This window comes from Woronichinia naegeliana WA131, from assembly GCA_025370055.1.
Lineage (GTDB): Bacteria > Cyanobacteriota > Cyanobacteriia > Cyanobacteriales > Microcystaceae > Woronichinia > Woronichinia naegeliana.
In genome coordinates, this window is record CP073041.1 from 7610067 (window position 1) to 7667737 (window position 57671).

The window sequence follows — 57671 nt, forward strand, 5'->3', positions numbered from 1 at the left end:
AACGCAATCCGATCGCCCCTCGAATTGCCCACTATGGTCGGGTTGAATAAGGGTCAAAATTTAGCCCAATAATTGCTCTAAATCCTGTTTTTCTAGAGATAGAATCGAGTAGCTGCCAAAAATCTTTAAAACCTCTGTATAGCGAGATAATTCTGCCAAGGCCTCCTGAAGGGATGACTGAGACTGACTGGCTTCCAAATCCATAAAAAAGAGATATTCCCCTAAAGAACGTTTGGTAGGACGGGATTCGATGCGACTGAGATTAATATTGCGTTCGGCCAAGACTTTGAGGGGATTGACCAAGGCTCCTGGTACATTGGCTGGCACACTAAAAGCCAAAGCGGTATGACTACCGGTGGTTTGAGGTTTGATGCCGACCACCCAAAAACGGGTGCAATTGTCGGGATAATCATTGATTCCGGCTGCTAAGACGGGTACTTGGTATAGATTGGCTGCACGGGGAGACGCGATCGCCGCTAAATGGGGGGAATGTTCCAGTAATTGAATAGCTTCGGTAGTGGAGTTGGCCGGTACTAAACGACAGTGGGGTAGGGTTTTGGCTAACCATTTTTGGCACTGTCCTAGGGCCTGGGGATGGGAATAAATGGTCGTCAGGGATTCGAGGGAGGTTCCCCAGGACAGCAAGACATGAATGATCGGTAAAACCAATTCCTGTTGAATCTGGAGATTGCCCCGTTCCCAAAGCGTATCAAGGGTGACGACAATACTGCCCTCGGTGGAATTTTCCACAGGAATAATGGCCAAATCGACCTCTTGATCGGCTGCGGCCTGAAGACTTTGACCGATGGTAGGATAGGGAATGAGATGGGTTGATTGACCTTGATGGTGGTTTAACCAATGGGCATAGGCTAGGGCTGCCGTTTCAGCATTAGTTCCCTGGGGGCCAAGATGGGCAACAGAAAGTGACATAAACCATCAACTCCATAAATTCCTATTTTCCCATTAAACCAAAAGGGCTACTCTGGAGGGTTATCACTTTCTAGGGTAGCGTTCATGGTTTCTATTTCCCGTTCTCCAGAACTTTCAGGGGTTTGCACAGGGGCGGTTTCTGTCGTTGTCGGCGTATTTTCTGGCGCGGCTACTGGTTCTTCGGGGGTGGGAATGGGTTCATAGGGATTCCAAATATTACCTTTTTCTGAGTGCAGAAATTCAGGATAGGCAGATTGTCCATGTTCACTCATATCTAAACCATTGATTTCTCCTTCTAAATCCACCCGTAAGCCATTGCTAACTTTAAGCAGTAACCACACTAAACCACTAAAGATGATGATAAAAACCCCGATCGCCGCTATACCGATCAATTGATTGAGTAACAGCCCTGACTGACCTCGAATTAAGCCGCCTTTGAGGTCAAAAATCCCCACAGCAATGGTTCCCCATAAACCACCGACTAAATGGATGGATAACATTCCGACGGGATCATCTAAATGAACTCGATCAAACCAGCCCAGAAAACTAACGGTTAAAAGTCCGGCGATCGCGCCAATAATAATCGCTGAACTAAAAGAAATTTGATTACAACTGCCAGAAATGGCCACTAATCCGGCCAAAATTCCCCGAATAGTTAAGGCTAAATCTGGTTTACCCGATCGCCACCAACCGATGAACAGGGCCACTAATCCAGAGGCGATCGCGGCCAAATTGGCGGTAAGTAGTAGTACCGGAACCGTTGGCGTTAGGGTTAATCCTTTTCCCCCGATCAGGCCGAACCAACCGAGCCAAAGCAGCAAACAACCTAGAAACGCCAGGCTTAGATTATGGCCAGCCAGTCGATTAATGCGTCTAGTTTCATATTTCCCCATCCTTGGCCCTAGAATAGCCAGTCCTGAAAAGGCCGCCCAACCACCCACGCAATGAATTACGGTTGATCCGGCAAAGTCCTGAAAGCCCATCTTGGCTAACCAACCCCCGCCCCAAACCCAATGGCCAACGATCGCATAGCCTAACCCAACTAAGGCAATGGTAAAGATTAAAAAGTCACCAAATTTGACCCGTTCTGCCACGGCTCCAGCCACAATCATGGCGGTTAAACCGGCTAAGGCACTTTGAAAGAGGAAAAACAGGGTTAGGGGTAAACCCTGGGGATAGGGTTTGAGTCCATAGAGTAGAACGTTATCACTGCCTAAAAACCAAGGGGCGTTTCCTAACCAGCCATTGCCCTGACTGCCAAACATGAAGGCAAAACCAAATCCCCAAAAAACGAGGAGGGTCAGCATCCAAATCGTCAGGTGAGTCAGCAAAATATTGACGACGTTTTTGGAGCGACATAATCCGGCGGTTAAAAAGGCAAAGCCGCCATACATTGCCATTACCAGTAAAAAGGCTAATAGTATCCAAAGGTTGTTGATCAGAGCGGTTAAGGATAAGATGCCGGTGTTGCTGGTTAGTGGGGAATTTGTCGGCTGGGTTTGGGATAAGACCGAGGCATGACTAAAGACCACCAGTAGGGTTGTCAGGGGTAAACCAAGCCAAGGCCAAGATCGAGAATTGACAAGGTTAAGGGGATGACTTTTGCAGGGGTCTTTGGGGTCGGACATATCGCTAAAACGGCAAGGTGGCGGACAAGATTGCCTAGACAGTGCAGGGCGTGGCTGCAATGATCAACTGTCAAAAAGCTGCAATCTAGCTTAACATCAAGTCGTTAACTCTAGGATTTTGGTATTATTGGCACATAAGGATTTGAGCCGACGGGCTGTTTAAGGATTGTGAGGACAGTAAACGATGAGACCGAATGAAGTGCGCCGCAGAATTCAAGAGTGCAAGAAACAACGCCTCACGAAATTAGATTTGGGTAATGATTGGAATACGCCTGATGAGGAGAAATTAACCGCTATTCCCGCCGAAATTTTTGATTTCGTTTGGCTAGAGAAACTTAATTTAAGGTATAACCAACTGAGTGAGCTACCCGATTCTATTAACCGTCTCCAAAATTTATCAGAACTTGATTTAAGTGATAACTCTCTGAGTGAGCTACCCGATTCTATTACCCGTCTCCAAAATTTATCTACACTTGATTTACGTAATAACCAACTGAGTGAGCTACCTGATTCTATTACCCATTTCCAAAATTTATCTTATCTTGATTTAAGTTGTAACCAATTGAGTGAGTTGCCCGATTTTATTACCCATCTCCAAAATTTATTAATACTTTATTTAAGTTCTAACCAACTGACTGAGATACCCTATTTTATGGGTAATCTCCAAAAGTTGTTAGAACTTGATTTAAGAAATAATCAACTGAGTAAGCTACCCGATATTTCCCATCTCCAAAATTTATCAGGACTTGATTTAAGTTATAACCAACTGAGAGAACTACCCGATATTTCCCATCTCCAAAATTTATCAAGACTTGATTTAAGTTATAACCAACTGAGTAAGCTACCCGATTCTATTTCCCTTCTCAAAAATTTATCAGGAATTGGTTTAAGAAATAACCAACTGAGTAAGCTACCCGATTCTATTTCCCTTCTCAAAAATTTATCAAGACTTGATTTGGCTAATAACAAACTGAGTGAGCTACCGGACTCTATTGGTAATCTTCAAAATTTATTAAGACTTGATTTAAGTTCTAACCAGCTAAGAGAGCTACCTGATTCTATTGGTAATCTTCAAAATTTATTAATGGTTCATTCAACAAATAACCAACTGAGAAAGCTGCCCAATTCTATTGGTAATCTCCAAAATTTATTAAGACTTGATTTAAGTTCTAACCAACTGAGTAAGCTACCCGATTCTTTTTCCCGTCTCCAAAATTTATCTGAACTTGATTTAAGTGATAATCCCCTGGTTAATCCTCCCATTGAAATTGCTTACCGAGGCATTGAGGCGATTCGTCAATATTTCCGCGATAAAGCAGAAGAAGGTGAAGATCGGCTTTATGAGGCTAAATTAATCATTATTGGTGAAGGAGGAGCGGGTAAAACGACCCTGGCGCGTAAAATTCTTGATGCCAATTCGTCCATGCCTAAAGCAGAAGAAACCACCAAAGGTATTGACGTTTTAGAGTGGCATTTTTCAATGGAGAATGACCAGGATTTTCGTGTAAATATTTGGGATTTTGGTGGTCAAGCAATTTATCACGCAACGCACCAATTTTTCCTGACCAAACGGTCTCTTTATCTATTAGTTGTGGATAGCCGAAAAGAACATCCCCATCTCGATTATTGGCTCAATATTGTTGAACTTTTTAGTGAAAATAGTCCTTTATTAATAGTAAAAAATGAACTTGGCGACAGACCCGTTAAAATAGACGAAGCCCAACTAAAGGGACGCTTTGAAAATCTAAAAGAGAGCTTACCGACTAATTTAGGTAATCCCCAGGGCGGATCGGGTTTAGAACTAATCAAAAAAGCGATTATTTATCATATTTCTCAACTTTCTCACATTGGTAATTCTCTTCCCAAGACTTGGATTAAAGTGCGAGAAAAATTAGAAGAGGATGAACGCAATTATATTTCTCTAGATCAATACTTGCAAATCTGTGATCAAAATGGCTTCAAATTCAAACAGGAAAGTGTTACCGATGGTCGCTTAGTTCTCAGTCAATATTTCCATGATTTAGGCAGTATTCTCCACTTCCAAGAAGACCAAACTTCTCCTCTTTATAAAACCGTTATTCTCAAACCTAAATGGGGAACGGATGCCGCTTATAAGGTATTAGATAATAATCAAGTTAAACAAAATTTAGGCAAATTTACAACAATTGAACTTAAGCAAATTTGGCAGGATGCAGAATACAAAGATATGCAGTCTGAACTGCTAGAATTGATGCTAAAATTCAAACTCTGTTATCCTTTACCCAACGCAAAAAATACCTACATTGCTCCCCAACTTCTCGATGCGAATCAACCTGAATATTCCTGGAATGATAGCGATAATTTACTGTTAAACTATGAATATAATTTTATGCCGAGGGGAATTTTAACTCGCTTTATTGTAGAAATGCACAAATATATTGACGAACCAAATGTTTGGTTAACAGGTGTTTTGTTAAAACGTGACGATACCTGGGCAGAGGTAACTGAAACTTATGATCGTCGTGAAATTAAAATTCGCCTTTCGGGAAAGAATAAACGGGACTTTTTAGCAGTCATAACCCATCAACTAGATGAAATTCATGATAGCTTTAAACAACTCAAAGTTAAAAAACTCATTCCCTGTAATTGTGATGTTTGTAAAGATAGCCAAAACCCCCATTTTTATAAATTTGACCAACTACGGAAATTTGTGAATAATAATATTCCTGATACTCGCTGTGATGAATCTTTATTAATCGTTAATGTACTTAGTCTAATTGATGATGTTTTTGGCCGCGACAACTTTTTCAGGCAAGAACAGAACAGGGAAAATCCTGGTATTATTGTCTATGGAGATGTTCACGGAGATATTAAAATGCAAAATCCCCAACAAGGTGACATTCACGAAGAAATTCAAGTTGTTAATCATCAACCAATTATTGTAAATCCTCCTGAAAATCCTAAGCCGCTAAAAGTTAAAAGTGCCTGGGCAAATGGTTCTTTTTATCTCTTTGTTTTTGTCGTTGTCGTTGCAGGCATTGGCTTTTTAGGCAAACAATTAGATTTTATCGTTCTCTGTGTTGTCATTATTGCAGGAGTTTTATTTGTTCCCCTGATCGGTGCATTGCAACTTAAACAAGACGATCGCCTAAAGGATGAAAGTTTTTTAGCCTTAATGAAAATGGTCATTGGCAGTTTACCGCTTATTGGTAATCCCCTGCGAGGAATTTTAAATCCCCAAAAAGAGGACAAAAATTAATATTGATAGAGGGTTCAAGCCTTGAACCCCTACCGACCAATTGCCATTTTAGGGGTGTAAGGTTTACGCCCAAAGGTAGCAAATTTAACTCAACTCTTGCCTTTATAATTGCATGAGATTACCTAATGTCAAATCCGCTTTTATTAATCTTAATAAACTACGAAACTATAGCCTCAACCCAGAACGCGATCGCGGCAAATATTACATCTTTGACAAATATTATAATTGTTTGTCGGAGCAACTATTTTAGAGTCCTATTCTCAGAGAATTATCGAGCAATTAATAATTTTATCAATCAAAATTATGCTGATGAAACAGAGTAAGATTCATCAAATTTTCTTGTCTGGCAAAATTTTCAAACCTTAGATAAATTAAGAAAGAAATTAGATACAAAGTTGTATTCTTTTTCTCAAGACGAATTAGGGTATTTAACGGGATGGTCTTGGATTTTGACTGCTTTATGTCTGTCAGGTATTTAGAAATTTGGTACAAGGGTGCCATGTCTAAGGACTTTGGTAATTTGGTGATTATGAAGACTGCGGGTTATGCTTGCAAGAAATTTTACTGGGTATTGCATGAGATCAGGGATAGACTGGTATAAAAAACGTACCAAAGGGGGTTTTAATAATCCCCTTTTTAATATGTGACTCTCTATTATGTATTAAAGGTTATCGTCAAGGTTAGTTTATTGCTGGGCCAAAAATTGGTTTTGGAGCAAATTTTTTAGGCATTCAGCAAGAGCGTAACCCAAAAATTAATGCTGTTAACTGCCTAACCTAATTTTACAAATGTTCGGATTTATTAATTTACATAAACCCCAGGGCTGGACATCCCACGATTGCGTGGCCAAGGTACGACGCTTATTGAATACCCGCAAAGTGGGTCATGGCGGAACTCTCGATCCTTTAGCGACAGGAGTATTACCGATCGCCGTCGGCAAAGCCACCCGTTTACTGTCCTATTTACCCAGTCGTAAAATCTATCGGGCTAAAGTTCGTTTTGGGATGCAAACCAGTACTGACGACCTTGAAGGGGAGGTATTACAAACCCGATCGGCGGATCATTTAACCCTGAGCGATATTGAACCCTATTTTGCTCAATTTCTCGGTCAAGTTACCCAGATCCCGCCCCAATATAGTGCTATACAAAAGGATGGCAAGCGGCTTTACGAATTAGCCCGTCAAGGAAAAGTGGTGGAGGTTCCCAGTCGTCAAGTGGAAATTTTTAGCCTGGCGGTTTTGAATTGGTTGCCAGGGGAGTTTCCAGCGTTAGATCTGGTCATTACCTGTGGGGAAGGAACCTATATTCGGGCAATCGCCAGGGATTTAGGCCATTTACTAGGAGTGGGGGGAACCCTCGCGGCCCTAGAGCGGCAGGAAAGTGGCGGTATGAATCTTGAACAAAGTGTCACCCTAGAACAATTAGCGGCTCATCCTACCGATTTAATCCCGCCAGAAAAAGCATTAGGATATCTTCCCCAAATTAGCCTCGATTCCCTCACGGCTCAACGCTGGTGTCAAGGGCAGAAAATATTACTTCCCCCCTCAGCAGCACAGGAATTAGCGATCGCCTCTACCCTAGTCCCCCTAATAGCCAATCTTCACGAGGAAAACGATCATTATTTAGGAATTACAGAAATCGTGCGATTGGAGACACTTTTTTATCTGAGTCCTAAAGTAGTATTAATTTAAGTAAATATAATACTTTTGCTGCTTGTTTGAATTCTAGGGATTGTTCCTGTGTTTTTAGTTCCCCTTGCCAACCCCGCGACGACAACGACCTTGACAGGCCTCTCTGCCAAGAAGCGACTGACCTTAGTGACAAAAGATTCTGGTTTGGTTAGTCAGCTCCAATCCCTGATTCAGGAGATTCCCGATAGTCCTTATCATCTGGAATCCTGTCTGCCAGAAAATTCTCCTCTCCTGAGATTTCCTTGCTTAGAGATGCAAGATCTCTATCTCCTAGACGCGGAATGCTTATTTGCATCTCCCATTGCTACCCACTGGCAAAATTCTTTAACCACCTTTGGGAAAAGGGTGGCTCCTATTCCCGTGATTTTAGTGACAACCACGGCAGCCTTCGGTTTACAAGCTCTCAATTTAGGTATTACCGATTTCTGGGCCAAAGATGAACTCAGTCTCTCCCTAATTCGGCGATCGCTAAGACTGATTTTCCGTCCCCTGACCTCTGCCCCCCTGCCTCCTTTAATTAGCCCAACCGTCGCCTTTTATCAATCCTTAATGGATGGCATTCCCCATAGCCTCTTTTGTAAGGATTTACGGGGAAGATTTATCTACGCCAATCCAGCCTTTCTCAATACTTTGGGGCTTTCTTTAGCCGAATGTCTGGGTAAAACGGTCTATGATTTATATCCAGCCGATCTCGCGGCCAAATATGATAGTGATGATCAATGGTTGCTACGTACTGACCGAAAAATCAACCAAGTTCAATCCTATTTTGTTTCGGCTTGCCAAGAAATGATTCAAGTTCATGTGATTAAACAACCCCTTAAAAACCCTGAAGGAAAACTGATCGGCACCCAGGGAATGTTTTGGAACATTACGAACTCTCAACAAACCCAAGACCATCTTCAACTGCTGCAAAATCTAATTAGTACTATCATCACTGCGCCGACGTTTGAATCTGCCCTCGAATTAACCCTTCACCAGGTCTGTGAAATGACAGGTTGGCATTATGGAGAAGCCTGGCTGCCTCATTCATCCCATCAACACCTGCAACTCAGTCAGTCCAAATTTTTTAGTCATAGTGATCTGCTTCGCTTTTACCATGCGAGTGAAAGCATTACCTTTGAACTCAATCAGGGTTTACCAGGGCGGGTTTGGGCAAGTCAAAAGCCGGAATGGATGGGTGCGACCTTTAGTTGATGAAGGAAAAGAAAAGTGTTAACATGAGATGAAAAGTGACAAAGAGGAAACAATGATGACAGCAAAACTAATTAATGTAGAGGGTTCAAAGATAAAAATAGAACTAACATTAGAACTCAGTCGTTCAATGTTGGATACAGAAATAAATATTCAAAAAGGCTTAAACGAAGTAGGTTGCATCGCCAGCAAAGAAGCCTTGAAATATTTAGATACAGATGGTTCACCCTTAAAAATCGGTGAAGAAATCTGGAAGAGTAAGGGAGAGCAACCGAAAGAATATCAAACACCTTATGGTGAGGTTATAGTGAATCGTCATGTATATCAGCGTTCACCTTTGAGGAAAAACGTATTGCCCCTTAGAAAGAGAAGCAAGGATAATCATAACATCAACGCCATTATTGGCAAAACAGGTATCCTCAAAAATGTCAGGGATGGCAGGCAAAGAGGTGAAAAATGATTTATTAGAAAATCATGGTAGAAAAGTAGCGCTATCCTATATCCAAAGATTGAGTGAAGCAGTAGGAAGTGTGGTACAGGCAAAAGAAGAAGCGTGGAGTTATGCCCCGCCCAAGGAGGATAGCCAAATTGCAACAGTGGGAATAGGATTAGATGGAACCTGTATGCTGATGTGTGAGGATGGCTACCGTGAAGCAATGGTGGGAACCGTTTCCCTATACGATAGTGAAGGCGAACGTCAACCTACAATCTATCTAGGTGCGGCACCAGAGTATGGAAAAAAGAGTTTTCTAGAAAGATTAGAAAGAGAAATTGAGCGAGCGAAAAACCGTTATCCAGAGGCAACATTGGTCGGGATAGCAGACGGGGCAGAATCAAATTGGAAGTTTTTAGAAAAGCAAACGGAAGAACAGATATTAGATTTCTATCATGCCTCTGGTTACTTAGGTGCCTTGGCAGAAGCGTTGCATCCGAATACCGTGTCAAAACAAAAAGAATGGTTGACTGAAAATTGTCGAGAACTCAAGCATGAAAAAGGAAAAGCAGGAGAACTGCTAAATCTGATGAAAGAAGTCAAAGAAGAAAAAAGTCATTCTAAGAATCTTACCGAGAAACTACAAGCGGCGATTACTTATTACGAGAATCATCAGCATCAAATGGATTATGCTGAATACATAGAGAAAAAGTATCCGATTGGTTCAGGTGTTACGGAAGCAGCTTGTAAGACGTTGGTCAAACAACGATTATGTTGTTCAGGGATGCGATGGAAGGAAAAAGGAGCAGGAATTATTTTGAGCCTACGAGCTTTGGTATTGACCAAGGAACGATGGAGTCAATTTTGGGCAAAACTTGATCAATATGGGTTCCCTGTAGAACCCTGATTACAACAGCTTTTATCAACTAAAGGTCGCACCCGAATGGATTGGTGATGTTTCAGCCGAATCCACCTCTATTTTCCTGCGCCGTGACCTAGCCAAAAGTTTGAAGCTCAAGGGAGCCTTAGGGGTTCCTATTTTAGTTCAAGATCAGGTCATTGCCGTTTTAGTCTTTTTCACCACTCAGGTTAGAGAGACCGATCCTCATTTAGTTAAAGTTGTGTCTGCTGTCGCTCAACAATTAGGCTTGGTATTGGAGCGCAAACAAATTGAAGTTGCTTTACGCCAACAAAAGGAATTGTTAGAAAACTTGGTCGATCAGCGTTCAGGAAATTTGGGATCGATTCAAGCTCCGTAAGGGTAAGGGAGAAAAATTATTAGAACAGAAAATAGCGTTGGGTCATGGGTAAACTGGTGGCGGGTTCGCAGGTCAACAATTCACCATCCGCCCGCACTTCGTAGGTTTCAGGATCAACTTCAATAGAAGGTAAAGCATCATTTAATTGCAAACTGTGCTTTGTTAAGTTGCGCGTATTTTTAACGGCAACGGGTCGTTTTTGTAGGTTTAAGCGTTGGGGAATTTGAGCCTCTAAACTGGCTTGGGAAACAAAAATTAGGGATGTGGCGGCGATCGCCGATCCAAAACTGCCAAACATCGGACGACTGTGAACAGGTTGAGGAGTCGGAATACTGGCATTAGCATCCCCCATTTGCGCCCAGGCAATCATGCCACCTTTAAGAACTAATTCCGGTTTAACCCCAAAAAAAGCGGGATTCCATAGCACTAAATCTGCATATTTACCGACTTCAACGGAACCGACAATTTCTGAAATACCGTGCGTAATAGCTGGATTAATGGTGTATTTAGCCACATACCGCTTGGCCCGTAAATTGTCATTTTCTCCCGTTTCTGCCAATAATCGCCCTCGTTGTACCCGCATTTTATGGGCTGTTTGCCAGGTGCGAATAATCACTTCTCCGACTCGTCCCATTGCCTGGGAATCGGAGGAAATCATGCTAAAAGCTCCTAAATCATGCAAAATATCTTCGGCGGCGATCGTTTCTCGACGGATACGGGACTCGGCAAAGGCCACATCTTCGGGAATGTTGGGATCAAGATGATGACAAACCATCAACATATCCAGATGTTCTTCTAAAGTATTTAAGGTATAGGGACGAGTGGGATTAGTGGAAGACGGTAAAACATTTAATTCCCCACAAACCTTGATAATGTCAGGGGCATGACCGCCCCCAGCCCCTTCGGTGTGATAGGTATGAATAACGCGATTTTTAAAAGCATTAATAGTCGTTTCTACAAACCCTGCTTCGTTTAAAGTATCGGTGTGTATTGCAACCTGTACGTCAAACTGATCAGCTACGTTTAAACAGGTATCAATGGTGGCCGGAGTGGTTCCCCAATCCTCATGCAGTTTTAAGCCCATTGCTCCTGCTTTAACCTGTTCAATTAATCCCTCTGGTTTAGCACTATTGCCTTTTCCTAAAAAACCTAAATTAACGGGAAAAGCTTCAGAGGCCTGTAACATTCGCCAAATATTCCATTCTCCTGGGGTGCAAGTGGTGGCATTGGTTCCTGTGGCTGGCCCGGTTCCTCCGCCAATCATCGTCGTTACACCAGAGGCGATCGCTGTTTCAATCTGTTGAGGACAAATAAAGTGAATATGAGTATCAATTCCCCCCGCCGTCAGAATCATGCCTTCCCCAGCGATCACTTCCGTCCCTGGCCCAATAATAATATCGACCCGATCCTGAATATAGGGATTTCCAGCTTTTCCAATCTGAGCAATTAATCCATCTTTAATCCCTACATCAGCTTTAACAATGCCCCACCAGTCCAAAATCAAGGCATTGGTAATGACCAAATCCACTGCCCCCTCAGCACGAGAGAGAGGAGATTGACCCATGCCATCCCGAATCACCTTACCGCCGCCAAATTTGACCTCATCACCGTAGGTAGTAAAGTCCTGTTCTACTTCGATCAAAAGTTCTGTATCAGCTAAACGTACCTTATCCCCAAGGGTAGGGCCATAGGTGTCAGCATAGGCGCGGCGATCAAGACGGTAACTCATAGGGGTTCTCGCTGGGCAGGTTTTCCAAAATTATAGGGGCGATTTCGGCCAAGGCGATCGCCGCTCTTCTCGGTTTTTTACTGACACGCGATCGCTTTAAACCCAGATTCAATATAACTCAGACCAGAAAAACTAGACTTCAAACGGGTGTGACCTTTAGTTGATGAAGGAAAAGAAAAGTGTTAACATGGGATGAAAAGTGACAAAGAGGAAACAATGATGACAGCAAAACTAATTAATGTAGAGGGTTCAAAGATAAAAATAGAACTAACATTAGAACTCAGTCGTTCAATGTTGGATACAGAAATAAATATTCAAAAAGGCTTAAACGAAGTAGGTTGCATCGCCAGCAAAGAAGCCTTGAAATATTTAGATACAGATGGTTCACCCTTAAAAATCGGTGAAGAAATCTGGAAGAGTAAGGGAGAGCAACCGAAAGAATATCAAACACCTTATGGTGAGGTTATAGTGAATCGTCATGTATATCAGCGTTCACCTTTGAGGAAAAACGTATTGCCCCTTAGAAAGAGAAGCAAGGATAATCATAACATCAACGCCATTATTGGCAAAACAGGTATCCTCAAAAATGTCAGGGATGGCAGGCAAAGAGGTGAAAAATGATTTATTAGAAAATCATGGTAGAAAAGTAGCGCTATCCTATATCCAAAGATTGAGTGAAGCAGTAGGAAGTGTGGTACAGGCAAAAGAAGAAGCGTGGAGTTATGCCCCGCCCAAGGAGGATAGCCAAATTGCAACAGTGGGAATAGGATTAGATGGAACCTGTATGCTGATGTGTGAGGATGGCTACCGTGAAGCAATGGTGGGAACCGTTTCCCTATACGATAGTGAAGGCGAACGTCAACCTACAATCTATCTAGGTGCGGCACCAGAGTATGGAAAAAAGAGTTTTCTAGAAAGAGTAGAAAGAGAAATTGAGCGAGCGAAAAACCGTTATCCAGAGGCAACATTGGTCGGGATAGCAGACGGGGCAGAATCAAATTGGAAGTTTTTAGAAAAGCAAACGGAAGAACAGATATTAGATTTCTATCATGCCTCTGGTTACTTAGGTGCCTTGGCAGAAGCGTTGCATCCGAATACCGTGTCAAAACAAAAAGAATGGTTGACTGAAAATTGTCGAGAACTCAAGCATGAAAAAGGAAAAGCAGGAGAACTGCTAAATCTGATGAAAGAAGTCAAAGAAGAAAAAAGTCATTCTAAGAATCTTACCGAGAAACTACAAGCGGCGATTACTTATTACGAGAATCATCAGCATCAAATGGATTATGCTGAATACATAGAGAAAAAGTATCCGATTGGTTCAGGTGTTATGGAAGCAGCTTGTAAGACGTTGGTCAAACAACGATTATGTTGTTCAGGGATGCGATGGAAGGAAAAAGGAGCAGGAATTATTTTGAGCCTACGAGCTTTGGTATTGACCAAGGAACGATGGAGTCAATTTTGGGCAAAACTTGATCAATATGGGTTCCCTGTAGAACCCTGATTACAACAGCTTTTATCAACTAAAGGTCGCACCCCTTCAAACTCTCAAAATAGAGATAAAAGCCTCCTTCTCAGTAGCTAACTAGACATCTTTTGTTTAAAAACATTGTCCAACTCTTCCTTAGTCATCTCAGAAGGCGGTGGAAAAACCTTCGCATCAGGATGACGACGATGAACAAATAACTCTCGAATCGCCTCATCATCAGTGGGATGTTGACGAATATAAATTTTTAATTCCTGACGAGTTAACTGCGAAAAATTAGGTTTACTCATTTTCGTGAAACTCCCAATTGCCATTTTCAAAAATGCTGACTAACCTTTCTGTTTCTGGATAGACTGACCCAACTTTTCTTGAATTGCTTGCTCCATAATTGCCAAATTTTCTGGCGTATCAGGGCAAGGGTAAACTGTTGAAGAAACAGAACTTGCTTTTAAGCGATCTGCCAACACATAAAACGCCTCATCATCGTTACGATTGTCGAGAACATAGGCTCGTAATGAACGAATATCCATCTCTACAAAATTAAGACTCATGCTAAAAATCTCCATTTTCCATTAGGAGTAATTGTAACTTGTAACTCTTCACCCGCCAAAATAATGAGTTGGCGATCGCGCTCATCCAATCTGACGAGATAAATAGGAATATAGAAGCTTGTCAAATCCCGACAAACTTGAACACAACTTAAACATTGTTCGACTGTTGGAAAAATAAACCCCTCCTTCTCTAAAAGTACTATTGCCTTAGTCGAATGTATTTTATGGACAGATAAAGATGGTGAGCAAATCAATTTCCACCAACATTATAGCCGAATTAACTACCTCCAATTCGTGCGACATCACGAGCATTCTCCTCAAACGTTGCATTGAGTGGATTACTCGCTTCAATCAACTCACCTCCCAAATACTTGTGCATTACCTCCTGAACCACAGCAGAAACAGAAATTCCTAACTGATCCGCTAAATTATGAATTTTATTGGTATTTTGTAGGGATAAATTAACCTCAATTTTCTGTCTAGCAATTTGCTCTCTGGCCATTGCCTGTAAACGCTGAATCTCTTGTTCTACATTAGGAACACTAACCCACTCACCACTTTCAATACTTTCAATACTTTCGAGCAAAGCCCGTTCCTCCTCATCCAACTTGAGAGTCGCAACAAACTCTTCATCTGTCATACTGTCATAATCCACATTGGGCAACATAATTAATCTCCTAAATACCCCTTCTTCATTTTATAGAAGAGAAAAATTATCTTGAAAAAATGGCTATGTTTAAGGTAGAGGAATCCCTGCTGAACGAATTGCCAACTTAACGGCTCCTTTAACCACATCGGTAATTGTTGCATTGCCAACAGATTGACCCCAATTAACCAGTTTGTCCCTCATTTTTGGGCTGTTTTTGGCTTGATTTGCTATATCTTGGGCGACTTGCTCTTGAGCAACATCTACCGTTATACCTTGCTGCTGTAGTTTTTCTAATAAACTTTGGATTTGAGAAGCTGCTTGTGATAAATCTTGACTCATATTAATGTAGTCACCTTGAATATAATCACCACCACCCGTGCTGATATTTTCATAATAGTTAGTAGCATTGATAACACGGGAATCGCCAGTCATTTTTGATTGCTCTCCTATTTTTCCAAGGGCTTCCGCCGCTTTTTGACGGACATTTTTATTTGAGTCATTGAGCATAGCTTGAGTTAAGGCTGGAATTGCATATTCGCTTTGCAGTTTGCCCAAAGATTCAGCCGCTATTAACCGAGTGTCAGCATCAATGTCTTGAAGCAAAGCAGTGCAAAGCGAAGAAATTGCTAAGGCTTTATAATCGGGATTCTTGATGGACACAATCTTTAAAGCCCTGTTTTCTGGTTCATCTGAGTTCAGTATGCTAAGTTAATAATTTTCTTTTTATTAAATAAATATTAAATTAAGCCTCAGAGATGTAGAATTGCTGACCGATAGGTATTTCGAGGCTCTACAATAGTATAAAGTCCTGTGAATTTTGTGACAACTAGGTAGGAAACCATTATGCTCCCCCGTTATCAGCCTCAATCCCAACTAAAGATTTTTGAAGAAATTTTAGATTTAGAGAGTCATAAACCCGTTAATATCAGCATCATAGATGACCTCATTTTAGTGAAGCTAGAGGCAAAAGATAAATCAGCCACTTGTCCGAGATGCGGCTGCAAGAGTCATAAGCTGCATCAAAATCATGAGCATCTAGTTCAAGATCTGCCTTGGAATGAAAAAGCAGTTTATTTGCAGATGAATTCCCGTCAGTTTAAATGCGACAAATGTGGTAAGCCTTTCACAGAAACGTTGGAGATTAAACCTTTCAGGCGAGCTTATACCAAGAGATTTGCCTTAGATATAGTTGCTCGTGTGCTTGATAGTAATATTCTAGCCATTGCAGAGCAAAAGGGTGTAAGTGAGTATCAGATTCAGCATATTTTAAATGATGTCGGTAAGTTACTTAGAAATCAGAGCCCCAAAAACCTAGTTCGATTAGGAATAGATGAGATTTCTTTAAGAAAAGGTAGCGGTCGTTATTGTGCCGTATTAGTTGACCTTGACAGGCATGAAATCATTGGATTATTAAGGTCAAGGAAGCAAGATGAAATACGGGAAGTCCTTTTATCATGGGGAAGTGAGATCTTAAATTCAATTAAGTTAGTGAGCATGGATTTGTCCAAGCCTTATAAAAGCATAATTAATGAAGTGTTGCCAGATGTAGAAATTGTGGCGGATCGATTCCACGTCATGAAACAGATAAATGATGAGCTAGATAGCAAGAGAAAAGAAGAGAGAAGAAAAGCAACAGCAGAAGTTAAAAAAGCAAGAAGTAAAGCAAAGAAAAAAGAAAAAGAAGAGATTGAGAACGTGCTTAAAGGGAGTAAATATCCCCTCCTAAAAAATGAAATTGATTTGCTAAATGAGCAAAAAGAGAAACTAGAAAAAGTTAAAGAAGTGAGTCCAATATTAGAACAGATGCATAATCTAAAAGAGGAATTTAGGACTATTTTTGAGAAATCTCAGAACTGGGGGGAGGGAACGTTAGAATTAATGAATTGGATTAAAAAAGCATCGAATGTATATTCTAAGTCTTGTCAAACTTTGATTAATTGGTTTGGTGAAGTGACTGGATACTTTGAGCATCATATCAGCAATGGTTGTGTTGAGGGTCTCAACAACAAGCTCAAGGTAATCAAGCGATGTGGATATGGGTTTCGTAATTTTGAGAACTTTGAGATCCGTGTTCTTCTATCTTGCACTAAATCTATTGACCTAGCATACTAAACTCGGATGAACCTGTTTTCTCACTTCCGATCATTCCTAAAGATTTTGCGGCCATACGACGTACTTCAGGCATTTGATCAGTTAGTAATATATTACATAGTGCTGGTACTGCGTCTTCACAACCCATTTCACCAAGAATCAAAGCGGCTCCTAAACGGATTTGACTATTTGAATTGGACAGATCATCAATATATACATCATATATTGGTTTCTGACAATATTTTTGGGCTATTTCTTCAGTCTCTTCAATGGCAAGCGGAATATCCAGACTTTCTTCTTCAGTAGGAAGACCCTCGGCTTCTGCCAGCAGTTTTTGCTTCCATTTTTCCGCCATCTCTTCTGCCTTCTTATAGACTAGTTCGCGGTTTTTCAGCATAGCCCCTGCTTCGGCTTCTAGTTGCTTCGTCGAAAGGGAAATCCGACCCCGTTCTGCATCTAGATCAATGATCATGACCTTTAGTTCATCATTGACATTAAAGACACTGCTAGGAGTATCAATATGGTCGTGGGAAATTTCCGAAATGTGTAACAGACCGCTAACACCCCCAATATCAATTAAGGCCCCATAAGGCTTAATACCACGCACTGAGCCGATCACAACTTGACCCACCTCTAAAACATTCATCTTCCGTTCTACGAGGGCGCGACGATGGCTGAGAACAAGACGATTGCGTTCTTCATCAACTTCTAGGAATTTTAAAGGCAGATTTTTCCCCACTAAATCTTTTTTGGTTTCCCGCGCATTAATATGGGAACTAGGAATAAAACCCCGTAGCCCCTCGACACGAACTAACGCGCCACCTCGGCTGATCGCAAAAACATCAGAATAAACAGTGACATCTTCTGCCTGGAGTTGGCGAACCCTTTCCCAAGCCCGCATGCATTCGATGCGACGGATCGAGAGGGTTAATTGACCATCTTCATTTTCGTCGGTCAGAATGAAAAATTCACGGGTTTCGTTGGGCTGTAATACCTCATCGGGATCATCTACCCGATTAATAGACATTTCTTGAATGGGGATATAGGCGGCGGTTCTAGCACCAATATCAATTAATGCGCCCCTGGACTCCATGCTAAAGACGGTTCCTGCCACAATATCACCATGACTGAAGTGATAATCGTATTTGTCGAGAAGGGCTGCGAAGTGTTCGTTAGTGAAACCAATTTTTTGCAAATTTTTTTGTCTAGCTGAAGCCTGGTAGAAGCCCTCCCCACTATGAATAAAATTAGGATTCATGATAAAAAATCTCCGTGTAAACTTAAGCAAGAACTAGCTAGATTTAACAATTTCCCCTGCACCGACTCCAAAATCGAATGAATAATCTCTTGAGTTACACTCGAAAACTATTGGGGTGTTATCTTTTTCTGGATAGACTGACCCAACTTTTCTTGAATGGCTTGCTCCATAATTGCCAAATTTTCTGGCGTATCAGGGCAAGGGTAAACTGTTGAAGAAACAGAACTTGCTTTTAAGCGATCTGCCAACACATAAAACGCCTCATTATCATTACGATTATTGAGAACATAGGCTCGTAATGAACGAATATCCATCTCTGCAAAATCAGGATTCATTATAAAAATCTCCATTTTCCATTAGGAGTAATTGTAACTTGTAATTCTTCACCCGCCAAAATAATGAGTTGGCGATCACGCTCATCTAATCTGATGAGATAAATGGGAATATATAAGCTTGTCAAATCTCGACAAACTTGAACACAACTTAAACATTGTTCGACTGTTGGAAAAATAGACCCCTCCTTCTTTAAAAGTACGATTATCCTAATCGAAGATATTTTATGGACAGATAAAGATGGTGAGCAAATCAATGCCCACCAATATTATAGCTGAATTAACTACCTCCAATCCGTGCGACATCGCGGGCATTCTCCTCAAAGGCCGCATTTAGGGCATCATCACCACTTAAGCCCGCCTCTAACGCATTTTTAATGGCCTGAAGAACACGCTTATAATCCTTCGGCATCACTTTAACAAACTTAGGAATATTGACTTCCCAATTCGCTAAAACAGCCTGACCTTTTACGCTCTGGGTATAATTAACATGGTTCTGAATTAACTCGCGTAAATCGGCAATTTCTTCAGGGTCTTCGAGGGTTTCTAAACCGACCATTGACTGATTACAACGAGTGGCAAAATCCCCCGTTTCATCGAGGATATAGGCTACACCGCCACTCATCCCCGCCGCAAAGTTCCGACCTGTGGGGCCAAGCACGACCACCTTACCGCCTGTCATGTACTCGCAACCGTGATCGCCCACCGCTTCCACAACGGTATTGACCCCAGAGTTACGCACACAGAAGCGTTCGCCTGCCATACCAGCAATATAGACCTCGCCACTGGTTGCCCCGTAGAGAGCCACATTACCTGCGATGATGTTTTCCGCCGCTACAAAGGTTGAACCCTGGGGAGGATAGACGATTAATTTACCGCCGCTTAAACCTTTGCCCAGATAGTCGTTGGCATCCCCGTCTAATTCGAGGGTGACTCCTTTGGGTACAAAGGCTCCGAAACTTTGCCCCGCACTGCCCTGGAAGTGGAGATGAACGGTATCGTCGGGTAGCCCTTCCCAATGGCGTTTGGTGATTTCGTTGCCGAGGATGGTTCCCACTACACGGTTAATATTTTTGATCGGTAAAATCGCTTTGACCTTTTCCCCTTTTTCAATGGCAGACTGACACAAATCTAAAAGGGTCGTGATGTCTAAAGACTTCTCTAAACCGTGATCCTGAGCCATTTGGCAATAACGACCAACTTCGGGGCCAACTTCGGGCTGATAGAGGATCGCTGACAGATCAATACCTTTCGCTTTCCAATGTTCTACCGCTTTTTTCGGCTCTAACACATCGGTGCGACCGACCATCTCATCAACGGTACGGAAACCGAGTTGGGCCATAATTTCCCGCATTTCCTGGGCGATGAAGGTCATAAAGTGGACGGTATGGGCTGGATCGCCTGTGAATTTAGCCCGCAGTTCGGGGTTTTGGGTGGCAATGCCCACAGGACAGGTGTTTAGGTGACAAGCCCGCATCATAATACAACCCAGGGAAACGAGAGGCGCAGTAGAAAAACCAAATTCTTCGGCTCCTAGCAAGGCCCCGATCACCACATCCCGACCCGTTTTCATTTGTCCGTCGGTCTCGACCACAATCCGCGATCGCAGGTTATTGAGTACGAGCGTCTGATGGGTTTCAGCTAGTCCCAATTCCCAGGGCAGTCCCGCGTGTTTAATCGAAGTTTGGGGAGAAGCTCCCGTTCCGCCGTCATAGCCAGAGATTAAGACCACATCGGCATGGGCTTTGGCAACCCCAGTGGCGATCGTACCAACTCCGACTTCTGATACTAATTTGACATTAATACGCGCCGCACGATTGGCATTTTTGAGGTCGTGGATTAACTCGGCTAAGTCCTCGATCGAATAAATATCGTGGTGAGGAGGGGGCGAAATTAAACCGACACCAGGGGTCGAGTGACGCACTTTGGCAATCCAGGGATAGACCTTTTTACCTGGCAGTTGACCGCCTTCGCCAGGTTTCGCGCCTTGAGCCATTTTGATTTGGATTTCCTTGGCTTGGGATAAGTACAAACTCGTCACCCCAAAGCGTCCCGATGCCACCTGTTTGATCGCACTATTTTTGGAATCGCCCTGTTCATTCGTCCAGGTATAGCGATCGGGGTCTTCACCACCTTCTCCTGTATTGGATTTACCACCGATGCGATTCATGGCGATCGCCAGGGACTCATGGGCTTCTTTGGAAATAGAACCGTAACTCATCGCTCCCGTTTTAAAGCGTTTCATAATTGCTTCAATGGGTTCCACTTCTTCCAGGGGAATGGCTTCTCGTGATTTGAAGTCCAGCAGACCGCGCAGGGTAAAGAACTTTTGATTCTGCTCATTGACCAGACTGGCGTACTTTTTATACAGTTCATAGTCGCCTTCCCGAACGGCACGTTGCAAGGTGTGAATAGTTTCAGGATTAAATAGGTGTTCTTCCCCATCCTTGCGCCATTGGTACTCACCCCCCACATCAAGGGTGTGAATGTCGCCAGGACGCGGGGCAAAGGCGTGTTGATGCCGTAAAAGAGCTTCCTGAGTTAACACTTCTAAATCTGCACCTTCAATGCGAGAAGCTGTCCAGGTAAAATACTTTTTGATCACCGATTTATTGAGACCGATCGCCTCGAAAATTTGCGCTCCACGATAACTTTGAATGGTAGAAATACCAATCTTAGAAGCAACTTTAATCACCCCTTTTGTGGCCGCTTTAATGTAATTTTTGCAAGCAGTTTTATGGTCAACGCCAACTAACGTCCCATCGGCGATCATGCCCTCAAAGGTATCAAAGACCATATAGGGATTAATCGCACCGCAACCATAACCAATTAAGACCGCATGGTGATGGACTTCTCGTGGTTCTCCCGATTCCAAAATCAAACCGACACGGGTACGAGTGCCTTTGCGAATTAAATGGTGATGTAAACCTGAAACTGCCAATAAAGCGGGAATAGCTGCCTGTTCTGCACTAACTCCGCGATCGCTGAGAATAATTAAATTAATACCCTGCTCAATGGCTTGATCTGTTTGGGATGCGATCGTTTCTAAAGCCGCTTCTAACCCTTTAACGCCTAATTTAGGATCAAATAAAATCGGGATAGTTGTGGATTTAAAAGGATCCAATTCTCCCCCCTTTCCAAGGGGGGCTGGGGGGGATAACTCAGGTTTCAATCCCCCTAAATCCCCCTTTGTAAGGGGGACTTCCAGAGCCTTTAACTTAGCCAAATCCTCATTACTTAAAATCGGACTTTTCAACTCAATCAAACGACAACTTTCAGGCGTTGGTTGCAATAAATTTCCTTCCGAACCAATCGTCGTTTCAGGAGACGTAATAATTTCTTCCCGAATCGAATCAATCGGCGGATTAGTTACCTGAGCAAATAACTGTTGAAAATAGTTATAAAGCAACTTGGGCTTGTCAGATAGTACAGCCAAAGGAGTATCAGCCCCCATCGAACCGATCGCCTCTACCCCATCACGGGCCATAGGTGTCAAGAGAATGCGTAACTCCTCAAAGGTATAACCAAAGGCTTGTTGACGCTGGAGGAGAGGGAGAGAGGGGGAGACGGGGGGAAGGGGAGACCGGGAGACGGGGAGGTTTTCGAGGGAGATGAGGTTATCTTGGAGCCATTGGCTGTAGGGTTCGGCGGTGACAATTTGTTGTTTGATTTCTTCATCGGCAATGATGCGACCTTCCTTCATATCTACGAGGAACATCCGCCCAGGTTGTAGCCGCCCTTTTTCTAACACCCGCTCAGGTTCAATCGGCAACACGCCCGCTTCCGAAGCCATGATCACCAGGTCATCTTTGGTGACATAGTACCGTGAAGGCCGTAAACCATTGCGATCCAGTACAGCACCCATCATCGTGCCATCGGTAAAGGCGATCGAGGCGGGGCCATCCCAGGGTTCCATCAAACAGGAATGGTACTTATAAAAGGCTTTTTTCTCGACACTCATGGACTCGTGGGCTGTCCAGGGTTCGGGAATCATCATCATCACCGCATGGGGTAGGGAGCGACCTGATAAGTACAATAACTCCAGGGCATTATCAAAAATGGTGGAATCACTGCCTTCGACGTTGATCACGGGCTTGACCTTTTCCATGTCTGCACCAAACAAAGGCGATTCAAATAGGGATTGACGGGCCAACATCCAGTTAATATTGCCGCGCATGGTATTAATTTCGCCGTTGTGGGCAATGTAGCGGTAAGGGTGCGATCGCTCCCAACTGGGGAAGGTATTCGTACTAAAACGAGAATGCACTAATGCCAAAGCACTTTCCATATCGGCATCATGCAGTTCAGGGTAATAATCCCCCACCTGCACAGGCATCAACATCCCTTTATAAACCAACGTCCGCGCCGATAGACTGGAAATATACCAAAATGTATCAATTTTCGTCGTGCGAATCGCCGTATGCGTTAATTTGCGAATCACAAATAATTTGCGCTCAAAGTCCAAATCATCAGTTAACTCTGCACTACGAGCAATAAAGACCTGCTGCATAAAGGGTTCACTGGCCTTAGCCGTATCGCCCAAACTGCTGTTATCGGTGGGAATATCGCGCCATCCCAACACCGTCAGCCCTTCCGCGAGCGTAATCTGTTCAAAAATGCGACGACCTTCTTCCCGCGCACTGCGATCGGGTGAACTGTAGATATTGCCCACGCCATACTGACCAAAATCAGGCAAGGTAATATTTTCTGCACTGGCTACCTTTTGCAAAAACTTGTGGGGAACCTGCATCAAAATCCCCGCACCATCCCCCGTATTCGGCTCACAGCCACAGGCTCCGCGATGGTCAAGATTAAGCAAAATCGTCAACCCCTGCTCCACAATGCTATGGGATTGCTTACCTGTTTTATGGACAATAAAGCCGACACCACAGGCATCATGCTCAAATTGGGGGTCATAGAGTCCTTGTTGGCTGGGAGCTAGAATTTGAGGGCTGACGGTCTTATTCATAGTTTTTCAAAGGAAAAGGACGATTGTAGCTTTTATCCCCCTTTGCAAGAGGGACTTGTGCTTAGGGGTTTTGTAAGCGTTTGTGGGGTTGGGGTCAAAGATCGGTGTCGGCCTATCCCCCAGTCTTAGAATTGTAACGGTCAGCCCTCGGAAAAAGCACATTTCCTTAATGAAACTATGAAGTTTTCATCAAATTTGCGTTATCGGGATTCTAAACGGTAACAAATTAGACTAAACCCAATAACCCCACCGTAGGGGCGCATTGCGTGCCATTGGTGTCAACTTAAGCCAAAATGCCTACTCACAAAAGATTAGCCTAAAAGCAGGCGGAAGTAAGAGTAGGCTGAAAAAAAGGTTAGTATATAAAAAAGTGAGCAAAAAACAAATGGCAAGACAACATCCTCGGAGAAAAGGAAACCCAGACTTACGTCGTAAGACAAATCAGCCAGGGGTAGAAATCCCTGAAATAACAAAAGAGTTGTTTGAATTACTAGAACCCACAATGTTTACACCATTAAAATATTTACAGGGAACTCATGAGAAAATGATGAGAGATAGGGTATTAAATTTACCAGTAATGGTGGCATTAGTGTTAAGTATAGTGTATCGTCAAATAGCGGGTATAAGTGAAGCGGTAAGACTGTTAGAGGAAGAGGGATTGCTATGGGTAGCATCATTAAAAGTAAGCAAACAGGCAGTATCAAAAAGAATGATGAATGTGCCAGCCGAAATATTTGCAATATTACTAAAAGGAGTGTTAGAAAAAGCAGCCGAAAAAGGGAAGAAGCTCCAAGTAGGAGAAAAATGGGAAAAAATAAGAGAAAAGTTTAGTGCAGTGTGGATAGCAGATGGCTCAACGCTAGAGCAGATAAGGAAAAATATGAAAATAAGTAAAGAAGAAAAGAGTAAATTGGGGGGTAAAATAATGATGGTAGTGGAAGCCTTTACCCAAAGACCCGTTACTTTATGGTACACAGAAAATGATAAATCAAATGATAAAATATGGTGTGAAGAATTGGCAGCTAAATTACCAGAAAATGGTTTAATTCTCGTAGATATGGGATTTTTTAGCTTTGTGTGGTTTGATTTGTTAACAGAAGCTAAAAAGTTTTTTCTAACCAGATTTAGAGCGGGTACATCTTACAAAACCAAACAAGTATTGTCTCAAGGTAGTCATTACAGAGATGAGATTATCATTATGGGAAATTACCGTTCTAATCCTTGCAAGCATCCGGTGAGATTAGTCTCAGTATTATGGGGAACAATCTGGTATCAGTATTTAACAAATGTGTTGTCTCCCGAACAACTGTCCGCCGAAGAGGTCTGTGATTTATATCGAAGACGATGGACAATCGAAGAAGCCTTTTTATTAACGAAAAGACTTTTAGCTGGACAGTGGGAAGTTTATGGATGCCAGATAAGGTAATGACTATGCGACGAAAGTAAGCATATCAGGGCTTGGGGAAGAGGCAAGTTTAGCGGTAAGGAATTTAGGCAAAAGCAGACTGGGTGGACTTTGAGGAAAAATCATTTGGGCTTGATGTTGAAGGGCTAGTTGAGCAATCCGTTCACTAGGGTAGCCATGGGATGGTAATGTCCGAAACCATCGAGGAAAATTAGCCCAAATCCCCTGGGGTAACTCTAAGGCGAGAATTTGAAGTAGCCCTAAAGCAATGGCATTAAGGTTAACAAAACGCTCAAAGGCTTCTACCTTGTTTAAAATCTGAGTCTGAACAGCTTGTGGATAGTCACTGAGGATAAGATTGCTGGGCCAGGTAGGTAAAGTAGGAAGACTCTTAAGCCAAAAACGATAGGCAAAGCTGCCCAAAAGATGGACTAATTGACGAAAAGTGACTTCAATCTTAAATCGGAGACCGTAAGCGGCAATAATCTCAGGTCCAGTCAAACAGAGATCAGTAGAAAGCAGAATCAGTCGTCGTCCGTTAGGCAATTGGGTCAGAACAAACTTGACGAGCTGATGGGGACTATCCCAGTGGAACTCAAAGCACTGATAAGAAACCGTGACTTGTTGACCATAGAGCCAGACTTTAGCTGTCGGAAAGTCCGCCGCCAGAGCGAACAGCTTTTCTAGTTTTATCGAACTCCCCCAAATCCGTGGTCGTCCTCTCCCCGTCAGCGTCGGCACGGAACAAAAGGGGGCATAGGCGACGGTGGAGCAACGCACTCTTGTGATTAGATGCAAGGCGTTCTGGCGAAAACTTTTGAGCACTGGTTCGCAAGCAAAATAAGCATCCAAAATTACATAACTCCCTGCCTCTGCGTAAGTAACACAAAGGTCAGCCATTTTTGTCACCAGGCTCGTCTTCACCTTTTTTTTGCCTTTTCCCTCCCCCTTCTCGGTTGCTTTGGACTTGATGCCATCGTCTAGCCGCAACACTAAGGGCAAGGCAAAGCAGGCTTTCCCTACTCCCACCAAAATACTCAAGGCATTGAAGTAATGACCCCTTATCCACTCTGGCTTGGACACATCTTCCGATTCTTGGTGTAGTCGTTTTACACCTGGCATCTTGCGTCCTTCTTTCCCCACTTTGATGCCATCACCCACATACACCCGTTTCCCTTTAATTCTGTATAGACTTTCATGCTGACTTAGCCACTTTGACCATTGTAAAGTTAGTCCTTCGACCCTAAACGCCTTGGAATCAAACCAATGTAGAGCCTGATTGTAGTAGCTCTCTGTTCAGCCAATGGCATTGACATAGCTAGTTATTGCGCTGGGTTGGCTGTTGAGCACTACTCCCCAGACTAACAGGATAAACCATTGGAACGTTGCTTCTCGGCTAAAGGCTGGACGGAGATTATTGAGGATTTGCTCTAGTCGCTGACATAGTTGCATAATTGATAGATAGCACTGGCTATCGATTTTCTTATATCAGCCAGTTTCGGACATAACGGCACTCTTTTGTATCGGATGTCCGATTTTCTTTTCTCCACTTACACGCCTCGAGAACTTCCCACTGTCCAGACTTTTAGGACTAGCCTATTTATGGGTAGGTAATAAGAATGGTGTCCAAATCCAGATTATTTGCACTTTGATTTTCTATACGGTCTTAAATCAATTGGTAGGGGAAGTGGCGATTGCTCTAAATCAACCGAAAGAAAAAATCTCAGTAGAGATGGTGTTTCGGAGTCTATACTATGTAGCGAAGGCTATTGCTAGAGGAGAAAAGCCTGATACAGTAACCTATCTGGCTGAACGTGCTAAGTTATTTGGTTTGGTCAAAGCTGAGAGAAAGCGACATCGAGAAAAGGCCGCTCTCAATCAACAAATTTGGGAACCCATTCCTTTAAGTTGACACGGATGATTGCGTGCGCCCAATAAACTTTTAAATTCTATCAATACATTTTCTATAACTTTGTTCATTGCGATCGCCCAGATAATTTTTATTGTCCCATCAATTTATTTTCTATAATTTTTCCGTTGCGATAACCCAGATAATTTTTATTGTCTTACTAATTATTTATAATTTAGTTTTTAAAACGGCGATCGCCCAATAAACTTTTAAGTCCAACTGACCAATTCTTTGTAATTAATTCCTAAAATGCGTCATTGTCATGAAATTCGATCCAGAAAAATACCATCGTCAATCTATTCGCTTTAAAAATTATAATTATTCCCAACGAGGATATTATTTTTTTAACCATCTGTACCTATAAAAAGCAATGTTGGTTTGGGGAAATCAAAAGTGATCGGATGTACATTAATCAAATTGGAAAAATTGTTGCGAATGAATGGTTAAATATACCGAAAATTAGACCTAATTTTCAATTAGATTAATGGGTTATTATGCCCAATCATTTACACGGTATTGTAATTATTAATGAGCATATAAATCTTTTTAGCGATCGCAATATGTCCGAACAAAAAACATTTGGTGAGGGGAGCCGAGATGTTCTGGGCGCACGCAATCATTGGTGTCAACTTAAGCCAAAATGCCTACTCACAAAAGATTAGCCTAAAAGCAGGCGGAAGTAAGAGTAGGCTGAAAAAAAGGTTAGTATATAAAAAAGTGAGCAAAAAACAAATGGCAAGACAACATCCTCGGAGAAAAGGAAACCCAGACTTACGTCGTAAGACAAATCAGCCAGGGGTAGAAATCCCTGAAATAACAAAAGAGTTGTTTGAATTACTAGAACCCACAATGTTTACACCATTAAAATATTTACAGGGAACTCATGAGAAAATGATGAGAGATAGGGTGCTAAATTTACCAGTAATGGTGGCATTAGTGTTAAGTATAGTGTATCGTCAAATAGCGGGTATAAGTGAAGCGGTAAGACTGTTAGAGGAAGAGGGATTGCTATGGGTAGCATCATTAAAAGTAAGCAAACAGGCAGTATCAAAAAGAATGATGAATGTGCCAGCCGAAATATTTGCAATATTACTAAAAGGAGTGTTAGAAAAAGCAGCCGAAAAAGGGAAGAAGCTCCAAGTAGGAGAAAAATGGGAAAAAATAAGAGAAAAGTTTAGTGCAGTGTGGATAGCAGATGGCTCAACGCTAGAGCAGATAAGGAAAAATATGAAAATAAGTAAAGAAGAAAAGAGTAAATTGGGGGGTAAAATAATGATGGTAGTGGAAGCCTTTACCCAAAGACCCGTTACTTTATGGTACACAGAAAATGATAAATCAAATGATAAAATATGGTGTGAAGAATTGGCAGCTAAATTACCAGAAAATGGTTTAATTCTCGTAGATATGGGATTTTTTAGCTTTGTGTGGTTTGATTTGTTAACAGAAGCTAAAAAGTTTTTTCTAACCAGATTTAGAGCGGGTACATCTTACAAAACCAAACAAGTATTGTCTCAAGGTAGTCATTACAGAGATGAGATTATCATTATGGGAAATTACCGTTCTAATCCTTGCAAGCATCCGGTGAGATTAGTCTCAGTATTATGGGGAACAATCTGGTATCAGTATTTAACAAATGTGTTGTCTCCCGAACAACTGTCCGCCGAAGAGGTCTGTGATTTATATCGAAGACGATGGACAATCGAAGAAGCCTTTTTATTAACGAAAAGACTTTTAGGACTAGCCTATTTATGGGTAGGGAATAAGAATGGTGTCCAAATCCAGATTATTTGCACTTTGATTTTCTATACGGTCTTAAATCAATTGGTAGGGGAAGTGGCGATTGCTCTAAATCAACCGAAAGAAAAAATCTCAGTAGAGATGGTGTTTCGGAGTCTATACTATGTAGCGAAGGCTATTGCTAGAGGAGAAAAGCCTGATACAGTAACCTATCTGGCTGAACGTGCTAAGTTATTTGGTTTGGTCAAAGCTGAGAGAAAGCGACATCGAGAAAAGGCCGCTCTCAATCAACAAATTTGGGAACCCATTCCTTTAAGTTGACACGGATGGCACGCAATGCGCCCCTACGGCAGGAACCAAATTCTATTTCGTCATTTGTGGCGGGGTTTAAATCGGCTGTTACGAAACGGATTAATTTGTTACGGGACAATCGGGATATTCCCATTTGGCAACGCAATTATTACGAGTCAATTATTCGAGATGAACAATCATTGATAGCGATTCGGGAATATATTAGAAATAATCCTTGTCAGTGGCAAAAAGACCCTGATAATCCAGTAAATGATCAATCATGGAAAACACTAGATTTGGATTTGTATTTTTGAATTTGAAGGAGATCGCCATTTTATGAGAATAATAAAATTTGAAGGAGATCGCCATTTTATGAGAATAATAAGAGGCGGGCGCATTTTTGACATTATACACGCATTAAAAGTGACAACTACTGAAATAACAAAAAATACCACACCAGTCCAAAATATCCAAAAATCAATATTTGCTGTTAGTTGATAAGAACTTTCCTTGGCAATTATTTTTCCCAATCGAGATTCAATTTTTACCAATTGTGAAGAAGTATTCGTAGGTATTTTTGGACGAAGCCCAATGATAAACCAACTACAACCCAAACATAATAAAAGAGAAATACTTGCTATTGAAATACGCCAGCCTGGAATTTTGATTAATTCTTCATCTTCATCTTCATCTTTATAATTTTTGCTTTAGGCTCAACAAATCATAAAAATGTAAAGACAAATAAACCAATAAAATTGAAACGGCTGCAGGATAGATTAAAACTATCTCTGGTTTTGAAAAATTGAATTTTCCAACAGGGTTATTAAACTCCGTTGAACCGGAAAGCATTTTCGTTTCACCAACACTTGAACCATGAGCTTTGAGCCATTCTGCTTCCAATCGCTTAAGATCAAAGTTTCCGTTTAGTTCTTGATAATCAAGTTCTTGAGGATAAATACGAATTTCTATTTTCTGCCCATTGACTATCTTCGTGTCTTTTTGAATTTCAAATTTTAATGGTTTAGTCTCAAATTTTAATAATGGTTTAATACCACCATCTTTCCAAATAGAGGACAGATCCGAACTGCTCACCGTAAGGCTTTTACTCTGCTTATCTATGACAGGGGTTTGAAAAAGTGGTAATGGTATAAGCTCAAAGTCTTCTTCTTTTTCTTGAAAATTAGGCAATAGATGCTCGATAGGAATTTTTTCTTTTTGCCCATTGACTATCTTAATTTCTTTGTGTCCACTGATTATCTTAGTTTCTTTTTTAATTTCGACTCTCTTCGCCAATAAATTTCCTACATAAGTGGTGTAAGGCACAAAAATAGTCAAGAAAACCAGAGATGACAATATAGAAATGCTATTTAAGGATGTCAGGAAAGTGTTTCGGCACTCATTAAATCTTTCAAGTTTAGGATTAGGGTCAGACATTTTAGAGTTTTAAATAACTGTTACGGGACAAGTGGTGATCGCCGTTTTAAATTTAGCATGGAAAGGGCGATCACTGTTTTGAAGATGATGATAAGGGGCGATCGCGATTTTAAACGTGAGAATGAGAGGCGATCGCTGTTTAACTTGGATTTGAGAAGGGCGATCGCTGTTTTAGATGTGAGCATGAGAGGCGATCGCTGTTTTGAATGTGGGGATTGGAAAGGCGATCGCAGTTTTAAACGTGAGGATGAAAGGCGATCGCTGTTTGGAATTAGGATTAAAGGGGCGATCGCGTCAAAGCAAATATTATAATAGGAGTGACGACTTATTAATTTCTTTTTGTCAAACAAACCATGACTGACGACGAATTAAAACAACTCATTGCTTCCAACGCCAAGGCGATCGAGGCCCTAACTAATGCTTTAACTCAAGAGCGAGAAGAACGCCAGAAAAAGGAACTTGCCTGGGAAAAAGATAGAAAAGGTGTATATGAATTACTGGGACGAGTAGCTCGTGGCCAATCAGATTTTTATGCAACCCAGTCCGACTTTTATCATCGCTTTGACCAAATTGATGAACGTCAAGCCAAAATGACTGAGATTTTGAACCGTTATCTTCCTCCTGAATCCCTATCGTAAAATATAGTTAAAGGCGATCTCGGTTTTAAACTGGGATATGGAAAGGCGATCGCTGTTTTAAACTGCGTTAGAGAAGGGCGATCGCTGTTTTTAATATGAGGATGAGGTGCGATCGCTATTTAAAATTAGGATGAAGGGGCGATCGCTGTTTAAATTGGGATTGAGAAGGGCGATCGCTGTTTGTAATTGGGATAAAGAAAGGCGATCGCTGTTTTAAACTGCTTTAGAGAAGGGCGATCGCTGTTTTTAATGTGGGGATTGGAAAGGCGATCACTGTTTTGAATGGGAGACAAGGGGCGATCGCTGTTTTAAATGTGGTAATGAGAGGGCGATCGCGGTTGAAAATGTGGGAATGAAAGGCGATCACATTTTAGAATTAGGATTGTAGGGCGATCGCTGTTTCATGTCAGGTAAAACAGGTCTAAGGATGCTCTTAATGTCAGCCAGTACAAGACTCACCATTTAACGAAGCGGTTTTTGTAATTGTTGAGCTAATGGCTGAGTGAGATCAATCACTAGTCCCGATGCCAAGGTTGAAGCACGAGGATAAGTCATATCATTTTGAGAAAAATAGAGCCAACTGCTGTAGGTCGCTAAAAAGTCTAGATTATTAACAGAATTTGTTAACCAGAGTAGCGGGATTTTAGCGGGGATTTCGTGACATTGTGCTTCTCCTAATTGGATAGCGGCCAAGGTTTCTAGCACAGTGCGAGTTCCATGTTGTAAACCCGATCCCGCCGTCCACAATTTGACATTGAGTTGACAACGCGTTGCGTAAAAATAGAGAGATGCTGCGGCAATCACGGCCTGTTCAAAACTTTCGGTTTGCCAAGTGATGGCACTATCCACCGCAATCACAATATCCTGGCCGCCAGTAATAATTTCTAATTCTCTGACTTTAAAATCATCAAAACGGGCACTGGTTCGCCAATGAATTAAACGAGTTGAGTCACCATAGCGGTAGGGTCTTAAGGTTTTGGTGATCCCTTCCGTTGCTGCTTGGTAACGGCGATCGCTTTGCAGTTTAGGACTATCTTCCGAGCCGATCGCATCCACAATTGGGCATTGCATCAGGGGTAAAACCTGGGGATAGACAATGGCCTTAGCCGGTAAGGACTTGGTACGACGACACCAAAATAAACCCAGGGGTGTTCCCGTGCGCAACTGTAGAGCCTGCCAATGGTAAACCCCGCGTTGTTGGGCCTGTAAATAATAATGCCAATCGTGAGATCCCTGGGGCGGAATTAATTCGATCGCCGTTCCCTGGGGACGACCCAAATTCTCCGGTAAAACATCCCAAACTTGCAGTAGGGTTTTAGGAATCTTGGTCGGGTTTTTAATGCTAATTTCAATGGTCAAATCTTCCCCCGCACTCACCGGATGAAGGGGAAAACGTTCTAATTTTAACTGGCGCAGCGATCGCACCGGCATAATAGCCCCTATAGCTAATAGGGAAAAAATCATGCCACTGAGCACATAGAGCCAACCGGCCATCGTATTGGTTGCGGCTCCAAAAAAACAACAGGAGAGCGCGAACAGTAACCACCCGCTATAGGAAGGAGTAGCCCAACGGCTTTCTAGCCAATCCATCAAAGAAAACCGCGACTTCATGTGGTTCGTCCATTTTCCTTAAAATTAGGAAATCAGCCAAATCAGTCAAAATAAAACAGTGTCACGAGTTTACGTTGTTCTTCCGCTTCCTCGCAGGTTTGCATCAGGGTATGACTTTCATGAAAAGCAAAACAAATCAACTGTTGACAACGATTGATAATTTCTCGATTACAAATAGCACTGGCTTCCCCTAGGGAAAGATGATCGTTTTCGGGACTTTCGACCAGATGCACGACTTGGCTTAACTGCTCTTGGGATTCCCTGGGTTGACGGTCTAAACTCTGGGGTAAAATGACCGTGAGCAAATTCGGATCGGCCCGCATGGCCCCTTTAATGGCGGCGGCATTGGTTCCTGATGCTCCAGACGTAACCAAACGATTTCCAGCTAAAACGAGGGCATAACTCATCATTTCAATGATTTGTTGATGCGTGATCGGGACATGACGCGAACCTAATAAAGCAATACGCTTAGAACCAGTTTGCTGAATCGCAGCGAGTTCTTGCGCTAAGGTATCAAGGGTAGGAATATTAATGACTTGAGTCAAAGACTTCTCGACCGGCTGAATGACCGCTTGCTATTGTAGCAAACTGAGCCGGATTCAGCGATACTATCCCCTAAGTTTCTTCATCATTTTGCCGTCCATGCGTTTTTGGTTATCTCCCTCTGAGCTTTGGCAATGGTTTAGATCTCGGCATTTTGGGCGCAATTCCATTGACAGTCGTTACGCTCTGATGGAAGCCTGTATTATCGGGTTTTTCGCAGCCCTGGCAGCCTTAGTGATTAAAGAAGGTGTTAATTGGCTGGGAACTTGGCGATTGCAGTCGGCCCAACTTTACGGGGCTATGTGGGTTTTACCCCTGGCTGGTTTTAGTTTTTGTTGGTTGGCCGGTTGGCTCCTAGAACAATTTTCTCCTTCGGCGGCAGGGGGAGGGATTCCCCAGGTCAAGGCGGCTTTAGCCCGTTATCCGATTGAATTGTCCTGGCGAGTGGCGATTATTAAATTGCTCGGAACGGTTTTGATTTTGGGAGGGGGGATAACCCTAGGTCGTCGTGCGCCGACGGTTCATATTGGAGCTTCCCTGGCTGGCCAGTTGAGTCGTTGGTTGCCCACTTCCCCTGAACATCGTCGCCAAATGATTGCGGCTGGAGCCGCTGCCGGATTAGCTGCCGGATTTACCACACCGATCGCTGGGGTTTTATTCGTGGTGGAAGAGTTAATGCGAGATGTCTCTAGTTTGACTCTGGAAACGGCGATCGTTGCTTCCTTTGTTGGGGCGGTAACATCCCTCTTGTTGCAATCAGCTGATCTGAATTTTCCCCATAAATTAACGGAATCTGTCCTGATTCAATTTTCTGCCCCAGAAATTCCCTTTTACATCTTGTTGGGAGTGATCGCTGGCACCTTAGGAGCCTTCTTCAACCGAGGAATTTTAATCAGTCAGCAACTGCATCGCCGCATGAATCTACCTTTAGCCTGGCGATTGGGTCTAGTGGGCCTACTTTCTGGCTCAATCATTGCCCTGATGCCGCCTTTTTTTCGAGACAATGCAGGTTTAAGGGAATTTGTGATTACTGGGGAATTGAGTTGGGAAAGTATTGTCATGGCCTTAGTGGCCCACTTTTTCCTGACTATGATTGCCTATAGTGCGGACGCGCCTGGCGGTTTATTTGCACCAGCCCTTGTGATGGGAGCCGCCCTGGGCTATTTAGTGGGAGATGTGGGGGATTTGTGGATCAAAACCGGGACAGAGGCTACCTATGCTTTGGCGGGAATGGGGGCTTTTTTTACCAGTGTGGTTCGGGTTCCGGTCACTGCCATTGTTATTGTCTTTGAATTAACGGGGAATTTTAATATTGTGCTGCCCTTGATGGTGGCCTGTGCTGTGTCCTATATGGTGGCAGAAAGTATTTTTCCGCGATCGCTGTATGAACATTTATTAGAAGCGAAGGGCATTTTTTTAACGGAAGACAAACCCAGCCGAGATTTTATGGCCCAGATGACGGCCAGACAGGTGATGCAAAGTAATGTCGAGAGTATAGATGCCCATTTAACCCTAGAAAAGGTATTACCACTGATGTCCCGTTCCCATCATCGCGGTTTTCCGGTGGTGGAAGAGGGTCGTTTGGTGGGCGTTTTTACCCAAACCGATTTAGCAAATGCCCAAGTCCGTTCTCCCCAAACCCCTCTACGGGAGTTAATGACTCCTCGTCCGATTACAGTTTTACCAGATGCTCCCCTCAGCGATGTCTTGTACTTATTAAATCGTTATCAACTGTCCCGATTACCCGTCATTCAGGGGCAGAAATTGGTGGGCATCATCACCCGCACCGACATTATTCGTGAAGAAGTAAGCCAATTGGGAGGAGAACTCAGTCATAAATCTGTCCCTTCCTATAGTACCTATCAGACCCGTGGCCCGGCCTTGGGAGAAGGTCGTATTCTTCTTCCTTTACAGGATTCTAACAATGCCCTGGCTCTCTTTCAAATTGCGAAGGCGATCGCCCAAACCAACCAGGCTGAAATGGATTGTTTACAAGTTTTAAAAATTCCTAAATACCGTCAACCTTCTGAATTTAGTCTGCCGACCCAAGCCAATCGTAAGTTACTGCAACGGCTAGAAAGGTTAGGTCGTCATGATCATCTGCTGGTCAATACCCAAATTTTATTAGCTCATAATATCGCTGAGGCTATTCTTGATACTATCCGCGATCGCCAAATTAATTTGTTAGTCATGGGTTGGGATGAGCATGACCGGATTCCAGGATCAATTTTTGGACAAACTATTGACACTTTAATTGAAAAGGCTCCCTGTGATTTACTGTTAGTTAAGTTAGGCAAAAGGGCGATCGTCTATCCCCACGATTTGCAACAAGCAGCAACTTGGTTAATTCCCATGGCCGGTGGCCCCAATGTGCAACGAGCTTTGGATTATTTGCCTGGATTACTGTCTCTTTATCCTGATAAAACCTCACCCGAACTCATTCTTTCTAAGGTTTTTCTGCCCTCTGATTCCCAACCGGCTTACAGTACCCTTTATGAGGTTAGTCAGACTCTTCAGGAAAGGATCAGTCAGCCGATTACCTCCGTGCCTCTCTGTTCCCGTTCTGTCTCCGATGCTATTGTTAGTCTGGCAGAAATGCGGCGTTGCAGTGTAATTTTGTTGGGAGCCAGTCGAGAAGGTTTACTCAAAACAGTGTTACACGGTAATATTCCGGCTCTGATTGCGGATCAGGTGGATAGTACGGTATTGACGCTCCGTGCTGCTCTCACAGTTAATCAATTGGATATTACTGCTACTCATTATTCCGATGCTTTGTTTACCAATTTTAATCAGGTTGATGATTGATCTCCCTAAATTTCCCTTAAAAAGGGGAACTTGCTCTAAAATATCTCTAAAAAATTTAGTTTTTAAAATAGATGTAGTTTAGCCTATAGACTCAAATCCCTGTTGCTCTAGTTTAGCTTGGATAGAGAGTTGATGGGTGACTAATTGTTGCTGAAAAGCATCAGAATCTAAACCATTTTTCCACAAGATCAGAGCATCTTCGCCGGTCTCTTGGTAATAGCCTTTACGAGTTCCAGCTACTTTAAAGCCATATTTTTGATAAAGAGCGATCGCCACTTGATTGGAGGCTTTAACTTCTAGGGTGGCTCGTTCTAATTTTTGTTGAATGGCCTGCGCTAATAATTGTTGTAAACTAAAACTGCCTAGACCTTTACCTCGATAATCAGGATGCACCATTAATAAGGTAAGATGAGATTCTTCTAAGATCTGCCAAAAAGCACCTGCACCAATAATAATTTGCTGATCATTTTCTCTATTTTTCAGCATTAAGGTAAACAAATGACTATGGGAATGATCAAATTCCTGTTGATAGCCGCTTAACGTCCACATTCCCCCTAGACAACGGCGATCGAGTTCAACTAAGGCGGGAAGTTCTTCTAGGTCAGTTGGTTTAAAGATCAGTGATTTTTTAACCATATTTTGATTGGCACGGTATTGCATCATAGCTTTGTTTTAACCCATATTCCGTACTCCAAAATGATCAACGGCTTGATGTACGAAATTCTTGTAGATCGTTTTTGAGGAATTGGCTTCAAAGCATTGTTAGACGGCACTTACTTTGCGGATTTCTACACTGCCTCCCTCAAAGACTTGAACCATGAGTTGATAGTTTTCCATCAATGACATTCCAACTAGAGGTTCCGAATCAGCTTCATCGATTGGGATAGTTAAATAATCTCCATCCCAAATTACAACGGCTTCATAGACATTAAAAACACACTCGCTACCATCACCAAGAATAGCGCGTCCTCGCCTTTTCCATTTTAGATTTAGTTGTCCAATAAGGTCTGGCGGCAATGAAAGCCAACCGTTAAAACCCGTATCAATGATCGCATCTTGTCTGTAAATTTTTCCTTTAGAGTCACATATCGAAAGCGAGATAATCGCCTCAAAATCTGCATTAACGATTCCTGCGATCATACTACTCTCTTTGTACGTCCACCAAATCGGCGAACGTAGCGAGAACCAACTCGAACAATCCAAATTTGAGCATCTGGGTGACGGGATTCAAGTCGATCGCAAGCATCAATTTCACTTATATCAACTTCAAAATCTTCGGTTTCAAGATCAATTGCCACAATTTTACCGTTATTCCCAGCCTCAATTTGAAATTTTATCTGGGTTTCATAGAGATAATCGCCTCTCTGGGCAAATTCTTCTTTGCTATAGCGGGGTTGACGAGTTACCATTTTTTAAACTTTTTTTTGCTCTTTAATGGGATTATAGCCGAATCAAAATAAGGTTTTTTAATTTTATGTCTCAACCTAATCTAAAGGCGATCGCACTACTTAGCAAGTATAAGCATTCGATTCCCCTGTTGCTGATACACCAGTCACTTCATCAACTACGCGAATTACAGCAGGATTAACTTGATTAGGCCAACAGTCGGCCTGGAAGAAATTAGTTTCTTCAGAGAAATGTCCCTGTGCAATCTGCAATATCACTAGTCACACTGAATGGATTCGCTTGATTTACTAGATTCTCGACATAGAACTTGACTCTTCCACCAGGGGTAAAACCTTTACCGCTAACCCTTATGGCTCCACCAGTTTGATTCTTTTGAGTAGAAACAACGATTGATGGGCTTACTGGCTTGTCCAAAGACTCCCAACCCTTCCAGGGAAACACCCCATCCCACCACTTGTGCCAAACTCCATCATCCATCCCACGGGCAAAAACATCGAGTCTGTCAGGCCCCCAAGATACAACCGTCGGAGATCCTTGAATCACGCCACCCAATGATTCCCATCCACTCCAATTGCCAGGACTTCCATCCCCATAATTATGATACACTACCCCATCTTCTTGTCCGCGTATAAATACATCTAACCGACCTTTAGACCATGCAACCGCAGCAGGAGAGTCAGATGTCTGTACACTTTCAATTATAGATCCGTCGAATTGACGATTAGTACTATTGAAATCGAGTTGTGATGGCTTCCAGGGAAGTACTCCATCCCATGCCTTGTGAAGAATGCTACCAAACGAATCTCGGACAAAAATATCAAGCCTGTCAGGCCCCCAAGAAACAACCGTTGGCGAGCCTTGCAAAACAGAGTCACTTAGTTTTTCCCATCTGCTCCAGTTGTCAGGATTGCCATCTCCATAAATATGGTGTAAATTCCTGTCTAAACCAAGTACGAAAACGTCTAAACGACCTTCAGACCACGTTACTGCGGTAGGGGATTCGGATGTTCCACCTCCCAATGGTTGCCAATCCAATTGTGATGGTTTCCATCCCATCCCATCCCACCACTTGTGGTAAATGCCATTATCCAGTCCACGAGCAAAAATATCGATTCGATTCTTTCCCCAAGAAACAACCGCAGGAGAACCCAGAATCTGACCACCTAGTGATTCCCAGCCCGCTAAAGTTTCATTGTTGTTATTTCCATAATTGTGATATAAAGCACCATCGACACCGCGTGCAAAAACATCCAATCGATTGCTAGACCATGCAACTGCAACTGGGTAATCCGTAATTACCCCTCCAAGCGGTTGCCAATCATAGTCTGATGGTTTCCAACCCGCGTTGTTGTCGAACCACTTTCGATAAACACGACCATCGACACCACGAGCAAAGCAGTTTAACCAAATAGGGTTTTTTACTATTGGTTCTACCTGTCCAAACAAGCTTTTGTATTTTGTGACAATTGGAGCTGGAATTGTGGCAATCTTTAACATGTAATACCTCTGATCCAAGAAATCGATATTTAATAAATAATTAATATGTACGAACCCAAATCGAATGAGTTGCAAATTCTTCAATCCGCCACAGCACCTGCCCCTTTAGTAAGAACGCTTTGAGGAACAGCCTAACTTCTCGAAATTGTAGCACCAACTATCTGACATAAAGGTACAAAAATACAATTCTTCACAAAACCCTCAACAGTCACCCCCCTGTCAGCCATGATAGAGCTACAGTTGAGTCATGATTGAGGTAAATAACTTTTGTATTGATTTTCCAGTTGAGATGGATTCAGCGATCGCCCTCTTCCCATTTGAGAAAATAAACAGCGATCGCACTTTCAAAAGCCAAAACGATCGCGGTTTTAAATTTTAATCAATAAGATGACGGTAATCGCACTAATCTACAGGCGATCGCACTATAAACCTCTGGGTAAAACCTCGATATCATTAGATGACTCAAACGGGTGTGACCTTTAGTTGATGAAGGAAAAGAAAAGTGTTAACATGGGATGAAAAGTGACAAAGAGGAAACAATGATGACAGCAAAACTAATTAATGTAGAGGGTTCAAAGATAAAAATAGAACTAACATTAGAACTCAGTCGTTCAATGTTGGATACAGAAATAAATATTCAAAAAGGCTTAAACGAAGTAGGTTGCATCGCCAGCAAAGAAGCCTTGAAATATTTAGATACAGATGGTTCACCCTTAAAAATCGGTGAAGAAATCTGGAAGAGTAAGGGAGAGCAACCGAAAGAATATCAAACACCTTATGGTGAGGTTATAGTGAATCGTCATGTATATCAGCGTTCACCTTTGAGGAAAAACGTATTGCCCCTTAGAAAGAGAAGCAAGGATAATCATAACATCAACGCCATTATTGGCAAAACAGGTATCCTCAAAAATGTCAGGGATGGCAGGCAAAGAGGTGAAAAATGATTTATTAGAAAATCATGGTAGAAAAGTAGCGCTATCCTATATCCAAAGATTGAGTGAAGCAGTAGGAAGTGTGGTACAGGCAAAAGAAGAAGCGTGGAGTTATGCCCCGCCCAAGGAGGATAGCCAAATTGCAACAGTGGGAATAGGATTAGATGGAACCTGTATGCTGATGTGTGAGGATGGCTACCGTGAAGCAATGGTGGGAACCGTTTCCCTATACGATAGTGAAGGCGAACGTCAACCTACAATCTATCTAGGTGCGGCACCAGAGTATGGAAAAAAGAGTTTTCTAGAAAGATTAGAAAGAGAAATTGAGCGAGCGAAAAACCGTTATCCAGAGGCAACATTGGTCGGGATAGCAGACGGGGCAGAATCAAATTGGAAGTTTTTAGAAAAGCAAACGGAAGAACAGATATTAGATTTCTATCATGCCTCTGGTTACTTAGGTGCCTTGGCAGAAGCGTTGCATCCGAATACCGTGTCAAAACAAAAAGAATGGTTGACTGAAAATTGTCGAGAACTCAAGCATGAAAAAGGAAAAGCAGGAGAACTGCTAAATCTGATGAAAGAAGTCAAAGAAGAAAAAAGTCATTCTAAGAATCTTACCGAGAAACTACAAGCGGCGATTACTTATTACGAGAATCATCAGCATCAAATGGATTATGCTGAATACTTAGAGAAAAAGTATCCGATTGGTTCAGGTGTTACGGAAGCAGCTTGTAAGACGTTGGTCAAACAACGATTATGTTGTTCAGGAATGCGATGGAAGGAAAAAGGAGCAGGAATTATTTTGAGCCTACGAGCTTTGGTATTGACCAAGGAACGATGGAGTCAATTTTGGGCAAAACTTGATCAATATGGGTTCCCTGTAGAACCCTGATTACAACAGCTTTTATCAACTAAAGGTCGCACCCTATAGACTTACTTTTTTGTATGACTATGCTGACGTTAAACTTCTTAGACCAAAAGACCAAGAAAGAGCTACAAAAAGCCCTTAAAACGGAAGAGCACGCAGTTACAAGAGAGAGAATATTGATTATGTTACTGAGAAATGAAGGAAAAACGTATGATGAAATATCAGGATTATTAGGATGTTGCAAACGACAAGTGTGGTACTGGTGCAATAATGGAAATCCGAAAGAGATAGAAAGCTTAAGAGACAAAAGAAAAAAAGGAAATCACAGGAAAGTAACAGAAGAATACATAGAGAAATTGACGGAGATAATAATCAAAGAGCCTGAAGAGTTTGGATATGAATTTGGAAGTTGGACAGTAGCAAGACTATCAACTCATATGGAAAAAGAAACGGGTATATTGTTAGGAAATACACAACTTAGAAATATGCTTAAAAAAAAGCGATTTGTCTACATCTGGGCAAAATATAGTCTAGAAGATAAAAAAGATGAGCAAAAAAGAGAGGAATTTAGAAAGAAAGTTGAAGAGTACAAGAAGCTTTTGAAAGAAAAGCCAGAATCAATCCAGATATGGTTTTGGGATGAAAGTGGCTTCAGCTTAAGAGTAATACGGAGAAAACATTGGACAAAAAAAGGAAAGCGTAAAAAAGTGAGGGGAGATAGAAGAAAAGGAAGAGTCAATGTAATGGGTGGTATTAGATATACTGACAAAAAACGGTGGGTTGATTTGATTCCCACTGGTAACTCTCAGAACTTCAAGAGTGTATTATTAAAATTGTACAAAGACATACAAAGAGAATGGATAGAACAAGGAAATAAAAAAGAAGACTTTGAAAAGAATGGTCCGAAGATTGTGATTATTTTAGATAATGCGAGCTTCCACAAAAAGCAAGAAATTCTAGACGAGAGCACGGAAGAAATGCCAAACATTATTTTGGAGTTTTTACCCCCCTATAGTCCCGATTATAATTTAATGGAATTGGTATGGCATTCAGCAAAAGAATATATTGCAAATAAATTATTCAAATCAATTGAAGAATTAGAATCTCTCATCCATAAACTTCTTAATGAAGGTGGATTGACAATATGTTGGGGACGTAAAATCAAAAACAAGGGCTCAAGTATTATTGCAAGTTAAACTGATGACAGCTTAGAACACAATTTTGGACATGGTGACCACCATCTTGCTACCTTTTTGCTCACCTTAAATTTACTGGCTTTCTTGTTTCACACCGTTTTACAGCTTTTAGATGAGTCCTACCAACGTATCCGACTACTTTTAGGGACTCGAAGATGCTTTTTTTCCCATTTACGCACTCTTACTACCTAGGGCTTGCTGAAAAAAGCTGAAACCTTTACGGAGAAAAATAGTAGGCGAATTAAGAACCGCTAGAATGCACGAAAATAGGGTAGAATGCCTCAAAACCATTGCATTAAGAAGAGAGAAAGCAGATGTACCGAAAGCAACAGTACTCAATTGAAACACCAGAAAACTTGAAAAATCTGTTCGGCGGGCAGTTAGACGAAGAAAATCGTTGGATAGAAATGTCAAAAATGATTCCCTGGGAAGAATATGAGGAAGAATATGCAAAAAACTTCACAGAAAAAAAAGGAGCCCCAGCCAAATCATTTAGAATGGCATTAGGAGCATTAATTATCAAAGAAATTTCAGGAAAAAGTGACAGAGAAACAGTAGAACAAATAAAAGAGAACCCTTATTTACAGTACTTTATAGGAATGGAAAGCTATAGTAGCAAAGAAGCATTTAGTGCGTCAATGATGGTTCATTTTCGTAAAAAAATAGGAATGGAATTAATAAATAAAATTAATAAAGAAATAGAAAAAAAGCGACGGGTGTAGCGTCAGAAAAAAAAGAAAATGAAGGAAAGTTATTGTTAGATGCGACTTGTACACCAGCAGATATAAAATATCCAACGGATATAGGAATATTGAATGATGCCAGAGAAAAAACAGAAAAAATAATAGATAAGCTGTATGAAGAAATAAAAGAGAAAAGGAAAGAAAAGCCGAGGACTTATAGGGAAGTGGCAAGAAAAGAGTACTTAGCCATAGCAAAAAAACGTCGTGTGTCAAAAAAAGAAAGAAGAAAAGGAACAAAAAAACAACTAGGATATATAAAAAGAAACTTGTCTGATATAGAAAAAATGATAGAAGAGGGAGCAAAGTTAGAAAAACTAACGAAAAAAGAGCAAGAAGAGCTTGTAACGATAGGAAAAGTGTATGAGCAACAGTTAGAAATGTATGAAAAAAAGACAAATAAAGTAGAAAACAGAATTGTGAGTGTAAGCCAACCTCACGTGCGTCCAATAGTGCGTGGAAAAGCGGGAAAAGCAGTAGAGTTTGGAGCTAAAATATCGGCAAGTAATGTGAATGGCTTTGTCTTCTTAGACAAATTAAGTTGGGATAATTACAACGAATCGGGAGATTTACAAGCGCGAATAGAAGAATATAAAAGGGAAACAGGATGTTATCCGGAATCGGTTCATGTGGATAAAATCTATCGAACAAAAGCGAATCGAGCTTATTGTAAAGAAAGGGATATAAGAATGAGTGGTCCCCGATTGGGAAGACCGCCGAAAGAGGTGAGCAAAGAAAAAAAGAAAGAGGCACGCTCAGATGAAAGAGTGCGTAATGCCATTGAGGGTAAATTCGGACAGGGAAAGAGGAAATTTAGTCTTGGTCGAGTGATGGCCAAACTACCTGAGACCTCGGAAACGGTAATTGCGATGAACTTTTTGGTAATGAATCTTTCTACTCTACTTCAGAAGACAAAAAGTAAAAAGTTGTAGAGTCGTTTTTCTTGTGAAAAATGGTGTTAATTTTCCTCTCTTTTGTGAGGAGTGATTTGTGTTGACCTTTTTAGACAGAAAGGAACAATAGATTAAACAAAATCTGTATTTTGATTTGTTTCCATAAGGATAAGTTATCTATGCTTTTTCAGTCCATACTTCCCTAACCCACATTTCTTTCGTTTTTTGACTTTTTCAGCAAGCCCTACCTATTTTGTCTTTGATAGCTGGCAACACCTTCTTGATTTTATGCTTGAGCCATTTGACTGGACAGTGGGAAGTTTATGGATGGCAGAGAAGGTAATGACTATGCGGCCAAAGATAAGTCTATCAGGACTTGGAAAAGGGTCAAGTTTAGCGGCAAGGAATTTAGGCAAAAGCAGACTAGGTGGACTTTGAGGAAAAATCATTGGGGCTTGATGTTGGATGGCTAGTTGAGCAATGCGTTCACTAGGATAGCCATGGGAGGGTAGAGTCCGAAACCAGCGAGGGAAATTAGCCCAAATCCCCTGGGGTAACTCTAAGGAAAGAATTTGAAGTAAGCCGAGAACAATGACATGAAGATTAACAAAACGCTCAAAGGCTTCTACTTTGTTTAAAATCTGAGTCTGAACAGTTTGGGGATAGTCAGGGAGGATAAGATTGCTAGGCCAGGTCGGTAAAGTAGGAAGAGCCTTAAGCCAAAAACGATAGGCAAAGCCGCCCAAAAGATGGATTAATTGACGAAAAGTGACTTCAATCTTAAATCGGAGACCGTAAGCGGCAATAATCTCAGGTCCAGTCAAACAGAGGTCAGTAGAAAGCAGAATCAGTCTTTGTCCGTTGGGCAATTGGGTGAGGACAAACTTAACGAGCTGATGGGGACTATCCCAGTGGAACTCAAAGCACTGATAAGAAACGGAGACTTGTTGACCATAGAGCCAGACTTTAGCGGTGGGAAAATCCTCCACAAGAGCAAACAGGCTTTCTAGTTTTATTGAACTCCCCCAAAGCCGTGGTCGTCCTTTCCCCCTCAAGGTCGGAACGGAAGAAAAGGGAGCATATGCCACTGTAGAGCAACGCACTCGGGTGATGAGATGCAAGGCATTTTGGCGAAAACTTTTGAGCACTGCTCCACAAGCGAAGTAAGCATCCAAAATCACATAGCTTCCCGCCTCTGCGTAGGTAGTGCAAAGCTCCCCCATTTTCGTGACTAGAGTAGTCTTCTCTTTTTTGCTGCCTTTTTTCCCTTCCTTTGCCGTTACTTTGGACTTGATGCCATCGTCTAGCCGCAACACTAAGGGCAAGGCAAAGCAGGCTTTTCCTGCTTCCACCAAAACACTCAAGGCATTGAAGTAATGCCCCCTTATCCATTCTGGCTTCGCCACATTTCCGGATTCTTGGTGTAGTCGTTTTACCCCTGGCATCTTGCGCCCTTCTTTCCCCACTTTGATTCCATCCCCCACATACACTCGTTTTTCCTTGATTCGATATAGATTTTCATGCTGACTTACCCACTTCGACCATCCCAAGGTCAGTCCTTTGACGTTAAATGCCTTGGATTCAAACCAATGTAGTGCCTGATGGTAGTAGCTCTCTGTTAACCCTAAGGCATTGACATAGCTTGTTATTGCGCTCGGTTGGCTGTTGAGCACTACTCCCCAGGCTAATAGGATAAACCATTGGTACGTTGCTTCTCGGCTAAAGGCGGGACGGAGATTCTCTAGGATTTGCTCTAGTCGCTGACATAGTTGCATAATTGATAGATAGCACTGGCTATCGATTTTCTATATCAGCCAGTTTCGGACATAACGGCACTCTTGGGTATCGCATGTCCGATTTTCTTTTCTCACTTACCCTGCTCGAGAACTTCCCACTGTCCAGCCATTTGACTCTCTGCCCGCCACTAATTCCTCCTGATTTTTCAAATTTAGAATTGCTGAATAAACTCACGGTCGCCTCATAAACAACGAATCAGGGCGGTGGGAAAAATCTTGAGCATCTCCTCGATAAAACGCATTCGTTCATCACTGTTAGAATTGCCAGGGCAAACGCATCTTATCCGAGTAAAACCTTAAGGAGATAGTCCTCGTCCCAACCAGCGCGTAGCCGTTTATTCTTGATACCAAGTTTCAGAGTATTTTCCTTTGTGAGCAAGTTAAGAGCGATATGGCGTAAGACGGCTAAATTCTCAGGAGCAAAATCCTTACGAATGCGACAAGCATCCTCGTTGAAGGCCAAGTCTAGAACCCAATGTAAAGAGTTTTCTATCAACCAATGACTACGAACAGATTGGGATAATTTTTGAGCATTACTCGGCAGGCTACTGATATAGTAGCGAGTCTCATACTCTGTTTTGTCTTTCAATCGTCTCTCCGCTTTAATCATACAGATGCTCGTCAACTTTGCCCATTTCTCCCCACCCAGCAAAAATTCTGTTTGTTCCATCGTCCAGCAACGGCGAATTTCAATCCGTCCATGTCCCTTGTCTATTGTTTGATGAAAATCATGCTTAATTCCCACAAAATTAACCGATTGAGCATGAGCAAATAATTGTTCAACATCCTCACATAAATTACCTTGATTGCCTTTCAATGCCAAAACATAATCTCCCCCTCGCCCTACTATCTGTTGGGCAATCTTTGTCTGAGTTCCCATGGCATCAATCGTTACGATACAACCTTTGACCTCTAGCATTTTCAGGAGTTTAGGAATCGCCGTGATTTCATTCGATTTGCTTTCCACCTTGCACTGTCCTAGTACTAGACGATTTGCTGTTGCCCATGCACTTACCATCTGAATTGCGCCCTTTCCGTTGGCATTGTCATAGGAGTGGCGAAGGGTTTTGCCGTCAATCGCTATCACTTCTCCTTCACTTACCTCCGCTATACTTTTGACCCAATGCAGAAAACAGTCTTGAAATTGCTCTGGATTCAGACTAGCAAATACACGCGCAAACGTATCGTCGGAGGGGATGCCATTCGGCAATTCCAAAATTTTTTTTAGCCATTGATGTTTAGCCTTGCCGAAACTTTCCATGGCTACCCAACCTTCTGCTCCACAAATGACGGCTAAGATGGCAATCGTTAGAATATCAATGAGTTTATGCCGTTTTGTTCGTTCGATGCGAGGGTCATCTATTTCGGCAAAGTGTTCTACCAGTCTATATTTGGGTCGGAGTTTCATCGCTTTTGTTTTCTATGCACTTTCCCTTATTTTCCCTTATCCATCCCTCTATAATGTTCTTGTATCTGTATCATTTTTAGATGCGTTCGCCCTGTTAGAATTGCCCTTTTTCTTGCTAAGCATCCACCACAAGATGGGAATGGCTACTCCTTCATGGACAATGCCGACAGTGAGGATATTATAATCATGACTGCCAAACTCCCAGGTTGTGCGGTCAATACTTAATACCCAAGGTTGAGGGATATCCAGCCAACTGACTACAATACGGGCAATGTGATGGTAATCCAGCTCAAATCCTGAGAAAAAGCGTTGTAAGCGTTTGTAATGAGAATCCACCAATGCCCGACCTTCAAAACCCAGGGCCAATTCTTTAAGGTTAACCGTTTTCACTTTGAGGAGGGCGAGTAAGAACAAGGCTAGGAAGGAGAGTCTGGCACCATGCCATCCCAAATGGGGTTTTAGGGCTTGTTTCAATGCGTTATATTGGTTCATGGGTTTTCTTACATTACGTTCATCTTCCATGAAACCCCTTTCTCGTATACTTTTCAAGCCTTTTGTCCTGTACTTAGGCGACTTGTACACCAGCAGATATAAAATATCCAACGGATATAGGAATATTGAATGATGCAAGAGAAAAAACAGAAAAAATAATAGATAAGCGATATGAAGAAATAAAAGAGAAAAGGAAAGAAAAGCCGAGGACTTATAGGGAAGTGGCAAGAAAAGAGTACTTAGCCATAGCAAAAAAACGTCGTGTGTCAAAAAAAGAAAGAAGAAAAGGAACAAAAAAACAACTAGGATATATAAAAAGAAACTTGTCTGATATAGAAAAAATGATAGAAGAGGGAGCAAAGTTAGAAAAACTAACGAAAAAAGAGCAAGAAGAGCTTGTAACGATAGGAAAAGTGTATGAGCAACAGTTAGAAATGTATGAAAAAAAGACAAATAAAGTAGAAAACAGAATCGTGAGTGTAAGCCAACCTCACGTGCGTCCAATAGTGCGTGGAAAAGCGGGAAAAGCAGTAGAGTTTGGAGCTAAAATATCGGCAAGTAATGTGAATGGCTTTGTCTTCTTAGACAAATTAAGTTGGGATAATTACAACGAATCGGGATTTACAAGCGCGAATAGAAGAATATAAAAAGGAAACAGGATGTTATCCGGAATCGGTTCATGTGGATAAAATCTATCGAACAAAAGCGAATCGAGCTTATTGTAAAGAAAGGGATATAAGAATGAGTGGTCCCCGATTGGGAAGACCGCCGAAAGAGGTGAGCAAAGAAAAAAAGAAAGAGGCACGCTCAGATGAAAGAGTGCGTAATGCCATTGAGGGTAAATTCGGACAGGGAAAGAGGAAATTTAGTCTTGGTCGAGTGATGGCCAAACTACTTGAGACCTCGGAAACGGTAATTGCGATGAACTTTTTGGTAATGAATCTTTCTACTCTACTTCAGAAAACAAAAAGTAAAAAGTTGTAGAGTCGTTTTTCTTGTGAAAAATGGTGTTAATTTTCCTCTCTTTTGTGACTGGACAGTGGGAAGTTCTCGAGCAGGGTAAGTGAGAAAAGAAAATCGGACATGCGATACCCAAGAGTGCCGTTATGTCCGAAACTGGCTGATATAGAAAATCGATAGCCAGTGCTATCTATCAATTATGCAACTATGTCAGCGACTAGAGCAAATCCTAGAGAATCTCCGTCCCGCCTTTAGCCGAGAAGCAACGTACCAATGGTTTATCCTATTAGCCTGGGGAGTAGTGCTCAACAGCCAACCGAGCGCAATAACAAGCTATGTCAATGCCTTAGGGTTAACAGAGAGCTACTACCATCAGGCACTACATTGGTTTGAATCCAAGGCATTTAACGTCAAAGGACTGACCTTGGGATGGTCGAAGTGGGTAAGTCAGCATGAAAATCTATATCGAATCAAGGAAAAACGAGTGTATGTGGGGGATGGAATCAAAGTGGGGAAAGAAGGGCGCAAGATGCCAGGGGTAAAACGACTACACCAAGAATCCGGAAATGTGGCGAAGCCAGAATGGATAAGGGGGCATTACTTCAATGCCTTGAGTGTTTTGGTGGGAGCAGGAAAAGCCTGCTTTGCCTTGCCCTTAGTGTTGCGGCTAGACGATGGCATCAAGTCCAAAGCAACGGCAAAGGAAGGGAAAAAAGGCAGCAAAAAAGAGAAGACTACTCTAGTCACGAAAATGGGGGAGCTTTGCACTACCTACGCAGAGGCGGGAAGCTATGTGATTTTGGATGCTTACTTCGCTTGTGGAGCAGTGCTCAAAAGTTTTCGCCAAAATGCCTTGCATCTCATCACCCGAGTGCGTTGCTCTACAGTGGCATATGCTCCCTTTTCTTCCGTTCCGACCTTGAGGGGGAAAGGACGACCACGGCTTTGGGGGAGTTCAATAAAACTAGAAAGCCTGTTTGCTCTTGTGGAGGATTTTCCCACCGCTAAAGTCTGGCTCTATGGTCAACAAGTCTCCGTTTCTTATCAGTGCTTTGAGTTCCACTGGGATAGTCCCCATCAGCTCGTTAAGTTTGTCCTCACCCAATTGCCCAACGGACAAAGACTGATTCTGCTTTCTACTGACCTCTGTTTGACTGGACCTGAGATTATTGCCGCTTACGGTCTCCGATTTAAGATTGAAGTCACTTTTCGTCAATTAATCCATCTTTTGGGCGGCTTTGCCTATCGTTTTTGGCTTAAGGCTCTTCCTACTTTACCGACCTGGCCTAGCAATCTTATCCTCCCTGACTATCCCCAAACTGTTCAGACTCAGATTTTAAACAAAGTAGAAGCCTTTGAGCGTTTTGTTAATCTTCATGTCATTGTTCTCGGCTTACTTCAAATTCTTTCCTTAGAGTTACCCCAGGGGATTTGGGCTAATTTCCCTCGCTGGTTTCGGACTCTACCCTCCCATGGCTATCCTAGTGAACGCATTGCTCAACTAGCCATCCAACATCAAGCCCCAATGATTTTTCCTCAAAGTCCACCTAGTCTGCTTTTGCCTAAATTCCTTGCCGCTAAACTTGACCCTTTTCCAAGTCCTGATAGACTTACTTTGGCCGCATAGTCATTACCTTCTCTGCCATCCATAAACTTCCCACTGTCCAGTTTTGTGAGGAGTGATTTGTGTTGACCTTTTTAGACAGAAAGGAACAATAGATTAAATAAAATCTGTATTTTGATTTGTTTCCATAAGGATAAGTTATCTATGCTTTTTCAGTCCATACTTCCCTAACCCACAACCCACAGGGTGCGACCTTTAGTTGATAAAAGCTGTTGTAATCAGGGTTCTACAGGGAACCCATATTGATCAAGTTTTGCCCAAAATTGACTCCATCGTTCCTTGGTCAATACCAAAGCTCGTAGGCTCAAAATAATTCCTGCTCCTTTTTCCTTCCATCGCATCCCTGAACAACATAATCGTTGTTTGACCAACGTCTTACAAGCTGCTTCCGTAACACCTGAACCAATCGGATACTTTTTCTCTATGTATTCAGCATAATCCATTTGATGCTGATGATTCTCGTAATAAGTAATCGCCGCTTGTAGTTTCTCGGTAAGATTCTTAGAATGACTTTTTTCTTCTTTGACTTCTTTCATCAGATTTAGCAGTTCTCCTGCTTTTCCTTTTTCATGCTTGAGTTCTCGACAATTTTCAGTCAACCATTCTTTTTGTTTTGACACGGTATTCGGATGCAACGCTTCTGCCAAGGCACCTAAGTAACCAGAGGCATGATAGAAATCTAATATCTGTTCTTCCGTTTGCTTTTCTAAAAACTTCCAATTTGATTCTGCCCCGTCTGCTATCCCGACCAATGTTGCCTCTGGATAACGGTTTTTCGCTCGCTCAATTTCTCTTTCTAATCTTTCTAGAAAACTCTTTTTTCCATACTCTGGTGCCGCACCTAGATAGATTGTATGTTGACGTTCGCCTTCACTATCGTATAGGGAAACGGTTCCCACCATTGCTTCACGGTAGCCATCCTCACACATCAGCATACCTGACTTTTCCCGTTAAGTCCAAAATCCAGCAATGCAAACTTCTAGAGGCTTTATCTGGCAAGGGTTTGAGTAATGATTCTCTTGACAGGAAAAAAATATTCTGAAGCCATCATCCCGCTTATCGTTCAAATTTCAAAAACAAAGGATGAAGGGAGTATGAGACTGTAAAATGGAGAAAATCTTAAAGGGCAGGTCAAAAAATGTTGGAATGGTGGACAAAAAACTTTGCCAGTTGTGAATTGGGAGACGAGAGGCTAAACAATCGTGCCTTCTCGATTGGGAAAAAGTTAAGTGAGGGGTTTGGAAAAGCCTTATCAGAAGTGTTTAAGGGAGGAAACGAGTTAAAGAGGGCCTATGAATTTTTGGGAATCCGAAAACAGACTTTGTCAAGATAATAGAGCCGCACTGTGAAATGACAACTGCCGCCGTAGAAGAATATAAGATAATGCTATCAGTCGGAGATACGACCTTCTTAGATTATCGCAATATCAAGGAAAAAAGGGAAGGGTATGGGCCGACTGGAAAAGGAGGGAATGGATTAATACTGCATAGTGCTTTAGCAATTGAGCCAGAAAAAGGACAAGTATTAGGTTTATTATGGCAAAAACTGTGGAATAGGGAGGTAAAAGAAAAGCCCCCAACAGATGAAACGGCGAAGCAGAAAAAAGAAAGACAGAAAGAACAAAGAAAAGCAGCTCGTCAAAGACCATTTGAGGAAAAAGAATCCTACAAATGGGTAGAGGCTCTAAACACCTGTGAGAAACAGGTAGAAAGTTCAACGAGGGTAATTCATGTATTTGACAGAGAAGGAGATGTTTCAGAAGTCTTTGACTCAGTGCGTCAACTCAAGCATACAGGAGTGCTGGTCAGAGCGTCTCATAATCGTAGTTTAGACAAAAATAGTGAACGACTTTGGCAACATTTGGAATCAGAACCGATTCGTTTTCATCAAGAAATCGAGATTCCGAGTACAGGAAAAAGAAAAGCACGGAAGGTTAAGCTTGCCGTCCGATTTTGCTCAGTTAATCTACGAACTCCCTATCGTTTTGATAATCGTGACCCGTTGAATGTCTATGCTGTTTATGCGACAGAAATCGATTGTCCCGAAGGCGAAACTCCTTTATCTTGGATGCTTCTGACTACAGAAGTTGTTGAGACTATTGAGATGGCTGTCACTATTCTTCGTTGGTACACCTACCGATGGCGGGTTGAAGAATTTCATAAAGTCCTTAAGTCTGGTTGTCAGAGTGAGCGTTATCGACTTGCCTCTGATGGAATGAAAACTCTTTTGGGTTTTTTAAGTGTCATTGCTGTTGAACTTTTACACGTTACTTATCTTCATCGTACCCAGCCCGATGCTCTCGCGATTGAAATTCTTAATCCTCTTCAACTTCAGGTGTTAAAAGCAGCCGCCTCTCAAAAACTTCCCCCTATTTTGACTGTTGCTTGGGCTGTCGAGTCTGTTGCTTTTCTTGGTGGTTATCTTGAACATCGTCGTAAAACTCCTCTCGGTATCCAAGTCCTTTGGCGCGGTTGGTTGAAGTTGCATGACCTTTGCCAAGGCTGGCAGCTTGCAATCCGCACTTAACGGGAAAAGTCAGATCAGCATACAGGTTCCATCTAATCCTATTCCCACTGTTGCAATTTGGCTATCCTCCTTGGGCGGGGCATAACTCCACGCTTCTTCTTTTGCCTGTACCACACTTCCTACTGCTTCACTCAATCTTTGGATATAGGATAGCGCTACTTTTCTACCATGATTTTCTAATAAATCATTTTTCACCTCTTTGCCTGCCATCCCTGACATTTTTGAGGATACCTGTTTTGCCAATAATGGCGTTGATGTTATGATTATCCTTGCTTCTCTTTCTAAGGGGCAATACGTTTTTCCTCAAAGGTGAACGCTGATATACATGACGATTCACTATAACCTCACCATAAGGTGTTTGATATTCTTTCGGTTGCTCTCCCTTACTCTTCCAGATTTCTTCACCGATTTTTAAGGGTGAACCATCTGTATCTAAATATTTCAAGGCTTCTTTGCTGGCGATGCAACCTACTTCGTTTAAGCCTTTTTGAATATTTATTTCTGTATCCAACATTGAACGACTGAGTTCTAATGTTAGTTCTATTTTTATCTTTGAACCCTCTACATTAATTAGTTTTGCTGTCATCATTGTTTCCTCTTTGTCACTTTTCATCCCATGTTAACACTTTTCTTTTCCTTCATCAACTAAAGGTCACACCCAACCCACATTTCTTTCGTTTTTTGACTTTTTCAGCAAGCCCTATGTAATTTTGGATGCTTATTTCGCTTGCAAACCAGTGCTCAAAAGTTTTCGCCAGAACGCCTTGCATCTAATCACAAGAGTGCGTTGCTCTACAGTCGCCTATGCCCCCTTTTGTTCCGTGCCGACACTGACGGGGAGAGGACGACCACGGATTTGGGGGAGTTCGATAAAACTAGCAAGTCTGTTCGCTCTGGTGGCGGACTTTCCGACGGCCAAAGTCTGGCTCTATGGTCAACAAGTCACGGTTTCTTATCAGTGCTTTGAGTTCTACTGGGATAGTCCCCATCAGCTCGTCAAGTTTGTTCTGACCCAATTGCCTAACGGACGACGACTGATTCTGCTTTCTACTGACCTCTGTTTGACTGGACCTGAGATTATTGCTGCCTACGGTCTCCGATTTAAGATTGAAGTCACTTTTCGTCAATTAGTCCATCTTTTGGGCAGCTTTGCCTATCGTTTTTGGCTTAAGGGTCTTCCTACTTTACCTACCTGGCCCAGCAATCTTATCCTCAGTGACTATCCTCAAGCTGTTCAGACTCAGATTTTAAACAAGGTAGAAGCCTTTGAGCGTTTTGTGGAACTGGTATCGTCTGATCAAAGTTGGAAAAAGTTATGGTGTAACCCACATTCCGCAGGTTGTCGAAGAGGAGCACTAGTTCACGCGAGCTGGTATCGGTACTTGTGCATTGATTTCGGGCAAGGATAAAAAATGTCAATAAAGTTCTAAAATGGAGTCTTGTCTTAGATAGAATCAACAGTAAAAATCTGGACAGTGGGAAGTTCTCGAGCAGGGTAAGTGAGAAAAGAAAATCGGACATGCGATACCCAAGAGTGCCGTTATGTCCGAAACTGGCTGATATAGAAAATCGATAGCCAGTGCTATCTATCAATTATGCAACTATGTCAGCGACTAGAGCAAATCCTAGAGAATCTCCGTCCCGCCTTTAGCCGAGAAGCAACGTACCAATGGTTTATCCTATTAGCCTGGGGAGTAGTGCTCAACAGCCAACCGAGCGCAATAACAAGCTATGTCAATGCCTTAGGGTTAACAGAGAGCTACTACCATCAGGCACTACATTGGTTTGAATCCAAGGCATTTAACGTCAAAGGACTGACCTTGGGATGGTCGAAGTGGGTAAGTCAGCATGAAAATCTATATCGAATCAAGGGGGTGCGACCTTTAGTTGATAAAAGCTGTTGTAATCAGGGTTCTACAGGGAACCCATATTGATCAAGTTTTGCCCAAAATTGACTCCATCGTTCCTTGGTCAATACCAAAGCTCGTAGGCTCAAAATAATTCCTGCTCCTTTTTCCTTCCATCGCATTCCTGAACAACATAATCGTTGTTTGACCAACGTCTTACAAGCTGCTTCCGTAACACCTGAACCAATCGGATACTTTTTCTCTAAGTATTCAGCATAATCCATTTGATGCTGATGATTCTCGTAATAAGTAATCGCCGCTTGTAGTTTCTCGGTAAGATTCTTAGAATGACTTTTTTCTTCTTTGACTTCTTTCATCAGATTTAGCAGTTCTCCTGCTTTTCCTTTTTCATGCTTGAGTTCTCGACAATTTTCAGTCAACCATTCTTTTTGTTTTGACACGGTATTCGGATGCAACGCTTCTGCCAACGCTCCTAAGTAACCAGAGGCATGATAGAAATCTAATATCTGTTCTTCCGTCTGCTTTTCTAAAAACTTCCAATTTGATTCTGCACCATCTGCTATACCGACAAATTTTGCCTCTGGATAACGGTTTTTCGCTCGCTCAATTTCTCTTTCCAATCTTTCTAGAAAACTCTTTTTTCCGTACTCTGGTGCCGCACCTAGATAGATTGTCTGTTGGCGTTCTCCCTCACTATCGTATAGGGAAACGGTTTCCACCATTGCTTCACGGTAGCCATCCTCACACATCAGCATACAGGTTCCATCTAATCCTATTCCCACTGTTGCAATTTGGCTATCCTCCTTGGGCGGGGCATAACTCCACGCTTCTTCTTTTGCCTGTACCACACTTCCTACTGCTTCACTCAATCTTTGGATATAGGATAGCGCTACTTTTCTACCATGATTTTCTAATAAATCATTTTTCACCTCTTTGCCTGCCATCCCTGACATTTTTGAGGATACCTGTTTTGCCAATAATGGCGTTGATGTTATGATTATCCTTGCTTCTCTTTCTAAGGGGCAATACGTTTTTCCTCAAAGGTGAACGCTGATATACATGACGATTCACTATAACCTCACCATAAGGTGTTTGATATTCTTTCGGTTGCTCTCCCTTACTCTTCCAGATTTCTTCACCGATTTTTAAGGGTGAACCATCTGTATCTAAATATTTCAAGGCTTCTTTGCTGGCGATGCAACCTACTTCGTTTAAGCCTTTTTGAATATTTATTTCTGTATCCAACATTGAACGACTGAGTTCTAATGTTAGTTCTATTTTTATCTTTGAACCCTCTACATTAATTAGTTTTGCTGTCATCATTGTTTCCTCTTTGTCACTTTTCATCTCATGTTAACACTTTTCTTTTTCTTCATCAACTAAAGGTCGCACCCTCTCAGAATCGCAATATTTTAGAATTTATGACTGACGCAGTTAGAGCTAATCGCAAAGGAACCACTCCTCCTTCTTTGTTACCTCAGTAGCTGTTACACTCCCTCCGAACGATTACCTTATTTTTAAAATTCGCAACTTGTGACCGTGTTCAGTATATCAATGAGTTTATGCCGTTTTGTTCGTTCGATGCGAGGGTCATCTATTTCGGCAAAGTGTTCTACCAGTCTATATTTGGGTCGGAGTTTCATCGCTTTTGTTTTCTATGCACTTTCCCTTATTTTCCCTTATCCATCCCTCTATAATGTTCTTGTATCTGTATCATTTTTAGGTGCGTTCGCCCTGCGGAAACGTGTTGGACGGGCATGAGAGCCAAGCCTCCCTGCAAAATGCCTAAAGCTTCTTGATAAGTCAAATCGCCTCGAGCTTCCCCTTCACTGAGAGAGAGATAGCGAATACAAAACTTGTAACCTTGACTGGCAAATTGCTGGGCCGTTGCTTGGGAAATAACACTGTCGGCATCGAAACCGAGAGATTTGTTGGGTGCGCCCTGGACGATTCCTGGTAATTGGGTCATAAAAAATAATTCCTAATTAAGAGGGGATTGCTCTATTCTCTAGACAGTTGAGAAGGTCAACTGTGAATTTTATTTTGAGCAGATTTACTAGATTTGGATTTGAGAAGAAAAGGTGTGAAAAATTGTTACATTTCGTCACATAGATAGGCTTTAAGCTCCTGTTTCAGTTTTGTCCGCGCCAACTGCACCCGTTTCCGTGCATTACAAACCGAGATAGACTGCGATCGCGCAATATCGGTATAGGATTGTTTTTCGTAGAAACGTAAATAAAAAGATCGATAGAGCGTTGGAGGTAAATGAAGGACAGATTGCTGAAATTTTTCTTCTAGCTCTTGTTTAAGGACAGCAGATAGGGGAGATAAAAACCGGTCATTCGTCACATTATCCTCCAGTAATTCCGTGAAAAGTGGAGAAGAATGAGTTTTGCGATACTGGTCTAAATAAAGATGAAATAGTAACTGTCGCAACCAGGCTTTAATACAATAAATGCGTTCAAAGTGACGAGAAAACTTTTGGTAAGCAGCAATTCCAAATTCAAACAGTAACATAAGATACAGACGTTATCTCGCTTTTATGCAGTTAAAAGAGATTTCGCTGATTTCTGACGTTTTTCGTACTTCCTCCTCGAATCTTAGCCTCTTGGAGAGTCAGCAACCTGCAAACAAACTTGATCAATCACTAAATAGAGCATTACGCTGATTCCACATATTGATACAAAACCCCTTGACCGTAAGCACTTCAAGGCTTTTGTATCTTGGACTACATTCTGAATTTGGAATTGCTGTTTGGTAAGCCTTCAACATTCCCTGGTGGAGTAAGTCCTGACTTAGATCGGGGTTATAGTTGAGCCATTTTAAGCAACAGCGATATAAGTAGGGCTTGCTGAAAAAGTCAAAAAACGAAAGAAATGTGGGTTAGGGAAGTATGGACTGAAAAAGCATAGATAACTTATCCTTATGGAAACAAATCAAAATACAGATTTTGTTTAATCTATTGTTCCTTTCTGTCTAAAAAGGTCAACACAAATCACTCCTCACAAAAGAGAGGAAAATTAACACCATTTTTCACAAGAAAAACGACTCTACAACTTTTTACTTTTTGTCTTCTGAAGTAGAGTAGAAAGATTCATTACCAAAAAGTTCATCGCAATTACCGTTTCCGAGGTCTCAGGTAGTTTGGCCATCACTCGACCAAGACTAAATTTCCTCTTTCCCTGTCCGAATTTACCCTCAATGGCATTACGCACTCTTTCATCTGAGCGTGCCTCTTTCTTTTTTTCTTTGCTCACCTCTTTCGGCGGTCTTCCCAATCGGGGACCACTCATTCTTATATCCCTTTCTTTACAATAAGCTCGATTCGCTTTTGTTCGATAGATTTTATCCACATGAACCGATTCCGGATAACATCCTGTTTCCCTTTTATATTCTTCTATTCGCGCTTGTAAATCTCCCGATTCGTTGTAATTATCCCAACTTAATTTGTCTAAGAAGACAAAGCCATTCACATTACTTGCCGATATTTTAGCTCCAAACTCTACTGCTTTTCCCGCTTTTCCACGCACTATTGGACGCACGTGAGGTTGGCTTACACTCACAATTCTGTTTTCTACTTTATTTGTCTTTTTTTCATACATTTCTAACTGTTGCTCATACACTTTTCCTATCGTTACAAGCTCTTCTTGCTCTTTTTT

The 57671-nt window shown here is 42.0% G+C and carries 45 protein-coding genes and 12 pseudogenes (2 of these 57 cut by a window edge); 25 read left to right on the forward strand and 32 right to left on the reverse strand.

What is annotated here, in order from left to right; genetic code table 11:
• A protein-coding gene (locus KA717_38820) for a D-alanyl-D-alanine dipeptidase (GenBank protein ID UXE61265.1) crosses the window boundary here: on the forward strand, positions 1-50 show its end. 658 nt of this gene lie to the left of the window's left edge; the window shows 50 of its 708 coding nt (coding positions 659-708); its start codon lies off the left edge, out of view; its stop codon occupies positions 48-50.
• 10 nt (positions 51-60) lie between these two features.
• Here the strand turns inward: KA717_38820 and pheA are convergent, their stop codons facing one another.
• Positions 61-930, reverse strand: a complete 870-nt coding sequence (gene pheA, locus KA717_38825) for a prephenate dehydratase (protein UXE61266.1) — start codon at positions 928-930, stop codon at positions 61-63.
• Between the two features lie 47 nt (positions 931-977).
• On the reverse strand, positions 978-2558 hold the full coding sequence (locus KA717_38830) for an ammonium transporter (GenBank protein UXE61267.1): 1581 nt from the start codon (positions 2556-2558) through the stop codon (positions 978-980).
• A gap of 670 nt (positions 2559-3228) precedes the next feature.
• On the opposite strand from KA717_38830, the gene KA717_38835 reads away from it, so the two are divergent.
• From KA717_38835 to KA717_38860, 6 genes and pseudogenes are all read left to right on the forward strand, one after another.
• Positions 3229-5796, forward strand: coding sequence for an ADP-ribosylation factor-like protein (locus KA717_38835; protein ID UXE61268.1), 2568 nt, complete (start codon positions 3229-3231; stop codon positions 5794-5796).
• A 332-nt stretch (positions 5797-6128) separates the two neighbouring features.
• Positions 6129-6275, forward strand: a pseudogene (locus KA717_38840) (IS630 family transposase).
• A 309-nt stretch (positions 6276-6584) separates the two neighbouring features.
• Positions 6585-7487 carry a tRNA pseudouridine(55) synthase TruB gene (truB, locus tag KA717_38845; protein UXE61269.1) on the forward strand — a complete coding sequence of 301 codons (903 nt, stop codon included), beginning with the start codon at positions 6585-6587 and terminating at the stop codon, positions 7485-7487.
• Positions 7488-7613: 126 nt separating this feature from the next.
• Positions 7614-8681, forward strand: a complete 1068-nt coding sequence (locus KA717_38850) for a PAS domain-containing protein (protein UXE61270.1) — start codon at positions 7614-7616, stop codon at positions 8679-8681.
• Positions 8682-8736: 55 nt separating this feature from the next.
• Positions 8737-10018 (forward strand): annotated as a pseudogene (locus KA717_38855) (ISKra4 family transposase).
• A gap of 100 nt (positions 10019-10118) precedes the next feature.
• Positions 10119-10370, forward strand: a complete 252-nt coding sequence (locus tag KA717_38860; GenBank protein ID UXE61271.1) for a GAF domain-containing protein — start codon at positions 10119-10121, stop codon at positions 10368-10370.
• A gap of 19 nt (positions 10371-10389) precedes the next feature.
• Here the strand turns inward: KA717_38860 and ureC are convergent, their stop codons facing one another.
• Positions 10390-12099 (reverse strand): urease subunit alpha, encoded by a 1710-nt coding sequence (gene ureC / locus KA717_38865; protein UXE61272.1) that lies wholly within the window; start codon positions 12097-12099, stop codon positions 10390-10392.
• Positions 12100-12318: 219 nt separating this feature from the next.
• On the opposite strand from ureC, the pseudogene KA717_38870 reads away from it, so the two are divergent.
• Positions 12319-13600, forward strand: a pseudogene (locus KA717_38870) (ISKra4 family transposase).
• A gap of 77 nt (positions 13601-13677) precedes the next feature.
• Here the strand turns inward: KA717_38870 and KA717_38875 are convergent.
• The 4 genes from KA717_38875 to KA717_38890 all read right to left on the reverse strand — a co-directional run bounded on the left by KA717_38875 (position 13678) and on the right by KA717_38890 (position 15442).
• Positions 13678-13872 (reverse strand): hypothetical protein, encoded by a 195-nt coding sequence (locus tag KA717_38875; GenBank protein UXE61273.1) that lies wholly within the window; start codon positions 13870-13872, stop codon positions 13678-13680.
• Positions 13873-13911: 39 nt separating this feature from the next.
• Complete coding sequence (locus KA717_38880) at positions 13912-14133, reverse strand: hypothetical protein (GenBank protein ID UXE61274.1); 222 nt, start codon at positions 14131-14133, stop codon at positions 13912-13914.
• 277 nt (positions 14134-14410) lie between these two features.
• Positions 14411-14773, reverse strand: a complete 363-nt coding sequence (locus tag KA717_38885) for a hypothetical protein (protein UXE61275.1) — start codon at positions 14771-14773, stop codon at positions 14411-14413.
• A 96-nt stretch (positions 14774-14869) separates the two neighbouring features.
• Positions 14870-15442 (reverse strand): HEAT repeat domain-containing protein, encoded by a 573-nt coding sequence (locus KA717_38890; GenBank protein UXE61276.1) that lies wholly within the window; start codon positions 15440-15442, stop codon positions 14870-14872.
• Positions 15443-15625: 183 nt separating this feature from the next.
• On the opposite strand from KA717_38890, the gene KA717_38895 reads away from it, so the two are divergent.
• A complete protein-coding gene (locus tag KA717_38895; protein UXE61277.1) occupies positions 15626-16894 on the forward strand; it encodes an ISL3 family transposase in 1269 nt (422 codons plus the stop codon).
• On the opposite strand, the gene KA717_38900 is transcribed toward KA717_38895, so the two are convergent.
• The 4 genes and pseudogenes from KA717_38900 to gltB form a co-directional block, all read right to left on the reverse strand.
• Positions 16875-17021, reverse strand: a complete 147-nt coding sequence (locus tag KA717_38900; GenBank protein ID UXE64919.1) for a HEAT repeat domain-containing protein — start codon at positions 17019-17021, stop codon at positions 16875-16877. The two genes, KA717_38895 and KA717_38900, sit on opposite strands and share 20 nt — an antisense overlap.
• Before the next feature lie 147 nt (positions 17022-17168).
• Positions 17169-18068: pseudogene (locus KA717_38905) on the reverse strand (30S ribosomal protein S1).
• A 170-nt stretch (positions 18069-18238) separates the two neighbouring features.
• Positions 18239-18466 carry a hypothetical protein gene (locus KA717_38910; GenBank protein UXE61278.1) on the reverse strand — a complete coding sequence of 76 codons (228 nt, stop codon included), beginning with the start codon at positions 18464-18466 and terminating at the stop codon, positions 18239-18241.
• 277 nt (positions 18467-18743) lie between these two features.
• Positions 18744-23432, reverse strand: coding sequence for a glutamate synthase large subunit (gene gltB, locus KA717_38915; GenBank protein ID UXE61279.1), 4689 nt, complete (start codon positions 23430-23432; stop codon positions 18744-18746).
• A 370-nt stretch (positions 23433-23802) separates the two neighbouring features.
• Here gltB and KA717_38920 point away from each other — a divergent pair, with 370 nt between their 5' ends.
• Entirely contained in the window at positions 23803-24858 is a 1056-nt protein-coding gene (locus KA717_38920; GenBank protein ID UXE61280.1) for an IS4 family transposase, read from the forward strand.
• A 3-nt stretch (positions 24859-24861) separates the two neighbouring features.
• On the opposite strand, the gene KA717_38925 is transcribed toward KA717_38920, so the two are convergent.
• Together KA717_38925 and KA717_38930 are read right to left on the reverse strand one after the other, a co-directional pair.
• Entirely contained in the window at positions 24862-26004 is a 1143-nt protein-coding gene (locus KA717_38925; protein ID UXE61281.1) for a transposase, read from the reverse strand.
• Between the two features lie 129 nt (positions 26005-26133).
• Positions 26134-26289: a hypothetical protein gene (locus KA717_38930; protein ID UXE61282.1), complete on the reverse strand. Its 156-nt coding sequence runs from the start codon at positions 26287-26289 to the stop codon at positions 26134-26136.
• 103 nt (positions 26290-26392) lie between these two features.
• Between KA717_38930 and KA717_38935 the strand changes: the two are divergent.
• The 3 genes and pseudogenes from KA717_38935 (at position 26393) to KA717_38945 (ending at position 29088) form a co-directional block, all read left to right on the forward strand.
• Positions 26393-26749 (forward strand): annotated as a pseudogene (locus tag KA717_38935) (hypothetical protein).
• Between the two features lie 729 nt (positions 26750-27478).
• Positions 27479-28804 (forward strand): IS4 family transposase, encoded by a 1326-nt coding sequence (locus tag KA717_38940; GenBank protein UXE64920.1) that lies wholly within the window; start codon positions 27479-27481, stop codon positions 28802-28804.
• Positions 28801-29088 (forward strand): transposase, encoded by a 288-nt coding sequence (locus KA717_38945; GenBank protein ID UXE61283.1) that lies wholly within the window; start codon positions 28801-28803, stop codon positions 29086-29088. Before KA717_38940 ends, KA717_38945 begins: the two co-directional genes overlap by 4 nt.
• A gap of 379 nt (positions 29089-29467) precedes the next feature.
• Here KA717_38945 and KA717_38950 read toward each other — a convergent pair whose 3' ends face one another.
• Positions 29468-30208, reverse strand: coding sequence for a hypothetical protein (locus KA717_38950; GenBank protein ID UXE61284.1), 741 nt, complete (start codon positions 30206-30208; stop codon positions 29468-29470).
• 78 nt (positions 30209-30286) lie between these two features.
• Here KA717_38950 and KA717_38955 point away from each other — a divergent pair, with 78 nt between their 5' ends.
• Positions 30287-30520, forward strand: coding sequence for a hypothetical protein (locus tag KA717_38955; protein ID UXE61285.1), 234 nt, complete (start codon positions 30287-30289; stop codon positions 30518-30520).
• Positions 30521-30561: 41 nt separating this feature from the next.
• Positions 30562-30846, forward strand: a complete 285-nt coding sequence (locus tag KA717_38960) for a hypothetical protein (protein UXE61286.1) — start codon at positions 30562-30564, stop codon at positions 30844-30846.
• Between the two features lie 149 nt (positions 30847-30995).
• Here the strand turns inward: KA717_38960 and KA717_38965 are convergent, their stop codons facing one another.
• From KA717_38965 to KA717_38975, 3 genes are all read right to left on the reverse strand, one after another.
• The gene (locus tag KA717_38965; GenBank protein ID UXE61287.1) at positions 30996-31139 is read right to left on the reverse strand and encodes a hypothetical protein; all 144 of its coding nucleotides are present in this window, start codon (positions 31137-31139) and stop codon (positions 30996-30998) included.
• A gap of 169 nt (positions 31140-31308) precedes the next feature.
• On the reverse strand, positions 31309-32457 hold the full coding sequence (locus tag KA717_38970) for a DUF58 domain-containing protein (GenBank protein UXE61288.1): 1149 nt from the start codon (positions 32455-32457) through the stop codon (positions 31309-31311).
• A gap of 41 nt (positions 32458-32498) precedes the next feature.
• On the reverse strand, positions 32499-33002 hold the full coding sequence (locus tag KA717_38975; protein UXE61289.1) for a DNA recombination-mediator protein A: 504 nt from the start codon (positions 33000-33002) through the stop codon (positions 32499-32501).
• Positions 33003-33099: 97 nt separating this feature from the next.
• Here KA717_38975 and KA717_38980 point away from each other — a divergent pair, with 97 nt between their 5' ends.
• The gene (locus KA717_38980; GenBank protein UXE61290.1) at positions 33100-35805 is read left to right on the forward strand and encodes a chloride channel protein; all 2706 of its coding nucleotides are present in this window, start codon (positions 33100-33102) and stop codon (positions 35803-35805) included.
• A gap of 78 nt (positions 35806-35883) precedes the next feature.
• On the opposite strand, the gene rimI is transcribed toward KA717_38980, so the two are convergent.
• The 4 genes from rimI to KA717_39000 form a co-directional block, all read right to left on the reverse strand.
• Entirely contained in the window at positions 35884-36441 is a 558-nt protein-coding gene (gene rimI, locus KA717_38985; GenBank protein UXE61291.1) for a ribosomal protein S18-alanine N-acetyltransferase, read from the reverse strand.
• A gap of 126 nt (positions 36442-36567) precedes the next feature.
• Positions 36568-36945, reverse strand: a complete 378-nt coding sequence (locus tag KA717_38990; GenBank protein ID UXE61292.1) for a clan AA aspartic protease — start codon at positions 36943-36945, stop codon at positions 36568-36570.
• Positions 36942-37214 (reverse strand): hypothetical protein, encoded by a 273-nt coding sequence (locus KA717_38995; protein ID UXE61293.1) that lies wholly within the window; start codon positions 37212-37214, stop codon positions 36942-36944. The genes KA717_38990 and KA717_38995 overlap by 4 nt, the downstream gene beginning before the upstream one ends.
• A gap of 220 nt (positions 37215-37434) precedes the next feature.
• Positions 37435-38793, reverse strand: coding sequence for a DUF346 domain-containing protein (locus KA717_39000; protein UXE61294.1), 1359 nt, complete (start codon positions 38791-38793; stop codon positions 37435-37437).
• 458 nt (positions 38794-39251) lie between these two features.
• Here KA717_39000 and KA717_39005 point away from each other — a divergent pair.
• From KA717_39005 to KA717_39015, 3 genes and pseudogenes are all read left to right on the forward strand, one after another.
• Positions 39252-40533, forward strand: a pseudogene (locus KA717_39005) (ISKra4 family transposase).
• 59 nt (positions 40534-40592) lie between these two features.
• Positions 40593-41705, forward strand: a complete 1113-nt coding sequence (locus KA717_39010) for an IS630 family transposase (protein UXE64921.1) — start codon at positions 40593-40595, stop codon at positions 41703-41705.
• Between the two features lie 314 nt (positions 41706-42019).
• A pseudogene (locus KA717_39015) lies at positions 42020-43356 on the forward strand (IS5 family transposase).
• Between the two features lie 230 nt (positions 43357-43586).
• Here KA717_39015 and KA717_39020 read toward each other — a convergent pair.
• The 3 genes and pseudogenes from KA717_39020 to KA717_39030 all read right to left on the reverse strand — a co-directional run bounded on the left by KA717_39020 (position 43587) and on the right by KA717_39030 (position 47034).
• Complete coding sequence (locus KA717_39020) at positions 43587-45113, reverse strand: transposase (GenBank protein UXE61295.1); 1527 nt, start codon at positions 45111-45113, stop codon at positions 43587-43589.
• A 301-nt stretch (positions 45114-45414) separates the two neighbouring features.
• The gene (locus tag KA717_39025) at positions 45415-46542 is read right to left on the reverse strand and encodes an ISAs1 family transposase (protein ID UXE61296.1); all 1128 of its coding nucleotides are present in this window, start codon (positions 46540-46542) and stop codon (positions 45415-45417) included.
• A gap of 93 nt (positions 46543-46635) precedes the next feature.
• Positions 46636-47034 (reverse strand): annotated as a pseudogene (locus KA717_39030) (IS4 family transposase).
• Positions 47035-47111: 77 nt separating this feature from the next.
• Here KA717_39030 and KA717_39035 point away from each other — a divergent pair.
• Together KA717_39035 and KA717_39040 are read left to right on the forward strand one after the other, a co-directional pair.
• Positions 47112-48018, forward strand: a pseudogene (locus KA717_39035) (IS5 family transposase).
• A 175-nt stretch (positions 48019-48193) separates the two neighbouring features.
• Positions 48194-49621: a transposase gene (locus KA717_39040; GenBank protein ID UXE61297.1), complete on the forward strand. Its 1428-nt coding sequence runs from the start codon at positions 48194-48196 to the stop codon at positions 49619-49621.
• A gap of 215 nt (positions 49622-49836) precedes the next feature.
• Here KA717_39040 and KA717_39045 read toward each other — a convergent pair whose 3' ends face one another.
• On the reverse strand, positions 49837-50553 hold the full coding sequence (locus tag KA717_39045; protein UXE61298.1) for a hypothetical protein: 717 nt from the start codon (positions 50551-50553) through the stop codon (positions 49837-49839).
• A 203-nt stretch (positions 50554-50756) separates the two neighbouring features.
• On the opposite strand from KA717_39045, the gene KA717_39050 reads away from it, so the two are divergent.
• Together KA717_39050 and KA717_39055 are read left to right on the forward strand one after the other, a co-directional pair.
• Entirely contained in the window at positions 50757-50951 is a 195-nt protein-coding gene (locus KA717_39050) for a transposase (GenBank protein UXE61299.1), read from the forward strand.
• A 17-nt stretch (positions 50952-50968) separates the two neighbouring features.
• On the forward strand, positions 50969-52144 hold the full coding sequence (locus KA717_39055; protein ID UXE61300.1) for an IS4 family transposase: 1176 nt from the start codon (positions 50969-50971) through the stop codon (positions 52142-52144).
• Between the two features lie 9 nt (positions 52145-52153).
• Here KA717_39055 and KA717_39060 read toward each other — a convergent pair whose 3' ends face one another.
• Both KA717_39060 and KA717_39065 read right to left on the reverse strand, forming a co-directional pair.
• The gene (locus KA717_39060; protein UXE61301.1) at positions 52154-52363 is read right to left on the reverse strand and encodes a hypothetical protein; all 210 of its coding nucleotides are present in this window, start codon (positions 52361-52363) and stop codon (positions 52154-52156) included.
• A complete protein-coding gene (locus KA717_39065; GenBank protein ID UXE61302.1) occupies positions 52329-52757 on the reverse strand; it encodes a hypothetical protein in 429 nt (142 codons plus the stop codon). The genes KA717_39060 and KA717_39065 overlap by 35 nt, the downstream gene beginning before the upstream one ends.
• A gap of 97 nt (positions 52758-52854) precedes the next feature.
• Here KA717_39065 and KA717_39070 point away from each other — a divergent pair, with 97 nt between their 5' ends.
• Positions 52855-53553: a hypothetical protein gene (locus KA717_39070; protein UXE61303.1), complete on the forward strand. Its 699-nt coding sequence runs from the start codon at positions 52855-52857 to the stop codon at positions 53551-53553.
• 186 nt (positions 53554-53739) lie between these two features.
• Complete coding sequence (locus KA717_39075) at positions 53740-54078, forward strand: hypothetical protein (GenBank protein ID UXE61304.1); 339 nt, start codon at positions 53740-53742, stop codon at positions 54076-54078.
• On the opposite strand, the pseudogene KA717_39080 reads toward KA717_39075, so the two are convergent.
• The 5 genes and pseudogenes from KA717_39080 to KA717_39100 form a co-directional block, all read right to left on the reverse strand.
• A pseudogene (locus tag KA717_39080) lies at positions 54051-55332 on the reverse strand (ISKra4 family transposase). The gene KA717_39075 and the pseudogene KA717_39080 overlap by 28 nt on opposite strands.
• Positions 55333-55556: 224 nt before the next feature.
• Positions 55557-55655, reverse strand: a pseudogene (locus KA717_39085) (transposase family protein).
• Between the two features lie 26 nt (positions 55656-55681).
• Positions 55682-55981, reverse strand: a complete 300-nt coding sequence (locus KA717_39090) for a DUF1906 domain-containing protein (protein ID UXE61305.1) — start codon at positions 55979-55981, stop codon at positions 55682-55684.
• A gap of 125 nt (positions 55982-56106) precedes the next feature.
• Positions 56107-56529 carry a sigma-70 family RNA polymerase sigma factor gene (locus tag KA717_39095; GenBank protein ID UXE61306.1) on the reverse strand — a complete coding sequence of 141 codons (423 nt, stop codon included), beginning with the start codon at positions 56527-56529 and terminating at the stop codon, positions 56107-56109.
• A 554-nt stretch (positions 56530-57083) separates the two neighbouring features.
• Positions 57084-57671, reverse strand: a pseudogene (locus KA717_39100) (IS5 family transposase) (it continues 749 nt past the right edge of the window).

Excerpts from the sequence above, each read along its gene's own strand:
- pheA (UXE61266.1), bottom strand. The coding sequence starts at position 930 with ATGTCACTTTCTGTTGCCCATCTTGGCCCCCAGGGAACTAATGCTGAA.
- KA717_38830 (UXE61267.1), bottom strand. The coding sequence starts at position 2,558 with ATGTCCGACCCCAAAGACCCCTGCAAAAGTCATCCCCTTAACCTTGTC.
- truB (UXE61269.1), top strand. The coding sequence starts at position 6,585 with ATGTTCGGATTTATTAATTTACATAAACCCCAGGGCTGGACATCCCAC.
- ureC (UXE61272.1), bottom strand. The coding sequence starts at position 12,099 with ATGAGTTACCGTCTTGATCGCCGCGCCTATGCTGACACCTATGGCCCT.
- KA717_38875 (UXE61273.1), bottom strand. The coding sequence starts at position 13,872 with ATGAGTAAACCTAATTTTTCGCAGTTAACTCGTCAGGAATTAAAAATT.
- KA717_38880 (UXE61274.1), bottom strand. The coding sequence starts at position 14,133 with ATGAGTCTTAATTTTGTAGAGATGGATATTCGTTCATTACGAGCCTAT.
- KA717_38885 (UXE61275.1), bottom strand. The coding sequence starts at position 14,773 with ATGACAGATGAAGAGTTTGTTGCGACTCTCAAGTTGGATGAGGAGGAA.
- KA717_38895 (UXE61277.1), top strand. The coding sequence starts at position 15,626 with ATGCTCCCCCGTTATCAGCCTCAATCCCAACTAAAGATTTTTGAAGAA.
- KA717_38900 (UXE64919.1), bottom strand. The coding sequence starts at position 17,021 with ATGGGTTGTGAAGACGCAGTACCAGCACTATGTAATATATTACTAACT.
- KA717_38910 (UXE61278.1), bottom strand. The coding sequence starts at position 18,466 with ATGAATCCTGATTTTGCAGAGATGGATATTCGTTCATTACGAGCCTAT.
- gltB (UXE61279.1), bottom strand. The coding sequence starts at position 23,432 with ATGAATAAGACCGTCAGCCCTCAAATTCTAGCTCCCAGCCAACAAGGA.
- KA717_38930 (UXE61282.1), bottom strand. The coding sequence starts at position 26,289 with ATGCAACTATGTCAGCGACTAGAGCAAATCCTCAATAATCTCCGTCCA.
- KA717_38940 (UXE64920.1), top strand. The coding sequence starts at position 27,479 with ATGGCAAGACAACATCCTCGGAGAAAAGGAAACCCAGACTTACGTCGT.
- KA717_38950 (UXE61284.1), bottom strand. The coding sequence starts at position 30,208 with ATGTCTGACCCTAATCCTAAACTTGAAAGATTTAATGAGTGCCGAAAC.
- KA717_38960 (UXE61286.1), top strand. The coding sequence starts at position 30,562 with ATGACTGACGACGAATTAAAACAACTCATTGCTTCCAACGCCAAGGCG.
- KA717_38970 (UXE61288.1), bottom strand. The coding sequence starts at position 32,457 with ATGAAGTCGCGGTTTTCTTTGATGGATTGGCTAGAAAGCCGTTGGGCT.
- KA717_38980 (UXE61290.1), top strand. The coding sequence starts at position 33,100 with ATGCGTTTTTGGTTATCTCCCTCTGAGCTTTGGCAATGGTTTAGATCT.
- rimI (UXE61291.1), bottom strand. The coding sequence starts at position 36,441 with ATGGTTAAAAAATCACTGATCTTTAAACCAACTGACCTAGAAGAACTT.
- KA717_38990 (UXE61292.1), bottom strand. The coding sequence starts at position 36,945 with ATGATCGCAGGAATCGTTAATGCAGATTTTGAGGCGATTATCTCGCTT.
- KA717_38995 (UXE61293.1), bottom strand. The coding sequence starts at position 37,214 with ATGGTAACTCGTCAACCCCGCTATAGCAAAGAAGAATTTGCCCAGAGA.
- KA717_39010 (UXE64921.1), top strand. The coding sequence starts at position 40,593 with ATGCTGACGTTAAACTTCTTAGACCAAAAGACCAAGAAAGAGCTACAA.
- KA717_39020 (UXE61295.1), bottom strand. The coding sequence starts at position 45,113 with ATGCAACTATGTCAGCGACTAGAGCAAATCCTAGAGAATCTCCGTCCC.
- KA717_39025 (UXE61296.1), bottom strand. The coding sequence starts at position 46,542 with ATGAAACTCCGACCCAAATATAGACTGGTAGAACACTTTGCCGAAATA.
- KA717_39040 (UXE61297.1), top strand. The coding sequence starts at position 48,194 with ATGCAACTATGTCAGCGACTAGAGCAAATCCTAGAGAATCTCCGTCCC.
- KA717_39045 (UXE61298.1), bottom strand. The coding sequence starts at position 50,553 with ATGCTGATGTGTGAGGATGGCTACCGTGAAGCAATGGTGGGAACCGTT.
- KA717_39050 (UXE61299.1), top strand. The coding sequence starts at position 50,757 with ATGTTGGAATGGTGGACAAAAAACTTTGCCAGTTGTGAATTGGGAGAC.
- KA717_39055 (UXE61300.1), top strand. The coding sequence starts at position 50,969 with ATGACAACTGCCGCCGTAGAAGAATATAAGATAATGCTATCAGTCGGA.
- KA717_39060 (UXE61301.1), bottom strand. The coding sequence starts at position 52,363 with ATGTCAGGGATGGCAGGCAAAGAGGTGAAAAATGATTTATTAGAAAAT.
- KA717_39065 (UXE61302.1), bottom strand. The coding sequence starts at position 52,757 with ATGAAAAGTGACAAAGAGGAAACAATGATGACAGCAAAACTAATTAAT.
- KA717_39075 (UXE61304.1), top strand. The coding sequence starts at position 53,740 with ATGCAACTATGTCAGCGACTAGAGCAAATCCTAGAGAATCTCCGTCCC.
- KA717_39090 (UXE61305.1), bottom strand. The coding sequence starts at position 55,981 with ATGACCCAATTACCAGGAATCGTCCAGGGCGCACCCAACAAATCTCTC.
- KA717_39095 (UXE61306.1), bottom strand. The coding sequence starts at position 56,529 with ATGTTACTGTTTGAATTTGGAATTGCTGCTTACCAAAAGTTTTCTCGT.